Source organism: Pseudoalteromonas sp. SG43-5, from assembly GCF_014164345.1.
In the GTDB taxonomy this organism is placed as follows: Bacteria; Pseudomonadota; Gammaproteobacteria; order Enterobacterales; family Alteromonadaceae; genus Pseudoalteromonas; species Pseudoalteromonas distincta.
In genome coordinates this window covers 1-57,671 of the sequence record NZ_JACJFA010000012.1, presented here as the reverse complement: position 1 = coordinate 57,671, position 57,671 = coordinate 1, and the positions used below count along the sequence as shown (strand labels likewise).

General features: G+C 39.5%; 46 protein-coding genes (1 of these 46 running past the window's edge). 19 read left to right on the top strand and 27 right to left on the bottom strand.

The annotated features are described in order from the left end of the window. From H5161_RS13190 to H5161_RS13175, 4 genes are all read right to left on the bottom strand, one after another. Positions 1–287, bottom strand: partial view of an EAL domain-containing protein gene (locus H5161_RS13190; RefSeq protein WP_182769486.1) — the 5' end (the start) only. 1,402 nt of this gene lie to the left of the window's left edge; 287 of the gene's 1,689 nt are visible here — the first part of the coding sequence; its start codon is at positions 285–287; its stop codon lies off the left edge, out of view. 451 nt (positions 288–738) lie between these two features. Then, positions 739–3,468 carry a response regulator gene (locus H5161_RS13185; RefSeq protein WP_182769485.1) on the bottom strand — a complete coding sequence of 910 codons (2,730 nt, stop codon included), beginning with the start codon at positions 3,466–3,468 and terminating at the stop codon, positions 739–741. A gap of 244 nt (positions 3,469–3,712) precedes the next feature. Then, complete coding sequence (ssb, locus tag H5161_RS13180; protein WP_024598062.1) at positions 3,713–4,429, bottom strand: single-stranded DNA-binding protein; 717 nt, start codon at positions 4,427–4,429, stop codon at positions 3,713–3,715. 20 nt (positions 4,430–4,449) lie between these two features. Beyond that, a complete protein-coding gene (locus tag H5161_RS13175; RefSeq protein ID WP_077536176.1) occupies positions 4,450–5,817 on the bottom strand; it encodes an MFS transporter in 1,368 nt (455 codons plus the stop codon). Positions 5,818–5,979: 162 nt separating this feature from the next. Here H5161_RS13175 and uvrA point away from each other — a divergent pair, with 162 nt between their 5' ends. Next, complete coding sequence (gene uvrA, locus H5161_RS13170; protein ID WP_182692803.1) at positions 5,980–8,805, top strand: excinuclease ABC subunit UvrA; 2,826 nt, start codon at positions 5,980–5,982, stop codon at positions 8,803–8,805. Between the two features lie 153 nt (positions 8,806–8,958). Here the strand turns inward: uvrA and trpS are convergent, their stop codons facing one another. The 3 genes from trpS to rpe are packed head-to-tail and all read right to left on the bottom strand — an operon-like array spanning position 8,959 to position 11,344. Continuing rightward, a complete protein-coding gene (trpS, locus tag H5161_RS13165; RefSeq protein WP_002958388.1) occupies positions 8,959–9,963 on the bottom strand; it encodes a tryptophan--tRNA ligase in 1,005 nt (334 codons plus the stop codon). Between the two features lie 32 nt (positions 9,964–9,995). Next, positions 9,996–10,661 (bottom strand): phosphoglycolate phosphatase, encoded by a 666-nt coding sequence (locus tag H5161_RS13160; protein WP_182738468.1) that lies wholly within the window; start codon positions 10,659–10,661, stop codon positions 9,996–9,998. Further along, the gene (gene rpe / locus H5161_RS13155; RefSeq protein WP_182753514.1) at positions 10,661–11,344 is read right to left on the bottom strand and encodes a ribulose-phosphate 3-epimerase; all 684 of its coding nucleotides are present in this window, start codon (positions 11,342–11,344) and stop codon (positions 10,661–10,663) included. Before rpe ends, H5161_RS13160 begins: the two co-directional genes overlap by 1 nt. A gap of 161 nt (positions 11,345–11,505) precedes the next feature. On the opposite strand from rpe, the gene H5161_RS13150 reads away from it, so the two are divergent. Together H5161_RS13150 and H5161_RS13145 are read left to right on the top strand one after the other, a co-directional pair. Next, positions 11,506–11,802 (top strand): hypothetical protein, encoded by a 297-nt coding sequence (locus H5161_RS13150; RefSeq protein WP_002958385.1) that lies wholly within the window; start codon positions 11,506–11,508, stop codon positions 11,800–11,802. A 3-nt stretch (positions 11,803–11,805) separates the two neighbouring features. Beyond that, on the top strand, positions 11,806–11,991 hold the full coding sequence (locus tag H5161_RS13145; protein ID WP_002958384.1) for a DUF2970 domain-containing protein: 186 nt from the start codon (positions 11,806–11,808) through the stop codon (positions 11,989–11,991). Here H5161_RS13145 and H5161_RS13140 read toward each other — a convergent pair. The 9 genes from H5161_RS13140 to H5161_RS13100 all read right to left on the bottom strand — a co-directional run bounded on the left by H5161_RS13140 (position 11,948) and on the right by H5161_RS13100 (position 20,875). Beyond that, positions 11,948–12,805, bottom strand: coding sequence for a Dam family site-specific DNA-(adenine-N6)-methyltransferase (locus tag H5161_RS13140; protein ID WP_002958383.1), 858 nt, complete (start codon positions 12,803–12,805; stop codon positions 11,948–11,950). The genes H5161_RS13145 and H5161_RS13140 overlap by 44 nt on opposite strands. Positions 12,806–12,858: 53 nt before the next feature. Next, positions 12,859–14,211, bottom strand: a complete 1,353-nt coding sequence (locus H5161_RS13135; protein ID WP_182753516.1) for an SPOR domain-containing protein — start codon at positions 14,209–14,211, stop codon at positions 12,859–12,861. Further along, positions 14,212–15,282: a 3-dehydroquinate synthase gene (gene aroB, locus H5161_RS13130; RefSeq protein WP_182769484.1), complete on the bottom strand. Its 1,071-nt coding sequence runs from the start codon at positions 15,280–15,282 to the stop codon at positions 14,212–14,214. Between the two features lie 27 nt (positions 15,283–15,309). Further along, complete coding sequence (gene aroK, locus H5161_RS13125; RefSeq protein WP_004589350.1) at positions 15,310–15,828, bottom strand: shikimate kinase AroK; 519 nt, start codon at positions 15,826–15,828, stop codon at positions 15,310–15,312. 184 nt (positions 15,829–16,012) lie between these two features. After that, a complete protein-coding gene (locus H5161_RS13120) occupies positions 16,013–18,118 on the bottom strand; it encodes a type IV pilus secretin PilQ (protein WP_182769483.1) in 2,106 nt (701 codons plus the stop codon). Further along, complete coding sequence (locus tag H5161_RS13115) at positions 18,105–18,644, bottom strand: pilus assembly protein PilP (protein ID WP_002958378.1); 540 nt, start codon at positions 18,642–18,644, stop codon at positions 18,105–18,107. The genes H5161_RS13120 and H5161_RS13115 overlap by 14 nt, the downstream gene beginning before the upstream one ends. Further along, on the bottom strand, positions 18,641–19,246 hold the full coding sequence (locus H5161_RS13110; protein ID WP_024596028.1) for a type 4a pilus biogenesis protein PilO: 606 nt from the start codon (positions 19,244–19,246) through the stop codon (positions 18,641–18,643). Before H5161_RS13110 ends, H5161_RS13115 begins: the two co-directional genes overlap by 4 nt. Continuing rightward, positions 19,236–19,808 (bottom strand): PilN domain-containing protein, encoded by a 573-nt coding sequence (locus tag H5161_RS13105; RefSeq protein ID WP_002958376.1) that lies wholly within the window; start codon positions 19,806–19,808, stop codon positions 19,236–19,238. Before H5161_RS13105 ends, H5161_RS13110 begins: the two co-directional genes overlap by 11 nt. Beyond that, positions 19,796–20,875, bottom strand: a complete 1,080-nt coding sequence (locus H5161_RS13100) for a pilus assembly protein PilM (RefSeq protein ID WP_024596029.1) — start codon at positions 20,873–20,875, stop codon at positions 19,796–19,798. The genes H5161_RS13105 and H5161_RS13100 overlap by 13 nt, the downstream gene beginning before the upstream one ends. Positions 20,876–21,005: 130 nt before the next feature. On the opposite strand from H5161_RS13100, the gene H5161_RS13095 reads away from it, so the two are divergent. Then, positions 21,006–23,498 (top strand): penicillin-binding protein 1A, encoded by a 2,493-nt coding sequence (locus H5161_RS13095; protein WP_182712150.1) that lies wholly within the window; start codon positions 21,006–21,008, stop codon positions 23,496–23,498. 63 nt (positions 23,499–23,561) lie between these two features. On the opposite strand, the gene metL is transcribed toward H5161_RS13095, so the two are convergent. Continuing rightward, positions 23,562–25,907, bottom strand: a complete 2,346-nt coding sequence (gene metL / locus H5161_RS13090) for a bifunctional aspartate kinase/homoserine dehydrogenase II (protein ID WP_182696192.1) — start codon at positions 25,905–25,907, stop codon at positions 23,562–23,564. A 169-nt stretch (positions 25,908–26,076) separates the two neighbouring features. Continuing rightward, positions 26,077–27,324: a cystathionine gamma-synthase gene (gene metB, locus H5161_RS13085; protein ID WP_182696193.1), complete on the bottom strand. Its 1,248-nt coding sequence runs from the start codon at positions 27,322–27,324 to the stop codon at positions 26,077–26,079. Positions 27,325–27,613: 289 nt separating this feature from the next. On the opposite strand from metB, the gene metJ reads away from it, so the two are divergent. After that, positions 27,614–27,934, top strand: a complete 321-nt coding sequence (metJ, locus tag H5161_RS13080) for a met regulon transcriptional regulator MetJ (RefSeq protein ID WP_002958371.1) — start codon at positions 27,614–27,616, stop codon at positions 27,932–27,934. Positions 27,935–27,998: 64 nt separating this feature from the next. On the opposite strand, the gene H5161_RS13075 is transcribed toward metJ, so the two are convergent. Both H5161_RS13075 and rpmE read right to left on the bottom strand, forming a co-directional pair. Continuing rightward, positions 27,999–29,240: a malic enzyme-like NAD(P)-binding protein gene (locus H5161_RS13075; RefSeq protein ID WP_182769482.1), complete on the bottom strand. Its 1,242-nt coding sequence runs from the start codon at positions 29,238–29,240 to the stop codon at positions 27,999–28,001. 526 nt (positions 29,241–29,766) lie between these two features. Next, entirely contained in the window at positions 29,767–29,982 is a 216-nt protein-coding gene (rpmE, locus tag H5161_RS13070) for a 50S ribosomal protein L31 (RefSeq protein ID WP_002958369.1), read from the bottom strand. A gap of 230 nt (positions 29,983–30,212) precedes the next feature. On the opposite strand from rpmE, the gene priA reads away from it, so the two are divergent. The 5 genes from priA (at position 30,213) to H5161_RS13045 (ending at position 35,322) form a co-directional block, all read left to right on the top strand. Further along, the gene (gene priA, locus H5161_RS13065; RefSeq protein ID WP_154903921.1) at positions 30,213–32,399 is read left to right on the top strand and encodes a primosomal protein N'; all 2,187 of its coding nucleotides are present in this window, start codon (positions 30,213–30,215) and stop codon (positions 32,397–32,399) included. A gap of 20 nt (positions 32,400–32,419) precedes the next feature. After that, a complete protein-coding gene (locus tag H5161_RS13060; protein ID WP_024596311.1) occupies positions 32,420–32,947 on the top strand; it encodes an SPOR domain-containing protein in 528 nt (175 codons plus the stop codon). 79 nt (positions 32,948–33,026) lie between these two features. Next, positions 33,027–33,545 (top strand): ATP-dependent protease subunit HslV, encoded by a 519-nt coding sequence (gene hslV / locus H5161_RS13055; RefSeq protein WP_002958366.1) that lies wholly within the window; start codon positions 33,027–33,029, stop codon positions 33,543–33,545. A gap of 11 nt (positions 33,546–33,556) precedes the next feature. Then, entirely contained in the window at positions 33,557–34,885 is a 1,329-nt protein-coding gene (gene hslU, locus H5161_RS13050; protein ID WP_024596310.1) for an HslU--HslV peptidase ATPase subunit, read from the top strand. A gap of 62 nt (positions 34,886–34,947) precedes the next feature. Continuing rightward, positions 34,948–35,322: a gamma-butyrobetaine hydroxylase-like domain-containing protein gene (locus H5161_RS13045; RefSeq protein WP_002958364.1), complete on the top strand. Its 375-nt coding sequence runs from the start codon at positions 34,948–34,950 to the stop codon at positions 35,320–35,322. A gap of 29 nt (positions 35,323–35,351) precedes the next feature. On the opposite strand, the gene H5161_RS13040 is transcribed toward H5161_RS13045, so the two are convergent. From H5161_RS13040 to H5161_RS13030, 3 genes are all read right to left on the bottom strand, one after another. Continuing rightward, entirely contained in the window at positions 35,352–37,232 is a 1,881-nt protein-coding gene (locus H5161_RS13040; protein ID WP_182769481.1) for a methyl-accepting chemotaxis protein, read from the bottom strand. Positions 37,233–37,341: 109 nt separating this feature from the next. Beyond that, entirely contained in the window at positions 37,342–38,373 is a 1,032-nt protein-coding gene (locus tag H5161_RS13035) for an MJ1255/VC2487 family glycosyltransferase (protein WP_002958362.1), read from the bottom strand. Then, complete coding sequence (locus tag H5161_RS13030) at positions 38,370–38,909, bottom strand: phosphatase PAP2 family protein (RefSeq protein WP_024596307.1); 540 nt, start codon at positions 38,907–38,909, stop codon at positions 38,370–38,372. The genes H5161_RS13035 and H5161_RS13030 overlap by 4 nt, the downstream gene beginning before the upstream one ends. Before the next feature lie 201 nt (positions 38,910–39,110). On the opposite strand from H5161_RS13030, the gene rraA reads away from it, so the two are divergent. Then, positions 39,111–39,608 carry a ribonuclease E activity regulator RraA gene (gene rraA, locus H5161_RS13025; protein ID WP_002959955.1) on the top strand — a complete coding sequence of 166 codons (498 nt, stop codon included), beginning with the start codon at positions 39,111–39,113 and terminating at the stop codon, positions 39,606–39,608. Position 39,609: 1 nt separating this feature from the next. Next, a complete protein-coding gene (locus tag H5161_RS13020; protein WP_165723716.1) occupies positions 39,610–40,659 on the top strand; it encodes a formimidoylglutamase in 1,050 nt (349 codons plus the stop codon). On the opposite strand, the gene H5161_RS13015 is transcribed toward H5161_RS13020, so the two are convergent. Further along, positions 40,656–42,320 (bottom strand): EAL domain-containing protein, encoded by a 1,665-nt coding sequence (locus tag H5161_RS13015; protein ID WP_182712177.1) that lies wholly within the window; start codon positions 42,318–42,320, stop codon positions 40,656–40,658. The genes H5161_RS13020 and H5161_RS13015 overlap by 4 nt on opposite strands. A 120-nt stretch (positions 42,321–42,440) precedes the next feature. After that, positions 42,441–43,688, bottom strand: coding sequence for an imidazolonepropionase (gene hutI, locus H5161_RS13010; protein ID WP_182769480.1), 1,248 nt, complete (start codon positions 43,686–43,688; stop codon positions 42,441–42,443). A 119-nt stretch (positions 43,689–43,807) separates the two neighbouring features. On the opposite strand from hutI, the gene hutC reads away from it, so the two are divergent. The 3 genes from hutC (at position 43,808) to hutH (ending at position 47,793) form a co-directional block, all read left to right on the top strand. Then, complete coding sequence (gene hutC / locus H5161_RS13005) at positions 43,808–44,515, top strand: histidine utilization repressor (RefSeq protein ID WP_002959947.1); 708 nt, start codon at positions 43,808–43,810, stop codon at positions 44,513–44,515. Between the two features lie 66 nt (positions 44,516–44,581). Beyond that, positions 44,582–46,255, top strand: coding sequence for a urocanate hydratase (gene hutU, locus H5161_RS13000; protein ID WP_182712155.1), 1,674 nt, complete (start codon positions 44,582–44,584; stop codon positions 46,253–46,255). Positions 46,256–46,257: 2 nt separating this feature from the next. Beyond that, positions 46,258–47,793 (top strand): histidine ammonia-lyase, encoded by a 1,536-nt coding sequence (hutH, locus tag H5161_RS12995; protein ID WP_182197460.1) that lies wholly within the window; start codon positions 46,258–46,260, stop codon positions 47,791–47,793. Here hutH and H5161_RS12990 read toward each other — a convergent pair. After that, the gene (locus tag H5161_RS12990; protein ID WP_182769479.1) at positions 47,790–48,560 is read right to left on the bottom strand and encodes an NADP-binding protein; all 771 of its coding nucleotides are present in this window, start codon (positions 48,558–48,560) and stop codon (positions 47,790–47,792) included. The genes hutH and H5161_RS12990 overlap by 4 nt on opposite strands. 116 nt (positions 48,561–48,676) lie before the next feature. On the opposite strand from H5161_RS12990, the gene H5161_RS12985 reads away from it, so the two are divergent. The 4 genes from H5161_RS12985 to H5161_RS12970 all read left to right on the top strand — a co-directional run bounded on the left by H5161_RS12985 (position 48,677) and on the right by H5161_RS12970 (position 55,374). Beyond that, on the top strand, positions 48,677–50,704 hold the full coding sequence (locus H5161_RS12985) for a methyl-accepting chemotaxis protein (RefSeq protein WP_024596300.1): 2,028 nt from the start codon (positions 48,677–48,679) through the stop codon (positions 50,702–50,704). A 371-nt stretch (positions 50,705–51,075) separates the two neighbouring features. Beyond that, entirely contained in the window at positions 51,076–53,784 is a 2,709-nt protein-coding gene (secA, locus tag H5161_RS12980) for a preprotein translocase subunit SecA (protein WP_182672761.1), read from the top strand. Positions 53,785–53,852: 68 nt separating this feature from the next. Next, the gene (gene mutT / locus H5161_RS12975; RefSeq protein ID WP_007582062.1) at positions 53,853–54,251 is read left to right on the top strand and encodes an 8-oxo-dGTP diphosphatase MutT; all 399 of its coding nucleotides are present in this window, start codon (positions 53,853–53,855) and stop codon (positions 54,249–54,251) included. A 22-nt stretch (positions 54,252–54,273) separates the two neighbouring features. Beyond that, positions 54,274–55,374, top strand: a complete 1,101-nt coding sequence (locus H5161_RS12970) for a phosphotransferase enzyme family protein (RefSeq protein WP_182769478.1) — start codon at positions 54,274–54,276, stop codon at positions 55,372–55,374. 36 nt (positions 55,375–55,410) lie between these two features. Here the strand turns inward: H5161_RS12970 and H5161_RS12965 are convergent, their stop codons facing one another. Continuing rightward, positions 55,411–57,486: a M13 family metallopeptidase gene (locus H5161_RS12965; RefSeq protein ID WP_154903909.1), complete on the bottom strand. Its 2,076-nt coding sequence runs from the start codon at positions 57,484–57,486 to the stop codon at positions 55,411–55,413. Positions 57,487–57,671: the final 185 nt, after the last annotated feature.

Genomic DNA, 57,671 nt, shown 5'->3' with positions numbered 1-57,671 from the left:
GTAAAAACTTCGCGTTCTAAATTTACTAAGTTCCTAAAGTGATCTGAAGAATTTTGCACCTCCAACTTAAAGCCTTCATTTTTAGCTAATGCGACCAACACTTCATTATTTATAGAGGGAGATAAATTTAATTCATAAACGCGTTTAACAAACTGCTGCCCAGAAACATGTGCTTTTTGATGTAATGCATCATTTAAAATGAAATTAAAACTAATAAGTATCACCAGAAACAAAACAAAAGAGATACCTTTGAAGTACTTTAAAAGCCAGAGTTTACTCTTTTGCATAGCCTGCCACTCGTTAAATTATTAACTAAAGTGTTGTTCAATATCTATAGAAGTACAAGGCTATAAACTAAGTTTAAACGTTTATTAATAGTGCTAAACAAAAAACACTCAGATAAACGAGAACTTACACAAACAAACAAACAACTATGCCCTTTATTTTATAAATAGATTAAATTGAATCCTCAAGCTTAAGCGAGTTTTGTTTGTACTATGCGCAGCGAAGCTGTGTGCTTTGTTTATAGTGCCCAACTCACTAACTTCTGACATTGATAATTCAACCTTTGCTGAAATAAACATATGGGAAAAGGATGTATGAGATTTCATATAGCAACCGGTGAGGAAAATTCTATTTTATGAATTGTCTTTTTAAGTTATCCAAAATAGGCTCAAGCCAACGGACGATATTACGATAGGTACTTAACATGGATAATTATTAAATCACTTTAACGGCTCAGTTATTTAAACAGCGGATTATAGTTTCACGTAGATTTTTAGCTTTAATAGGCTTTGCAACATGGGCGTTCATGCCAATGGATAAGTATCGTGTAATATCATCTTTCATAACATTAGCTGTTAAAGCAATTATTGGAATATTTGCGATTGCTTTATCGCTATCGTTACGAATAATTTTACTTGCCTCAACCCCATCCATAATAGGCATATGAATATCCATCAAAATAATATCGTACGATTGGGATTTCACGGCTTGAATACATTCTAGTCCATTGTCGACCAAATAAATTTGAGCATCTGCATTTTCTAGTATGTTTGTAACTATTAGTTTATTGATCGAGTTATCTTCCACAACTAATATTTTGATACCTGCTAACGGCTTTTCACTTACAGTATTTCCTAAAGGCACTTCATTCAGAGAGCCTACTACTTTACTTTCAATCGCCTCATACAAAACACTCGTGTATACAGGTTTCTGCAAAATAGTTTTTATACTTACTTTTTTGGCTCCATTATTTAGTAAACTTTCGTCACTCATTATAAGCACAATAGTGTTGGCATAAAGTTGAGGGTTAATATTAAAAATGCGTATTAAAAAAGTTTCGCTACTCATTGATGGCATTGCCCAGTCGACAATAATAACTTTAAATTTCTCTTTATTGTGTTCAATAATATCAATAGCTTGTTTAGCAGATTGACAGGCCGTACATGCTAGCCCCATAGCCGTTAGCTGATTTCCAATTACCTTAAGATCATCTTCATTATCATCTACAATTAGTACTTCAAACGCATCAGTAAAAGTTAGGTTAGGAGTATCATCAATTAACGCTTGGTTATTCAGTTTCACCTTAATTGAAGCTATAAATTCACTACCTACACCTTGAGTGCTTTTTACCGTTATATCTCCCCCCATCGATTGGCATAAACTCTTACTAATTGTTAAACCTAACCCTGTACCACCAAACTTCCTAGTTGTAGAACTATCTGCCTGAGTAAATGATTCAAATAAATTACTAAGATTATCCTCAGCGATGCCAATACCTGAGTCTTTAACTGTAAAATATAAGCAAACACTTTGCGGATCGTCTAATAACTTTCTTGACTCAATTAAAACCGATACAGTGCCGTGAGGGGTGAATTTAATTGCGTTAGAGCATAAATTTAACAGCACCTGATTTATTCGCACTACATCGCCGATTAAGTCCAGTTTAACTGCCTCATCAATGACAATATCAAATGTGACCCCTTTACTTTGGGCCAATTCATTGAAGGTTGCTTTGATATAATCAACAATCGAATTTACAGAAAAAGGAAATTCCTCAAGGTTAATGTTTCCAGACTCAATTTTTGAAAAGTCTAAAATATCGTTAATAACCACCAGGAGTTGATCTGAGGAGTATTTAATTTTATCTAAATAATACTCATACTCACCAGGTAAACCTTTTTCGAGCAAAATATTAGTCAAACCAATAATCCCACTCATAGGGGTTCTAATTTCATGACTCATATTTGCTAAAAACTCAGACTTAGCGGATGTCAGATGCTCTGCTTCTTCCTTGGCGTGCAAAAGCTCTTCAGTGCGCTCTTCAACGCGCGACTCTAATCTTTGCTTTTCTTCATCAAGCTCTTTTAAAAGTTGAATGCGGCGTTGATTTAAAAACAATACGAAAACTAAAAAGCTGCTAAGAATACAGATAATTACAGTAGCGCTGTAAATCAATGTTTTATTTTGCTCAAAATAGGTTGGCTCGTAATAAGATATAATCGACTTTTCTGGCAAGCTTTGTGAAGCTATATCGAACTTGTTTAATTGACGCCAATCGTAAGTATAAACACTTAGTTCTTCACCACTGATTGCACTTAGGCTTTTATTTTCATTGTATAAAATTATCGAATCGGCAATACGTGCGCCTATTTTTTCACCCGACAACACATACCCACCAACAACACCTGAACCTAATAGTACCTCCCAATAACTAAAAACGGGCGCTGAACTTGCTTCAGCTAATCGCTCTACTAGCTGATAAGGGCTAAGAGATTTATTATCGTAATACCTGAAAATGGGTGTAAACAATATAATTGAATCATCTGGCGCATTTTTTATTCTAGTGAGTAGCTCTGGCATTGAAAGATCAAACCACTTTTCTACGTCTAAATACGAAAAGTCACGGTTAATAACCGAAAATAGCCCTCGATAAAAGCTCATCCCAATATCATTTTTTGTATCTAATATAACGATTAATTTTTTAGGCTTCATTAAATTAACAGCGCTTGCTGTTGCTTGCGCGTAGTCTAATTTAGCTTGGATCACTGCTCCATTGGTGCTTTCAGGTAAACTAAATTGAGCGCCTGGTTCTAAATATATTCTTGGAGCATTTATAAAAAAATCATCTAATTGCGATAAAAGTACAGCTGCAGAAGGCGACTGAGTAACAATGATATCTATGTGCTTATTTTTATATTTTTGCTTAAGGTAGTCCTTCATTAACTGTTTTTGATTTGCTTCATCAAAGCGGTTTACATCCATATTTTCAACGAAGAGTTCATAACTAAAAGAACGTTCTATAAGTTTTTTACGCAGTCCAGAATCAACACTTTTGTGCCAAGGCATATCTTGGTTTGTTGAATTTATAAATAAAACATGAGTAACATTTGAAGAAGATTGAGCGTTTGAAATTGGACTCAAAAATAGAAAAACAAGAAATAAAAATAAGATATTAGTTTTCATGTCTCTCATTGTGTAATTAAGGTAAAAGTCTTTTAATGGTAAGTGTTAACGATATATATATCAATTAAAGATAATGTAAATTTCACCATAATTTAACATGCTTACTAATACTATTTCATTTTATTGCTTAATGACGATATTCATTGATAGTTCTTGGGTGCCCTCACTAAACAACCCGTATAAAAAAGCCCCGTATGAACGGGGCTTTTCTATAATAAATCTTTACACTGTAAAGGTTGGGACACTAGAACGGGATATCATCGTCAAAATCAATGGTCGGTTCCATTGGGTTTGATGCACCACCTTGCGGGGCGTTTTGCGGTTTAGGAGCGAAGCCACCTTGCTGTTGTGGGGCACTTTTTTGCTGTGGTGCATAACCACCTTGCGGCTGATATTGATTACTTTGCTGCTGTGGTGCTGGAGCCGGTTTTGGTTGTGCTGCTGGTGCGGCTTGTTGCTGTGGATTATAGCCACCTTGCTGTGCGCCTTGACCTTGGTTATTTTGACCGTAACCACCACTTTGTTGACCACCTTGCGGCTGATTACCTTGGTAACCACCACCTTGTTGGCCGCCTTGATTACCTTGATAACCACCGCTTTGCTGATCGCCACCGCGTGCGCCAAGCATTTGCATTTGACCTGTAAATCCGTCAACTACAATTTCAGTTGTGTATTTTTCTTGGCCTTGTTGATCGGTCCACTTACGTGTTTGAAGTTTACCTTCAACATAAATTTGTGAACCTTTACGACAATATTCACCAACAATTTCAGCTAATTTGCCAAAGAATACAACACGATGCCACTCAGTTTTATCAACCATTTGGCCAGTGTTTTTATCTTTATAGCTATCCGAAGTTGCTAAGGTAATATTTGCTACACCGTTACCGTTAGGCATATAACGAACTTCAGGATCTTGCCCTAAATTACCAACCAAAATTACTTTGTTCACACCGCGTGCCATGGAACCATCTCCTATAAATGTTAGATTAAACCAGCGACTTTACGCGCTTGGTCTAGGTCAAATTCTTTATCATTAATCTTTAAATAGCTGCGACTTTCATCGCGAACCACTGTTGCTTCTATTACGCCAGGTAAAGCAACTAACTGAGAAGCAAGTGTTTGAGCATGCTCTTCAGAATCTAATTTGGTCATTAAACTAATAACTTTACTTTTGGGTGGGACTTGCATTTTCCACGCAATAATAAGCCATATTAACCCAACAAGTGCTGCTGCCGCAAACACAGCTTGCGTCGTTGTAGTTTGTGCTACATAACCACCTAACATACCGCCTAAAAAGGCGCCTAAAAACTGACTAGATGAGTAGCCCCCCATTGCTGAACCTTTTTGGCTTGCAGGTGCAATACGCGATACAAGTGCAGGCATTGTGGCTTCTAAAAAGTTAAATGCTACAAAATAAAGTAGCATACATACAGCAATACCTACTACGCTATTTACCCATACCGACATTGCTAACATACTTATAGTTAATAAGGCTACTGAGCCAATAAAGGCTTGTTTTTCTTTCTCTTTTTTAATAGCCACTATCATTATTGGGACCATTAATAAAAAAGCTAAAAACAACACTGGAATATATAAATACCAGTGATGATCGGCAACCAAGCCATCTTTAATGAGTTGACTCGGCAATACCACAAAGATTGTGGTTAGGGTTAAATGCAATAGCAGCACACCTGCATTTAATCGCGCTAACTGAGGGTGTTTAATTAGTTTTTTAATATCACTAAAGCTTGCTAACGTATCGCCTTTGGGTGCTTTATTTACCGCATTTGGCACTAGCATAGTAACAATAAATATACCAAAAACAGCTAAAATAGCAGTCAGCCAAAATACGCCGGCAATGCCCCACGAAGCTGCAACAATTGGCCCCAATAACATAGCAAACGCAAAGCTCATTCCTATGCTCATACCAATGACAGCCATTACTTTTGGTCGTTGCTCATCGCGGCTTAAATCTGAAGCAAACGCGAGTAGCGCACTGGCTATTGCGCCCATACCTTGTAAAGCGCGGCCTACCGTAACCATTTGAATAGAATCTGCTAATGCAGCCACTACCGATCCAATAGCAAATACAATTAAGCCACCTACAATAACCTTTTTACGACCAATTTTATCGGATAATCGGCCCATAGGTATTTGTAATACGGCTTGCGTTAAACCATACGCACCTATAGCAAAACCAATCCAAATAGGCGAAAAACCTTCAAGCGATTGTCCATAAATAGCCAATACAGGCATCAGCATAAACAAGCCGAGCATTCTAAATGCAAACACACTCGCCAGTGATACAGCGGCGCGTTTTTCTCGTGAATTAAGTGAAGATGCGGTCATTATCTGCGTGATCTTACTCTATGAAAAATTGAGGTTGGGATTCTACCATAAGCTTGGCAATAATTAATCGCCTATAAGTAAGGATTTTTCATTGATCAAGGATTAATATTGCTTCGTATTATGCGATACTGAGTAAATAATTTTGGTAACAAACGAGATAGCATGGAAAACATTGAAGTCCGAGGCGCCCGAACGCACAATTTAAAAGACATCAGCCTAACCATCCCACGTGATAAATTAATAGTTATTACGGGTCTATCTGGTTCGGGGAAGTCATCACTTGCATTTGATACGCTTTATGCAGAAGGACAACGCCGATATGTTGAATCACTCTCTGCGTACGCAAGACAATTTTTATCGCTCATGGAAAAGCCTGATGTGGATCACATCGAAGGCCTCTCTCCTGCCATTTCTATTGAGCAAAAGTCAACGTCTCATAACCCGCGTTCAACCGTAGGTACTATTACCGAAATTTACGATTACTTACGACTTATGTTTGCCCGCGTTGGCGAACCACGATGTCCTACACATGATTTACCACTTGCTGCGCAAACCGTTAGCCAAATGGTAGATACTGTTTTGGCTCTACCTGAGGGCAGTAAATTAATGCTGCTTGCGCCAATAGTAAAAGAGCGTAAAGGTGAGCATGTTAAGTTATTAGAACAGCTATCTAGCCAAGGTTACATTCGCGCCCGTATAGACGGTGAAGTATGTGACTTGTCTGATCCACCAACGCTTGAGCTTCATAAAAAACATACAATAGAAGTTGTTGTAGACAGATTTAAAGTAAAAGATGGCTTACAACAACGCTTAGCAGAATCGTTCGAAACTGCACTTGAAATGTCTAATGGTGTTGCACATGTAGCATACATGGACGATAGCAGCGCTGAAGAGATTCTATTTTCAGCAAATTTTGCCTGCCCTACTTGTGGCTATGCAATGACTGAACTTGAGCCGCGTTTGTTTTCGTTTAATAACCCAGCTGGTGCTTGTCAAACCTGTGATGGCTTAGGTATACGCCAATATTTTGATCCTAATCGCGTAGTGCATAACCCAGAGTTAAGCCTTGCTGGCGGTGCAATTAAAGGCTGGGATAAACGCAGCTTTTATTACTATCAAATGCTGCAAGCGGTTGCAGATCATTACAATTTTGATTTAGACGTGCCTTATCAAGATTTAGACAGCGACTCGAAAAAAATTATTTTAGATGGCTCTGGTAGCACTAAGATTGCGTTTAATTACCGTAACGACCGTGGCGATTTAATTACGCGTAACCATGAGTTTGAAGGCGTTTTAAACAACATGAATCGCCGCTACCGCGAGACCGAGTCAAACTCTGTACGCGAAGAACTTGCTAAATACCAAACAAGCCAAGCGTGTCCTAGCTGTCATGGCTCGCGCTTACGCGAAGAATCTCGAAATGTATTTATTGGACAAACCAACTTACCTGCAATCACATGCATGAGTATTGGTGAAGCCATGGAATTTTTTGAAGGTTTAGAGTTAACCGGACAAAAAGGCCAAATAGCTGAAAAAATATTAAAAGAAATTCGCGACCGCTTATCGTTTTTAATTAACGTTGGCCTAAATTATTTATCACTTGAACGTAGCGCCGATACATTATCAGGTGGTGAGGCTCAACGTATCCGCTTAGCCAGTCAAATTGGTGCCGGTCTTGTAGGTGTAATGTACGTACTAGATGAGCCATCTATTGGATTACATCAACGCGATAACGACCGTTTATTACAAACATTGGTCCATTTGCGCGACTTAGGTAACACCGTTATTGTGGTAGAGCACGATGAAGATGCTATTCGTGCGGCAGATCATATTATTGATATTGGCCCAGGTGCGGGTGTTCATGGTGGGCATATTATTGCTCAAGGTACGCGCGACGATATTTTAGCAAGCAAAGAGTCTGTTACGGGCCAATTTTTATCAGGCGTACGTAAAATAGAAATACCAAAAGAGCGTCACCCAACGAACGACAAATGGCTAGAGCTATTTGGCGCAACGGGTAATAACCTTAAAAATGTGGATTTAAAAATCCCATTTGGTTTAATGACCTGTGTGACAGGTGTATCGGGCTCAGGTAAATCAACGCTAATAAACGATACTTTATTTAAACTTGCTCATACAGAGCTAAATGGCGCAACCACTGCCGAAGCGGCACCGTATAAATCAATTAGCGGTTTAGATCATTTTGATAAAGTGATCGATATTGATCAAAGCCCAATTGGTCGTACTCCTCGTTCAAATCCGGCAACCTACACAGGTATATTTACCGGTATTCGTGAGTTATTTGCAGGCACACAAGAAGCGCGCTCACGTGGCTACAAAGTAGGTCGCTTTAGCTTTAACGTTAAAGGCGGACGCTGTGAAGCGTGCCAAGGTGACGGCTTAATTAAAGTTGAAATGCACTTTTTACCTGATGTGTATGTACCGTGTGATGTATGTAAGAGCAAACGCTATAACCGCGAAACGCTCGAAGTCCAATACAAAGGTAAAAACATACACCAAGTACTTGAGATGACTGTTGAAGACGCGCATGAGTATTTTGACAAAATACCGGCTATTGCCCGCAAGCTTAAAACCTTAATGGACGTTGGTTTATCGTATGTCCGCTTAGGTCAAGCCGCTACCACGCTTTCAGGTGGTGAGGCGCAACGTGTAAAACTAGCACGCGAGCTATCAAAGCGTGATACTGGTAAAACACTCTACATATTAGATGAGCCTACAACAGGCTTACACTTTGCTGATATTGAACAGCTGCTTGTTGTATTACATCGCCTGCGCGATCACGGTAACACCATTGTGGTTATTGAGCACAACCTCGATGTTATTAAAACAGCAGATTGGGTTATTGATTTAGGACCTGAAGGCGGAGCTGGCGGCGGTGAAATACTCATTGCAGGTACACCAGAAGAAGTGGCCGAATGTGAGCGTTCACATACTGGGCATTACTTAAAACCTCTATTAAATAAATAGAGGTTTTACTTACTCACCATAAGTAAAGGTTGTGTTAAGTACTCTAGAATTATAAAGTGGCGAGAAAATCAGCTTCTATATAAAGTATAATTATACTAATCAGTATTATATAAAAAATGCCGCTAACAAGCGGCATTTTTTATTTTAATAAACTTACCCGCGAGGAATAAAACCAAGCGCATCGTATACCGATTTCAATGTTTTCTCAGCACGTACACTTGCTTTTTCAGCACCTGACTTCATTATGCCATCAAGTAGGTTTTGATCTTCTCTGATCTCTTTAAAGCGTGCTTGAATTGGCTCAATCATATTTACAACTGCATCTGCTGTATCTTTCTTTAAATGGCCATACATTTTATCTTCATACTCAGGAACTAGGTCTTCAATTGAGCGCTTAGTTGCAACACTCAATAAAGTAAGCAAGTTTGATACGCCAGGCTTTTCTGTGCGATCAAAATATATACGTGCTTGTTCATCTGAATCAGTTACTGCTTTTTTAAGCTTTTTCACAATTTGCTTAGGCTCATCTAATAACATGATGTAACCATTTGGGTTTTCGTCAGACTTAGACATTTTTTTAAGTGGATCTTGCAAGCTCATTACGCGTGCACCAAACTCAGGGATATACGGCTCTGGTAATTTAAATACGTCGCCATATAAATTATTAAAGCGTGTGGCTATATCGCGAGTCAGCTCTAAGTGTTGCTTTTGATCATCCCCTACTGGTACTTGATCAGCTTGGTATAATAAAATATCCGCAGCTTGCAATACTGGATATGAAAATAAGCCCACGTTTACGTTATTTGCGTGCTTAGATGACTTGTCTTTAAACTGAGTCATTCGATTAAGCTCACCCATTTGCGCGTAACAATTTAATACCCACGCCAATTGTGCGTGCTCAGGTACTTGCGATTGTACAAATAACGCAGATTTTTCAGGATCAATGCCACATGCCGCGTAAAGAGCAATACCATCTAACACTCGAGAGCGCAGTAATTCAGGCTCTTGGCGAACCGTAATAGCGTGTAAGTCTACTAACATAAAGAAACTTTCGTGGTCTTCCTGTAACTTTAGCCACTGGTTAATAGCGCCAACATAGTTGCCTATTGTCATACCACCGGTTGGCTGAATGCCGCTTAAAACTACTGGTTTACTCATGATTTTCCTTTATTTTGCTTAATGAATAATATTTAACGCTGCGTTAGAACAGGTATTATATCTAAGAAGTTATCGCATAGGTACTGCGGATTATAATCCTCAAGATTTTCACCTTGGTTATAGCCATAACTAAGTGCAATTACGTCTATATTAGCGGCTTTAGCTGCAAGTATATCGCTTTTAGAATCACCTATCATTATTGCTTTATTAGGCTCCGCATTTAGTTTTTTGCAGGCAAATAGCAATGGTTCTGGCGATGGTTTTTTTGCCATGTCGTCACCGCATACAACCACATCAAAATGACTCGTTAGTGCCAATTTTTCGAGTAGTTTCTCTGTAAAAATTCGAGACTTATTAGTGATTAATGCTTTAGGCATACCGCGAAGTGCTGCAAGCCCTGTTTCTACATGTTGGTACAAAACACTATACTCACCAACTTGCTGTTCATAATACTTATAGAACTGTAATATTGCTTTGCCACTAAGTGACTCATCTAAATTTTCACTCACTTGCATATCGCCACTCAAAGCGCGTTTTACAAGGACTTCAACCCCATTACCAATCCAACTTTCAACCAAGCGTTGACTAACAATAGGAAAAGCAAAATCGCTCAAGGTTAAATTAATAGCGATATACAAGTCGTAAACGCTATCAACCAAAGTACCATCTAAATCAAATAAGGCGACATCGTACTTCATTACTTAACACTTCCAAGCTGCTCACGCATTTGATCAATCACTACTTTGTAATCAGGTTGATTAAAAATAGCTGAGCCTGCAACAAACATATCAGCACCCGCTCGAGCCGCTGCTGCAATATTATCGACTTTAATACCACCATCAACCTCTAAGCGAATATCTCGGCCTGATTCAATAATACGCTGTTTTGCTTGGCGTAATTTTTCAATCGTATGAGGGATAAAGCTTTGCCCGCCAAACCCAGGATTTACCGACATTAGTAAAATAGTATCTAGCTTATCAATAACATGGTCTAAATAACTTAGGCTTGTTGCTGGGTTAAACACTAAGCCTGCTTTACAGCCGTGATCTTTAATTAACTGTATTGTACGATCGACGTGCTCACTGGCTTCAGGATGAAAAGTAATAATAGAAGCACCAGCCTCAGCAAATAAAGGTATTATGCTATCTACAGGCTTAACCATTAAATGTACGTCGATAGGTGCTGTAATACCGTAATCTCTTAGTGCTTTACACACCATAGGACCAATTGTGAGATTAGGTACATAGTGATTATCCATTACATCAAAGTGAACCACATCAGCACCCGCTTCGAGAACTTTATCAACATCTTCGCCTAGCTTTGCAAAATCAGCAGACAAAATAGAAGGGGCTATTAAATATTTTTGCTCTGGGTTAAACATGATTAACTCCATCAATAAATAGTGTATTGCGTTAATGTAACTTAATTGAAGATGTTACCCAAGTAATATGGTGTAATAGCCCCCATTTTAGGTAACTTTAAGTTTGATATTTAACCAATATTTGCTATGATTAAAAAAGTAACAAATTATTGGATTTCATCATGCGTGCTTTTAAAATTGGGATATTAATTGCGTCGGCATTACTGCTTATCGGGGCGTTTAGCTTTGGTTCAAGCTCTGAGCAAGAATTAAGCTCAGTGAGTAATTGTCATAATACACAAGTGGTAAGTGCTCAAAACACTTTAACTGCGTGTATTAAAGCTGAAGAAGAGTCATCATGGTTTTCGTGGTTAACTGGCGATAGCCGTAGTGCTCAGTTTCATTACCTTGATTTACTGGAACTACTTACTAGTTCTGAAGATTCTAAAAACGCTCCTTCTTTAAAACCTTTATTTTAAATAATGCTACAATTTTTTAGCGCGTTGCAAAGTGTGCTAGCTGCATTTTTTGGTGTTCAGTCTGAAAATAAACGCCAAGTCGATTTTAAACAACACTCCCCTTTATCCATCATTTTAATTGCGATTGTACTATTTGTTGCTTTTGTTATCGCAATTTACGCAGTGGTTGCTTGGGTGCTAAATACATAGCCATCAACTCGTCAACTTTATTTCTAGAGCCACCTTTGGGGCTAATAGTGCGCTTTACTTGAATTTGTTCAAGCGATGCTTGGCTATAAATTTTACGCGTCCACACGGTATCGTGGTTTGAAATAAGCACAGGCGTGTTATTTTCAAATGCGGCTTGTTCTGCCAAATTAGCTAAGTTAGCCTGATCATCTAAATTAAAACCCCCTTTAGCGTATGACGTAAAAGAAGCGGTTTTACTTAATGGCACATAAGGTGGGTCGCAATAAATAACAGCATTGTTAGGCACTAACTTAAAAACGTCATCGTAATCTAAACAAGTGAACGTTGCTTTTTGTGCTTTTTCAGCAAAAAAATACATTTCTTTTTCAGGAAAGTAAGGCTTTTTATACTTACCAAAAGGCACATTAAAAATGCCTTTTAAATTATACCTACACAGTCCGTTGTAACCATGGCGGTTCATGTATAAAAACAAGATTGAACGTTCGTATACATCACGGCTTTGATTAAACTGCACACGATATTCGTAATACGCATCTGCGTGATTATTCAAATCAACAAATAGCTTTTTAGCGTCACTAATAAGCTCATCTGGAGAGCTTTTAAGCTCTTTATATAAGTTAATTAAGTCTGCATTGATATCGTTGAGGATATAGTGCTTAAAGTCACTATTTAAAAACACAGAGCCTGCACCAACAAAAGGTTCAACCAAAGTATCAGCATGCTTGCTAGCTTGGTTTAATCGCGCATTAATGTTTTCAACTAGGCTGTATTTTCCGCCGGCCCATTTAAGGAAGGCTCTACTTTTTTGCTGCATTGGCTCTTTACTTCAATCTGGTGTTGCGCGATTTTACACTAAAGCAGTGTGTTTTACTGATCAACGACTGCTATTTCTTGCTTTATTTTACTAATTTTTTTATAGAAAGGTTTATTTTTTCTAACCCCAGGGGGTAAAGTATCCATTGCTGATTTTGCCTCGTTTATACTCTCAAAGCTGCCAAATGTAACAACCCACCATATTTGATTATTTCGCTTCGTTTGGTAAGTGTGTGCTTGCTGCTGTAGATTGAATTGAGCAATGAAATTATCGCGAACTTCCTGCTGAGTTACCGCTAATAATTGAATAACACTATTTGTATCTGCTTGCTGCATGTACCAAATATTATCTTGGCTGATCTGAGTTTGCTCTGCTGTATTTACTTTCTCTACTTTTAGAGCTTTAGATACAACGTCACCTGCTTCACTGCTTTTGTTTTTAACGCTATTATCAATAGCATTATCTAATACCTTAACGGTATTTGCAGGTTCGGTAAGACTTTGCATGATAGCAGGCACATCATTAATGTGTACGCTCTCAGGCTCAATATCTGGCTCAACTCCTTCAGGGTCATTTAAGGTAACTACTGAGTCATTTTGCTTTATAACCGGCTCACTCACTTCCTCTACAGATATTGCTGTATTTAGGACTTGTGTTTCTTCCTGCTGATAATATTGTTGCCACCACTGCGTCATATCAGACTTATAAAGCAGACCAATAATTAAAAGCATAATTAACAACATCAAAATCAATAAGTGCAATCGCCAAGATACTTTATCTTTAACGATAATATCGGCTATGTGCTCACTAGGTTGCCAAGCAAGCAATAAACTGGGGTTACCATGAGCCTCGGCTAAAAAAGTACTAAAGACAGGGTCTTCATCATAAGGTAAATCAGTAAAGTACCACTGCAATAACATCTTGCTTTCTCGAAGCGTCAGTGGCTCCAAGTAAATTTCGACAGCATCATTTAAAGCAAGTTTAGACTGTGATGCAATTATGATATACAACGTATTAGGGCTATTTTTAGAAAGCAGCTCAAGCTCAATTAGTATCTCTTCAGATAATTGCCTACCGCCATCAAGCACCCATAAACAAGGTCCGCACTGCTGTTGCTCAAGCAGCTGGTAATAGTTTTCAGGTAAACTTAAATTATGATCAACTAAAGGGGAATTAAAGCTTTGCTCTAATAAATCGCTCATTAGCTGAGCGTCAGTCATTTGTGCACTTACTTGCACAAACGCTTTATTAAAGTCATTGTATTTATCTGTAATGAAGGTTTCGAGCATATAACTTTTACCTAGCCCCGATGTGCCAAGTAAAACTATTAAATTTTGTCCGTACTCAAATTGCAGTGCGATTCTATCCACCAAAGCCGCACGGCTTGGTAAAATTTGTGACTGCATTTACTGCTCGATTAAGTCTCTAACTTGGTCATCAGAGACATCATCAACTAATGCACACTGGCCAAATTGGGTAGGTAGAATAAAGCGTATAGTGCCTCTTTTATTCTTTTTGTCTTTACGCATATGCGTTAGGAACTGCTCGCTAGTCATTTGCTTCGGAATTTCTGTTGGTAAATTATATAGCTCAAGCAACTTAATAATTCGATCAACTTCACTTGCGCTTAAATCTTGGCGTGTCTTGGCAAGTTTAGCTGCTAATACCATGCCTGTTGCAACAGCTTCGCCATGTAACCAAACGCCGTAGCCCATTTCTGCCTCAATTGCATGGGCAAATGTATGACCTAAGTTTAATAAAGCACGTAAACCATGCTCTTTTTCATCTTGCGCAACTATAAGTGCTTTTATTTCACAACATCTAAAAATAATATGCTGTAAGCATGTTTCATCTAGTTGCTGCAAATTAGCTACGTTTCGCTCTAAGTATGCAAATAATTCGGTATCGTAAATCAGACCATACTTAATTACTTCAGCCATACCTGCTGCAAACTCTCTTGCTGGTAGGGTGTGTAATGTTTGTGTATCAATAAAAACCGCTTGAGGCTGATAAAATGCCCCTATCATATTTTTACCTAAAGAATGATTTACTGCCGTTTTACCACCTACCGATGAGTCAACCTGTGAAAGCACTGTCGTTGGTATTTGAATAAACGGTACGCCGCGCTGATAACACGCCGCTACAAAACCAGTTAGATCACCTATAACACCGCCACCTAACGCAATTAAGCACGTATCTCGGCCACAGTTATTTTGGAGTAAAAATGCTGATATTTTTTCAAACCATTCAAGTGATTTATATTGTTCACCGTCAGGAATAATAAAAGATAGCGGATTTTGATCTGCTAATGAGTCAAGTAACCCTTGTAAATATAAAGGCGCTATTGTGTCATTAGTAATGATGATAGGCCGACAATCACCAATGTGGTGAACCAGGCGGCCATTATCTTGAAGTGCAGATTGCCCAATATAAATAGGATAACTTCGCTCGTCCAAATTAACTGTTAATTTAAGCATGCTTAGTTATTTCCTTATTATTGGTTTTTAAAAATCTAATTTCTCGATGATTTGGTTAGCAACAACTTTAGCGCTTTGCTCATCGGTACGTACAACAAAATCGGCAACTTCTTTGTATAGGGGCTCGCGTTCTTCAGCTAAGCGCTCTAGTACGTTACGAGGTGCTTCTTCAGTTTGCAGTAATGGGCGACGCTTGTCGCGTTGCGTGCGTGCAACTTGCTTTTCTATAGGTGTCTCTAGGTATACAACGATACCTCGAGCCGAAAGCTTGTTTCGAACTTCTTTGCTCATTACTGAACCACCACCGGTAGCAAGTACAATACCTTGCATCTCGGTTAAATCGCCAATAACAGACTCTTCTCGAAGTCTAAAGCCTTCTTCACCTTCAAGATCGAATACCCATGCAATATCTGCACCTGTGCGGCGTTCGATTTCTTGATCAGAATCAACAAATTCAAGGTGTAATTGGTCAGCGATGTGACGACCAATCGTGCTTTTGCCAGCCCCCATGGGGCCAACTAGAAATATATTACGTTTCTCAGCCATATCTTTTAGTACAAACAAACTCTAAAATTTGAAATAAAACCCCGCCTAACGACCTGGCCCCAAAATTAAGGAGGGGATTATCTCAGTAATTGCAGGGGTATTTCAAGTCAATTAGAATAAAAAGCCATATAACGAGCAATTAATCTAAATAATCACCCGTTGGTTAACATAAAACCACTGTATTTTAATCAATTTGTATTTTCGGTGTCACGAAAATAAGTAATTCACGCTTTTCATTAAACTCACTTGTGGTTTTAAATAGTCTTCCTACGTAAGGAATGTCACCTAAAATTGGTACTTTACTCGTAGTATTAATGATTTGCTGTTGGAAAATACCACCGAGTACTACGGTTTGGCCATTCTCGACTAACACTTGTGTTTGAATTTCTTGAGTATCAATAGACACCGCTTCACCAGTACCTGTTTGTACAGTATCACCACGTGTATCTTGAGTAATAATTAAATCTAGAATTACTTTATTATCAGGTGTGATATGAGGTGTAACTTCTAAGCTCAGTACCGCTTTTTTAAAGCTTACGGTAGTAGCACCACTTGAAGCTGACTCAGTATAAGGAATTTCAGTACCTTGCTCTATTCGGGCTTTTTGCTGATTAGCCGCTATGATACGTGGACTAGCAATAATCTCGCCTTTATTCTCTTCCTCAAGCGCACTTAGTTCTAAATCAATCAGCGTACCGTTAGCCAGTTTTGCTATGTGTAAGCCAATGCTAGCCGCAGGGTTAGTGATAGGTAAATTTACATTTAATCGGTCTGAAATACTTGGTGCATTTGAAGTAGATGTCGCATTATAAATACCCTCTGCGCCTTCAAGAGAGCCTGAAATACCAACACTACTGCCTTGGTCACTAAAGCCCCAACGTACGCCTAAGTCTTCGGTAACGTTATCGCGTACCGTTACCATTCGAGATTCTATTACAACCTGCTGCACTGGAATATCGAGCGTTTCAATCATGCGACGAATATTTTCTATACTCTTAACAGTATCTTTTACTAACAAAGTATTTGTACGTTGATCAACAGATACACTACCACGGGCAGTTATAATACTGTTTGTATCTGTTTTTAATAAGTCAGCAAAATTTTCGGCTTTAGCATAGTTTAATCGGATGTATTCACTATATAGAGGCTCTAAGTCTTCAACTTGCTGTTTAGCTTTTAAATCTTTGGCTTCACGTGCTGCAAGTTCTTCTGCAGGCGCTACCATTAATATAGAGCCATCCATGCGCTTATCAAGCCCTTTAATACGTAGTACTACGTCAAGCGCTTGATCCCACGGTACACCATCTAGGCGCAGCGTTATATTGCCCGTTACTGAATCACTGGTTACTAAGTTAAAGTCGTTGTAACCCGCGATAATTTGCAGTGCTGCACGCACAGAGATATCTTGAAAATTTAAGGTCATAGGGCGACCTTGATACTCAACCCCACCATCTAAGTACGCATTTTGCGTTTCATCTTTTTCTACTGTCAACGTTAAAATATTATCTATTTGCTGATACGTAAATGTGAACTGAGCATTAGGTTCGATAACAACACGACTTAAACCATCTTCTTTAAAAGTCTCGATATTACTGACAACAGTTCCAAAATCTAATACATCTAATTCATAAAGTAGATCGTCTAAAATATCGGTGTGATGAAAGTCAGCGTAAATTTTCCCGCCACTTTCATGGACTTCAATTGCAGCTTGAGTGTCTTGTAAAAATACAAGTACTTTTGCTTCACCCTTCTCACCACGTCTAAAATCAATTGACTGGATACGGTTAATGTAATTTCCACTTACATCACCTGAATCCATCACTACATCTTCATTTTCAGTTTCTGTAAGAGGGTTATCAGAGACACGTATCGATACTAAATTATTATGAACTTCAGTCTCATAAATTTTTAATCTATCTAAGTTTACCGTTACCTTTAAACCACTGTTAGTTAAAACATTAGTAACACTGCTAATTCCAGCTTGATTAACTTCAACATCATTTAAACCAACTTCTAACTCTGCAGAATCAAAAAACATTTCGATTCGGGCTGGGCTATTAAACACTTGAACTTTTGGTTCAAAGGTTAACTCTTCATCAAAAACAAGCTGTAATTCAGTTTCGCCTTTAAGTAATGGATTATAACGAACATCATAAAGCAATGGCCCAGCTATGGCTGAGTTTACAGTGACTAAAGCAACAGCAGCCAGTAATGTCCGTGAAATACGATGAAGCCAAAGTACATCCTTATGCATCCTATTTTTACCTTTTTTATTATTAATTTGCGCCATCTGTTGCCGCCTCTAACATTTCTAATTTCGTCAGGCGCTCTTTCCAACAGCCAGACCCATCAGGGATTAATTCCACTAATTCTATATAGTCGTTGCTTACTCTTTTTACTTTGCCATCATAACTTCCAAGATAATTCCCTACCGTTACGCGGTGCAAAGTGTCATCTGTTGCTGTAATTAATGCCCATATTTGTCCACTAGAGCCAATTGTGCCTTTCATTGCTAAATTATCTAGCGGGTATTTCTCTAACGGTTCGCGGCGACGCTCTTGATCTGGGTGCAAACAGTTTTTTACTTGCGTTAGTTTATTTTGAATAATCTCAGGCTGAGGCGCTACAAACGGGCTACGTAGCTGACCAGCACTGTACTCAAATATTTCAAACTTTGTCAGTTCAGGAATCGTCTCAACCTTTGGTGTGGTGCTTGCTTTTACCTGATCAATAAATTCTTTTTGCTCAGAAGTGTCATCATTACAACCAGCTAAAACAAACGCTATAGCTAAAGGTACTACGCGAAGGAGCTTCATTTTTTAACCCCTTCTTCATAACGATATGTTTTTGCAACAACACTGAATGTTAACTGTTTATCGCCCGATGATAAAATAGAAAAGTCATGTAAGCTTACAATTCGGGGTAACTGGGCCACTTTACCTACAAACTCACCAAACTCATGGTAGCTACCTATTACTTCGATTTTAATAGGCAGCTCGGTATAAAATTCTTTTTCAACTTCTGGCAGCCAACCTATTTTTAAAAAAGTCAGACCACTCGTTGTCCCAACATATGATAAATCATCAAGTAAACCAGGAGTTTCATTCGAAGTGGGTAGACGCTTTAATAGCTGGGAAAACTTATCTTCCATTTCAATCATTTGTTGACGATATATTTCAAGCTTGCTCGCTACTGCATACTTAGTTCGATAAGTTGTTCGTAGTTCAACTTCTTTTGCCACGGCACTATGGTAGCTGTCAATTTCATCAGAAACTAATAGGCTATAACTAAAAAACAATACAAGGCCCGCAACAAATGTGCAGCAAATTGCTTTAACAGCAATTGGCCAATCACCAATGTTATCAAGCTCTATTTCATTCCAATCAATTTCACTCAGTGCTTTAAAATCAAGGTTCATCGCTAACCTCACCAATTTTATCAAATGGTTTTACATAAAATTCCATATTAAAATCACTAAGTAAACGCGAAGATTGATCGCCTGCAACAATGCCCTGCATTGAAGGATTCTCTAGTAAATATGAGCTTTGTACTTGGCGGAGCATTGTTGATAGACGATTATTAGATTCACTACGTCCTAAAACATGTATTTGGCTGCCTTTGCGCTCCAGTTTTGTTAAATAAACACCGCCAGGCACTATTTTGGCAACTTCATCCATTATTTGCGTACCCAAGTTACGGCTGCTTTGCAATTCTTCAATGAGCCTCATACGCTGTTGTAAATTTTCCTTTCTTTTATCTAAGCTTCGTATTTCACTTATTTTTTTATCTAGCATGCTAATTTCTGAGCTTAAATAATTATTCTTTAAGTTTTGACCGTCTTTTAAGGCACTATAAAAAGAGCTTAATAAATACATACTTGCAAAACAAAGTATAACGACACCAACAAGTATAGTTACAAATTTCTTTTTCGATTCTTCGCGTTGTGATTCACGCCAAGGCAGTAGATTTATATGTGGCATGTTGAAAAACTCCTTAATGCCAACCCTGTTGCAATTGCAAACTGCGTTTTGTGACGCTGCATTATATTACGGTCTACCTTTGGGGAAATTTCCATATTTACAAAAGGCTCTGCAACAACTGAGTGGATACCGAGTTCTTCAATAAGCAATCGGTCGATACCTTTTATCATCGATGTACCGCCCGTTAATACAATATAATCTATTTGCTCTTTACCACTGGTTGTTAAAAACATTTGCACAGCTCTGCGAACTTGTTGAAGTAACGAAGTTTGAAAAGGGGCTAATACTTCAAAGGTATAGTTTGGCGGTAAATCACCTGATGTTTTGCCTATTTCGGCTTCATCAAAGCCTTTATTATAATAAGCAACAATACTATTTGTATATTGATCGCCACCAAAAACTTGGTCACGGGTATAAATGGTTTCCCCAGCTTGCACAACACTCACAAGCATTAAAACTGCGCCAATATCGACCACAGCCACACACTTATTAAATGCATCGCTAGGTAATTGTTGATAGTAAACGTCCATAGCACGGCTCAATGCGTAGCTTTCTACATCTACTATTTTGGCCTCTAAATTTGCGGCTTCTAAAGCGCCCACCCGTGCTTCAACACTCTCAGTACGAGCAGCCGAAAGCAAAACATTCATTTTGCTAGGATCGGCCTCATTCGTCGAAAGCTTCTCAAAATCGAGGCTCACTTCATCAAGTGGGTAAGGGATTAAACTATCAGCTTCAATTTCAATTTGCGATTCAAGTTCAGCATCTGTTAACGATACATCCATGAAGATCACTTTTGTAATAACTGTTTGGCCAGAAACAGCCACTGCAGCAGATTTTAACGACTTCGGTAATTTTTTTCTTAATTTTGTAATAACGTTACCAATCGCTTCAATATCTTGGATTGTGCGCTCACTCATCGCACCTTTTGGCATCGGCTCAATTGCAAGTGCTTCTAGTCGAAATCCAGTTTCAATTTCACGTAAAAGCACCGCTTTGATAGAGTGCGATCCAATATCAATTCCTACCATCATCGGGGACGGTTTTTGAAATAGTTGACTTAGCATGTTTCAACTTGGCCTTTGTTTTAATAATAAACAAGTTATAATTTTTATCTGAAAAAATATTATTCATTTTTTAATCAATATATACTAGCAGTCAAAACTCGCAATTGGGAGTCCATTTAGGGAAATATAAGTGATTTTATTAAAACGAACTTTACAATTTTTTATCATTTGTGTGTTAATTGGTCTGATCACTTTGGTCAGTCTTTATTACTACGTTAAACCTGATATCCCCAGTGTGCAAGTTTTAAAAGACGTGCAATTACAAACTCCTATGCAAGTATTCACAAAAGATGGGCTTTTAATCAATCAATTTGGTGAAAAGCGTCGTATTCCAGTGACTATTGATGAAATTCCTCAAACACTCATTAATGCATTTTTAGCGACAGAAGATAATCGATTTTACGATCATATAGGCATAGATCCTATAGGTATTGTGCGTTCGGCTATTGTTCTTATATCTACCGGCGAGAAAAAACAAGGCGCAAGTACTATTACTATGCAGCTTGCTCGTAATTTCTTTTTAACTCGCGAAAAAGCATATATTCGTAAAGTTAAAGAAATATTTATAGCGCTACATATTGAAGGTGTATTAACAAAAGACGAAATTTTAGAGCTTTACCTTAATAAAATAGAATTAGGTAATCGCGCTTTTGGTATTGGTGCTGCAGCACAAGTTTATTACGGTAAGGAGTTAAAAGATTTAACACTTGCACAAATGGCGATGATTGCAGGTTTACCGAAGGCCCCTTCAGCTTTAAACCCAATTCGTAACCCAACGCGTGCAAAAGCACGCCGAAATGTTGTTTTAGGGCGTTTATTAACTGAAAATTATATTACTCAAGAAGAATATAACGAAGCAACGAGCCAACCTATCACCGCTTATTTTCATGGTGCTGAAATAAATTTATACGCCCCGTATATTTCTGAAATGGTGCGCGCTGAAATGGTCTCGCGTTATGGAATAGATAAAGCTTACAACTCAGGTTTTAAAATTTTCACCTCGGTAGAGTCTAAAGTTCAAAAAGCAGCGCAAAACGCACTTGTAAATAACTTACATAATTACGATATGCGCCATGGTTTTAGAGGACCAACAGATGTTTTATGGGACCCTGAAACACAACCTGCTTTAACTGAGCAACAAATACTCAATAAATTACAAAGCGTAAATGAGTTGGGTACTTTGAAAGCAGCAGCCGTGCTTAGTGTTAATGATAAAACAGCGTCGGTATTACTTAAAAGTGGCGAGCGCACAACTCTTACTTGGGATAACTTAAAATGGGCGCGTAAATATATTACTCGTTACCGCCAAAGTTTTGCTCCAAAAGCAGCTACAGATATTTTAACGCCAGGAATGCAAATATGGGTGCGTAAAAATGAAGATGACAGCTACTTACTAAGCCAAATACCAGAAGCATCAAGTGCTATTGTGTCACTCGACCCACAAGATGGCAGAATTAAAGCTATTGTAGGTGGTTACAGCTTTGAACAAAGTCAATATAACCGAGCGGTACAAGCAAAGCGTCAAGTAGGTTCTAATATAAAACCTTTTATATATTCAGCAGCACTTGAAAAAGGTTACACGCTTGCGTCTATATTAAACGATGCTCCTATAAACCAATGGGATAAAAGCCAAGGCGTAGCATGGCGTCCTAAAAACAGCCCTGCTGTATATAATGGTCCGATAAGAATTCGCCGTGCCTTAGCACAGTCTAAAAACGTTATTTCGGTGCGCTTACTACGCGGCGTTGGATTACAACGTACAGCTGATCATTTATTAAAGTTTGGCTTTAAAGATTCAGACATTAATCGCAGTGAATCACTAGCACTGGGTAGTGCTTCCATTACTCCACTTGAACTTGCCCGTGGCATGAGTGCATTTGCCAATGGTGGCCACTTAATTGAACCTTACTTTATTTCAGAAATTCAAGATGCTTACGGTAATGTATTGTTCAAAGCAAACCCTGCCCTTGCCTGTGACGAAGAGTCTTTACCAACACATAATGAATTCTCACTTCATAATAGTAGTGATGAAGTGGAGCCAACAAAAAAATGTGCACCGAGAATTATTTCTAAGCAGAATGCTTTTTTAATTGCTGATGCAATGCACAGTGGTATTTGGGGCGGCGGTAGTTGGGCCCATAAAACGGGTTGGAGTGGTACAGGTTGGCGCGCACAAGCTTTAGAACGTCGTGATCTTTCGGGTAAAACAGGCACAACTAACGATTCTGTAGACACCTGGTTTAGTGGTTTTAACAGTAAAGTAATGACTTCTGTGTGGGTGGGCTTTGATAACCCAGGTAACGCTCTTGGTCGTTCTACGTACAATAACAACTTAGATAGCAGCCAAATATCTGGTGCTGAATCGGGGGCTAAAACAGCGCAGCCTGCATGGATTGAATTTATGAAAGCCGCACTTGAGGGAACACCTGAAGCGCCAATTGAGCCACCTGAGGGGCTTGTTTCGATTCGTATTGATTTAGCCACTGGTTTGCTAAGCCACAAAAATGACTACACCAGCCGCTTTGAATACTTCGAAAAAGGCACTGCACCGACAAAGTATGTGCTATCTCAGCCAAACGATATATTTGAAGAAGACACAAAAACCGAAGAAGAGCTATTTTAATAATATCTCTGTAATACAAAAACGGCAGCTTATTTAAGCTGCCGTTTTAATTTAAATAATCGCTTATTTTAAGTTTTGAACAAGCCAATATAAGTCAGAGTGTACACCCGCAGCGGTTACTTCTTTCCCAGCCCCAGGCCCCTGAATCACAAGCGCGTTATCACTATACCATTTGCTATTAATTACAAAAATATTATCGCCAGGTGTAAGGTTTGCTAACGCATTCCCATTGGGCACATACGTAACTCCTACTTTAGCGATAACTTCAGTTTTTGTTATATCTAATAGGCCTGTGTATCTCAGTACTGAGTTATTAGCTTTTGCTGTATCAGCATGCTCTTCAATGAACGCATCTAGCTGGGCTTTATTGTTTAGAAAGTCTTCCCAACTTCCTAGCGCAAGCTCACCGGGCATTAATGCCGATAAGCTAATATCATCAAGCTCAAGCTCTATACCTAACTCTCGGGCTAAAATAAGTAACTTACGCTGCATATCTCGTCCAGATAAATCCTCGCGAGGGTCAGGCTCTGTGAACCCCATTTTCTGTGCTTCTAATACCAACTCAGAAAAAGCAGTGGTACCATCATACTTACTACATAACCACGAAAGTGTACCCGAGAACACGCCTTCAATACGCGTAATTTTATCACCACTATTTTGCAAATCAGCCAAAGCAAAATTGATAGGCAAGCCTGCACCTACACTTGTATTATATCGCCAATGTAAATTACGTTCGCCAAGGTTACTACGAAGTGCTTTATACCAAGAAGTAGGTGCTGTACCTGCATATTTGTTAGCACTAATTAAATGACAATCTCGGTCTACAAAATCTGTATATAAAAAGCTAAACTGCTCACTTGCAGTAATATCAATTAAAACTTTATGTTCGTAGTCAAGCTCGCTTATCGCATTAAGTAAATCCGCAGCTTCATAGCTATTCGCCTCATGCTGCCATTGAGTTTTCCATTGCGATATATTTATGCCACTTGCATTAAATAACATATGTTTAGAGCGAACCAGCGCTACCAATTTAATACTAAAGTCGTCTGATAAACGCTCAAATTGTGCCGATAACTGCTCAATAAAAGCATCGCCTACATTGCCAAGGCCCGCAACTATAACGGCTATTTCTTGGCCTTTATTGATTAGCTTATCGTGTAAGGCGCTTTGTATATCGCTATCTATAAATTGGTCTGTTAGTAATAAAACATAACCATTATCTTGATGCACAAAACGCGGTTTTATAGTCTGCTCAGCTAATACTTCTAAAGCTTGCAGTTTTAATACGCTAACGTCTTGCTCAGGGGCAATAATTGCACAGCCATTTAAATTTGACTCACTAATATTAGCTCTACCAGCAAAGTAATTAATAACTTGATATGTTTGTGCAGCCGGTACTACTAAATACACTTCACCATTATGGTTAAAATGATGAAGGCTATGCTGAATAAGCTGACTAACGCTTGCGACCTCACCTTCACTTAATCCTTCAACCATTAACAAATCAACATTTTGCAGCGTGGTTATAAAACGCTTTTTCTTTGCTGAACCTTCTTTTACTATATCTGTTGGGCTTGCTTGCACATCAAAACTACTACGAACAGCTAGCTTAATATCTGTGTTTTTAAGTGGCGATAGTGTTTTTGCATGTAATACAGGGTTACCCAAACGAGCTAATAAATTAGCTTGCCCGCGACAAATTTTGCCGTATTTAATCGCTTTTTTTACCTTACGAGGATCAGTGCTAAACACTCCCTGTGTATCGGTCCAAATACATACTTGCTTAGCATTACAGTAATTTGCAAGTAGTGTTGCACTATAATCGCTACCGTTGCGTCCAAGTGTTACGGTCTCACCTTTCGTATCGGCGGCAATAAACCCAGTAACAACATTTATCTTATTAGGCAAAATTGACTGTCGACATTGCTGCGCATTTTGCGCATGCATTAATTCACCATCGTTTAAGGTAAAAAGACTACGGGCATCTTGAGCACACGCCTCAATATTTAACTGCTGTAAATAAGTAGCGAGTAAACGTGCTGACCACAGTTCCCCATGCGCAAGTAACGCAGCCTCTTTTAGCTGCTCAGCTTGAGCAAGTTCTGCAATATTACTAAGCTCGGTATTTAGTGTTCTAAGTGCGCAGCGCTTTAAATCAGCTTGTAATAACTGCTCAATTAAATCGCTTTGATGGTTATTTAACTGCAGTAAAATATCAGCGACAGCTTGCGTGTCTTGCAGTTGATAACTTTGCCACAACGACACAAGTGTATCTGTAGTTTTACCTGCAGCAGATACCACAACACAGTCGCCCGGCTGAGTATGCCCAATAATTATTTTAGCTACGCTTTGATAGCGCTCACTAGAGCTTAAGCTTGAACCACCAAATTTATGTACACAATTGACCATATTTATACCAATTCGCTTAATTAAGTTGTCTATTTTGAGGTAAGAAAACCGTATCGATAACAAGGCAAAAATTTCGTTATTTAGTTGTTCTATATTAGGAATTTTTAACGATGTTATCGTGCGGTTTAATCCCTCAAATTGATTAGGTATTATTGCGGATTGGTATTAATTACCAAAGCGCTGGACGGGCTGCACTTAATTTAACGTTTCCACCAGAAGTGCCAGCACCTTTGCCTACACGGCCAACATTTTTATTTTGCCCTGGTTTTACAAGTTCAAATACTCGTTCAAAGTCAGCTATTAAATCGTGTATATCTTCAATCCCAACCGAAATACGAATAAGCGTATCGCCCACACCCGCTTCTAAACGTGCCTTTGCCTCCATACCTGCGTGCGTCATAGTTGCAGGGTGACAAATTAAGCTCTCTACGCCACCTAGTGACTCAGCTAAACTAAACGTTTTAAGGCTAGTTAAAAATGCTGCCGCGTCGTTTATATCGCCTTTAATATCAAAACTAACCATGCCACCAAAGCCAAGTTGTTGTGCTTTAGCAAGTTCATGTTGAGGATGCGACTCAAGTCCAGGATAGTAAACTTGGCTTACAAAATTGGAGCTTTCAAGGTACTCAGCTATTGCTAGCGCATTTTCTTGGTGCTGCCTTAAGCGCACATTTAAAGTACGTAGACCACGAAGCGTTAAATAACTATCAAAAGGAGCGCCCGTAATACCAATATTATTTGCCCACCAAGCAAGCTCATCACCAAGCTCTTGTGTTGCAGCAATAACAGCGCCGCCCACTACATCTGAGTGCCCGTTAATATATTTAGTAGTTGAATGCACCACAATATCTACACCAAACTTAATAGGGTTTTGTAAGGCAGGAGACAAAAACGTGTTATCTGCGGCAACCAATGCACCGCATTGCTTAGCAACATCGGTAACCGCTTTAATATCGGTTAAACGAAGTACTGGGTTACTTGGAGTCTCTATCCAAATAAGCTTAGGTTTAATTGCTAAAATTTGTTGAAGGCTTTTTTCTTTTGTTAAATCTAATACTTCAAGCTTCAATAGTCCGCGTTTTTGTAACGATGTAAATAAACGATAGCTTCCACCATAACAATCATGTGGAATTACTAACGTGTCGTCACTGTTAAGTAGCTGAGTAGCTAAATGCACGGCAGCCATACCAGTGGCCGTAATTATGCCACGAGCGCCACCTTCAAGCTTAGCAAGCGTCTCTGCTAAAATATCACGATTAGGGTTACCACTGCGGCCATAATCATACTCACGCTTAGTATCAAAGTCGGCAAACGAATAAGTCGTTGATAAATAAATTGGCGGCACCACTGCACCATGATGTTTATCAGCATCAACGCCGTTACGTACAGCAATGGTCGCTTTGTTTTTTTCGCTCATATTCGTCACCTGATTAATTTGGATGTTTAGACGTCTAAAAGAGTAAGTTATCCGTTTTAATAAGTCAAAGGGTTTTAAAGCTCTAGATGGCTAAAGTTAGGTAAGGCGTTTGCTAGTATCACATTTTAGCTCACAAAAGTGAGCTTATTTTTACATCCCAAATAGGCTTATTAAGATAGATCGGTATCTATTATTTGACTATCTTTTTTAAATCGATAGAATTTCACGCATATTTACACGCTTTTTATACCGTGTGAGAAATTAATAATCTGAGGCAACGATACATCTTATGGCTAAATGGAATGGTGAGTATATTCACCCATACGCAGAACACGGGAAAAAATCAGAGCAAGTTAAAAAGATCACCGTTTCGATCCCACTAAATGTATTAAAAGTTTTAACGGATGAGCGTACGCGTCGTCAAATCAACAACCTTCGCCATGCAACAAATAGTGAATTGCTATGTGAGGCGTTTTTGCATGCATTTACTGGCCAACCTTTACCAAATGACGATGACCTACGTAAAGACAACGCAGAAAAAGTACCAGAAGAAGTTAAAAAGATAATGCAAGAAATGGGTTTAGAAGTGCCTATTTTAAACGAAGAATAAATCGTTACCTTTTTAATCAAAAAACCTCAGCATTGCTGAGGTTTTTTTGTTTAAGCGTTATATATTACGCCATATAGTTTTCAGGCAAGTCAATTTGCGCAACACCCGACTCTACCGCAGCAAGTGCTACAGCTTTAGCTATACGCGGTAGTAAACGCGGATCCATTGGTTTTGGAATAATATACTGCGCACCAAACTCTAGCTTATCTACGCCTGCGGCTTTTAAAACTTCTGCAGGTACAGGCTCTTTGGCAATACTACGAATAGCCTCAACTGCAGCAATTTTCATTTCATCGTTAATCGCGCTTGCACGTACATCAAGTGCACCACGGAAAATAAACGGGAAACATAAAACATTGTTAACCTGGTTAGGGTAATCAGAGCGCCCTGTTGCCATAATTAAATCGTTGCGTGCGCCGTGAGCAAGTGCAGGATCGATCTCTGGATCTGGGTTTGAACATGCAAACACGACCGGTTTTTCTGCCATTAGTTTTAAATCTTCGGCAGCTAACAAGTTAGGACCCGAAACACCAACAAACACATCAGCATCTGCAATTACATCTTGCAATGTGCGTTTATCGGTATTGTTAGCAAAAAGCTGTTTATATTCATTTAAATCATCGCGACGAGTATGAATAACACCTTTGCGGTCAAGCATATAAATGTGTTCACGCAGTGCACCACACTTAATTAACAGTTCCATACACGCAACTGCAGCAGCGCCTGCACCTAAACATACAATTATTGCATCTTCAATTGATTTACCTTGTACTTCTAGTGCATTTAACATGCCGGCAGCCGTAACAATGGCGGTGCCGTGTTGATCATCATGAAAAACAGGAATGCCACAACGCTCTATTAATGCTTTTTCAATTTCAAAACACTCTGGTGCTTTAATATCTTCAAGGTTAATACCACCGAATGTGTCAGCAATATTGGCCACCGTGTTAATAAAGTCTTCTGTTGTTTTGTGCTTTACTTCAATATCAATAGAATCAAGCCCTGCAAAACGTTTAAACAATAACGCCTTGCCTTCCATTACGGGTTTAGACGCTAGAGGACCTAAATTACCCAAGCCCAAAATTGCAGTACCATTAGTGATAACCGCAACCATGTTACCTTTACCGGTATATTTATATGCATTTGCAGGATCTGCGGCAATTTCACGTACAGGTTCAGCGACGCCAGGGCTATAAGCTAGGGCTAAGTCTTGAACTGTTTCAGCTGGTTTTGTTAGCTCAATGCTAATTTTACCAGGTACGGGATGTGAGTGATAATGTAGTGCTTGTTCACGAAAGTCAGACATAACGCGATGGTATCCTGCAATTTAAGTTAAAGTGAGAGGTGGAGTCTTGGGGTACGATACCCTTATTATTTTTAAATTCCAAGCAATATCAGGTCTATCCTGTTATATGCTATATCCTTTAATTTTAAGAGGTTTTTCAGTAACTTTGCAGGATTATATAAACATTTGATAAATAAAAATTCACCAAAAAAGTAAGTTTTGAGGTGTGTTTATGTCTATTAAAATATTAAAAAAATGTATGTTTAACACATCATCATAAACTTAAAATAACAGCCTACTACACTACTTTAAAAACAGATAAGCCCACGTTAGCTACTTTTATCAACCTAGTTAAAATTTGTACTATTTAAAATATAGAGAATATCTATTCATTTGTCTGTAAAGGTTTATGCATACTCAGAATAAGAATAGGAAATAGTTATGCAAGGTGTGATGTAGCTCGAGCAAGCTAAATAAGATAAGAAGTAGTAAATTTTAGACACAAAAAAAGCACCCTAAGGTGCTTTTTTTAACTAAACAGCAATAATTACTTCTTGCTGCTAAGTGCACCGAAGCGCTTGTTGAAGCGATCAACACGGCCGCCAGTGTCTAAAATCTTTTGCTTACCAGTGTAAAACGGGTGACACGCAGAACATACGTCTAAGTGAATGTCTTTACAAAGAGTTGAGCTAGTTTCGAATTTGTTTCCGCATGAACATGTTGCAGAAATTACTTCGTACTTAGGGTGAATACCTTCTTTCATAGGAACCTCTAGTTAAGGCCGCATCGCTCTCCAAACCCGAAGTCTGGCACCATACGTCGTTAAAACAAATTTGTTGGTGGCGGATTTTATCCAACAACCTTCCCCTGCACAAGTATTTATTTATCTTTTCGCTAAAAAAGTGAACAATCTCTTTCTCAAGTACTATTGCTAGTAGGTTTTTAGCGGTATTTTTAGTACATTACAGCATTAATTTTACGGGTTGAGTTGTTATGAGTTTTGTTGAAGTTGCTATTAAAGTCCCGCTTCCACGCACCTTTGATTATAAAATAGAAGAGCAGCTCAGTGGCTTATCAACCCCAATACTTCCGGGCATGCGGGTTTTAGTGCCTTTTGGTAATCAAAAAAAAGTGGCTGTTGTTCTGGGCATTAAAAACAGTACCGACGTCCCTTTAAATAAAATTAAGAATATTATAGAGGTAATAGACGACACCCCTATTTTAAGTGCCCAACATTTAGAACTCCTTAGCTTTACTGCCCGCTATTATTGCTACCCCTTAGGCGAAACTATTCATATAGCGCTACCGAGTGTACTTCGCCAAGGTGAATCGCCAGATAAAACCAGTATTAATATGGTTGCCCTGACAGAAAAAGGTGCAAAAGTACCGTCATTAAAAGCTAAAACACAGCTCAATTTATTAAAGCAGTTATCGCAATCGGGGAAATCATCGTTAACCGAATTAAAAGCTCTTGGCTTTAGTAAAAAAACAATCGATAGCCTAATAGATAAAGAACTCATAACACAAACTATTGAGCATGATAACCAATGGCAAAGTGTTGCTCCAACTGTCGGTAGTAAACCAGTACTTAATAAAGAACAAGCGGTTGCCTGTACGGCAATAAATCAAAGTAGTGGATTTAGCAGCTTTTTATTAGAAGGCGTAACTGGCAGTGGTAAAACAGAAGTGTATTTACAGTGCCTAGAAGAAGTACTCAAACGTGGCGAGCAAGCATTAGTATTAGTGCCAGAAATAGGCTTAACGCCACAAACTGTAAACCGTTTTCGTCGCCGCTTTCCTGATACACCCATTATGCTTTGGCATTCAGCCCTTACCGACAACGAGCGATTGCAAACATGGCGTTTTTGCGAAAAAGGCAGTTGTGCAATAGTTATAGGCACACGTTCGAGTATTTTTCTGCCATTTTTAAAACTCGGTATGATAGTTGTCGATGAAGAGCACGATTCATCATTTAAGCAACAAGATACCCTTCGTTACCATGCTCGTGATTTGGCCGCATACAGAGCTTTTCAGCATAAAATACCACTTATATTAGGCAGTGCTACACCCGCACTTGAAACACTTCACAAAGCAATTAATAACAAATATCAGCTACTAAGTTTAACCGAGCGCGCGCAAACTGCGACAGATAACCAATTTAAGTTACTCGATATGAAAGGCCAACCCGACCAAGCAGGTATTGCACATGCAAGCCTTGCAACTATGCGCCAACACTTAAATCGCGGTAAACAGGTTATGGTTTTTTTAAATCGCCGAGGTTTTTCACCCACTCTTATTTGCCATGAATGTGGCTGGCTAAGTGAATGTAAACGCTGCAGTACCAGCGCCACATTTCATAAAGCGATTGGGCAAATGATTTGTCATCACTGTGGCGATCAATACCCTGTTCCTCACCAATGTCCTGATTGTGGAAGTACGCAAATATTTCCAAATGGCAAAGGTACAGAGCAAATTGAAGAGTTTTTATCGACCGAGTTTCCAGATACACCCGTTACTCGCATAGACCGCGATTCAACTCGCCGTAAAGGCAGCCTTGAAAAAGCACTAGATGAAATAAACCTAGGCGGTGCACGCATTTTAGTAGGCACACAAATGCTTGCCAAAGGCCATCACTTTGCAGATGTAAGCCTTGTTATAATTTTAGACGTAGATAGCGGTTTATACTCATGCGACTTTAGGGCAACAGAGCATTTAGCACAGTTAGTTACTCAAGTCGCGGGGCGAGCTGGGCGTTCAGGGGAGCCTGGGCAAGTATTATTACAAACACACTTTCCAGAACACCCGCTTTTACAAGACTTAGTTAATAATGGTTACCAAGACTTTGCTCGCTTTGCACTGAGTGAACGCGATGATGCAGACTTACCACCCATTACAAATATGGCTATTGTCCGTGCACAAGGACACAGCATTAAGCTAGTCGTCGATTTTTTGACGGATTTGGTTCCTGTGAATGGGGTATCTGGTATACAATTGCTCGGCCCGATCCCTGCTCCACTTGAAAAAGTCGCAGGTATGTATCGTTTTCAATTACATATTCAAGCGCAAGATCGCCGCATATTACATCAGTACCTTGCGCAAATGGTTGATTATTTAAGTTCAAGTAAACTTGCACAAAAAGTACGCTGGAGCTTAGACGTAGACCCTATAGACATGATTTAGGTTAAGGCCAAAATAACACCATGGCACAGCACGATTATATTAACAAAAAGCCTGCAGGCAGAAACAGTAAAAAAAACGCACCCGCTAAAAAACCATTTCCTATTCTTTTAGCTGTCATAGCCATCTTACTCGTCGGTGGTTTTGCTTATACATTATGGTTTATTAAAAGTAATGCAGATCCAAAACTTGTCGAAAAACAAGCAAACCCCACTGCGCCCGCAAAAGTAGAAGTGGTTATTCCACGCACACCAGAGTTTATTAAAGAAATTAGAAACCACGAGATTCAAGTTGAAGTGAAAGAACTTGAGCAAAAAGGTCCTTACGTTATGCAGTGTGGGTCGTTTAAAACCCACGCACAAGCGGAATCGCTAAAAGCTAAAATAGCATTTGCAGGCCTCATTTCTGAAATAAAACAGGCTGAAGGCAGCAATGGTACTTGGTATAAAGTGCGCTTAGGCCCATATAAAACCAAACGCCAAGCCGAAAGTGATAAAAACAAACTTAAACGTGTAAAAATAGTCGGCTGCGGAATTTGGGGCTGGACTTGAAAATAAACCATTCACCCATATAACCTCTTCATAATCGTTTTTTACGAGTTGCCTCTGCAGCTCGATGATGAGGAATAACATGACTACTATCGTAAGTGTACGCCGTGGCGACAAGGTTGTAATTGGCGGCGATGGCCAAGTGTCTCTTGGTAATACCGTAATGAAGGGCAACGCCCGTAAAGTTCGACGTCTTTATAATGGCAAAGTAATCGCTGGTTTTGCCGGCGGTACTGCTGATGCCTTCACTCTTTTCGAACGCTTTGAAAGCAAATTAGAAATGCACCAAGGAAACCTGACTAAAGCCGCAGTAGAAATGGCTAAAGATTGGCGCAGCGACCGTGCACTTCGAAAACTCGAAGCGCTGCTCGCTGTTGCAGACGAAACAGCCTCTTTAATTATTACCGGTAATGGCGATGTGGTTCAACCTGAAAACGACCTAATTGCAATTGGCAGTGGTGGTAACTTTGCACAATCAGCGGCAACCGCCCTTTTAGAAAATACAGATTTAAGCGCTCGTGAAATAGTAGAGAAAAGCTTAACTATTGCAGGCAACATCTGCGTATTTACTAATAACTTCCAAACAATCGAAGAATTATAATAGGAACTATCATGTCTGATATGACCCCAAGAGAAATTGTTCACGAGCTAGATCAGCACATTATAGGTCAGGCTAAAGCAAAAAAAGCAGTGGCTATCGCACTTCGTAACCGCTGGCGCCGCATGCAACTCAAAGAAGATTTACGCAGCGAAGTAACACCAAAAAACATTTTAATGATTGGTCCAACCGGTGTAGGTAAAACAGAAATTGCCCGCCGATTAGCAAAACTTGCTAACGCACCCTTTATTAAAGTAGAAGCGACTAAGTTCACTGAAGTTGGCTATGTTGGTAAAGAAGTTGAGACTATCATCCGCGATTTAGTCGATGTATCAATTAAAATGACTCGCGAACAGCAGACTAAGAAATTTAAACATCGCGCCGAAGAAGCAGCAGAAGAGCGCATTTTAGATGCCCTTTTACCACCAGCGAAAGATCAATACGGCGAAACGCAGCGTGATGATAACTCATCAACTCGCCAAACGTTCCGTAAAAAGCTACGTGAAGGTCAGCTAGATGATAAAGAAATTGAAATCGATTTAGCACAAGCACAACCAAACGTAGAAATTATGGCGCCTCCTGGTATGGAAGATATGACCAACCAGCTACAAAGCATGTTTCAAAACATGGGCGGCGATAAGCGCACTAAGCGTAAACTAAAAATCAAAGAAGCCTTCAAACTATTAACGGAAGAAGAAGCCGCTAAATTAGTAAATCCAGAAGAGCTAAAAGAGCAAGCTATTTTTGCAGTAGAGCAAAACGGTATTGTGTTTATTGATGAAATAGACAAAATTTGTAAGCGCGGCGATTCTTCAGGTCCAGATGTGAGCCGAGAAGGTGTTCAGCGCGACTTACTACCGCTAATTGAAGGTTCAACTGTAAATACTAAGCACGGAATGGTTAAAACTGACCATATGCTGTTTATTGCCTCTGGTGCGTTTCAGATGGCAAAGCCATCAGATATGATCCCAGAGCTACAGGGCCGCTTACCGATTCGAGTAGAACTTGAAGCACTTACTGCAGATGACTTTAAACGCATCCTTACAGAGCCTCATGCATCGCTTACCGAGCAACAACGAGAGCTGCTTAAAACTGAGCAGGTATCGATTGAGTTTAGCGACGATGCAATTGAACGTATTGCCAAAGCAGCTTGGCAAGTTAACGAGAAAACCGAAAACATCGGTGCTCGTCGTTTACACACTGTAATGGAAAGATTGATGGAAGAAATTTCATACGACGCTTCTGAAAAAGCAGGCTCGTCATTAGTAATCGACGCCGCTTATGTTGAGAAACACTTAGGTGCACTTGTTGAAGATGAAGACTTAAGCCGCTTTATTCTATAAAACGAATATAAACGTTATACTAAAAGCCTCCAGATTGGGGGCTTTTTAATGGGATATATTAAATGAAACACGTAACAAAAGTGCATTACCACAGTGTAAGTAAAAATCTAGATGTTTACTTTGATGATGACAGTAAAGCTGTATTTAGCTGTGAGTTTTTACGTGTACACTCCCCTTCAGCTGAAGTGCAGGGCCATGGCTCTGGCCCAATGAAGCTAGTACTTAATAAGCAAGCTGTAGGAATAAAAAGTATTGTACCTGTTGGGCATTACGCACTTCGTTTAGATTTTGACGATGGCCATAACAGCGGACTATTTAGCTGGCGCTACTTTGAAAAACTACAACAGCAACAAGATACATTGTGGAGTGAATATTTAGCGCGGGTAACTGAACACGAAAAAAGTAAAGATAGCGTGCCTATAAAATTTGTTCCTTAAACTTTATAGGCCCGTTCTATTAAGCGTTATTAAACCTTAAATTTATCAATTGCAGTGAACAGAACGTGAGCCTGCTCAGAGACCTCTTCACTTGTTTGCGCATTGTTAGCAGCATGTTCAGTTGCGTCTTGTGCAATATCGCGAATTCTTACTACATTTTTATTAACCTCTGATGCCACTTGGCTTTGCTCATCAATAGCAACTGCTATTTGAGAGCTCATTTCCATTATTGTTTGTACATCTTCAGTAATTGCGCCTAATAGCTCACCTGCTTTAATTGCTTGCGAGGCACTTTCATCACCTTGAGAGCGACATTTGTGCATAATACTCACCACTTCTTGAGTACGCTGCTGTAAGGTACTTATAATACCTTCAATCTCACTTGTAGACTCTTGAGTACGCTTTGCTAATGAACGAACCTCATCTGCAACAACAGCAAAACCACGACCATACTCACCAGCACGGGCCGCTTCTATTGCCGCATTAAGTGCAAGTAAATTTGTTTGATCTGCAATTCCTCGAATTACATCAAGCACTGAACCAATTGTTTCACCATCTTTTTCAAGTTGCGACACTACATTTGATGCATTCCCCAGCGAATCAGATAGGGCCCTAATGTGCTTAACGGTAGAATCTACTTCACTACGCCCTTGTTGTGCACTTAAATTTGTTGACTCTGCTTTTTTCGCAGCCGCCTCAGTATTATGTGAAATATCCTGAATCGTCGCCTGCATTTCGGTGGCTGCCGTTGCAACCATGTCGGCTTCATGTAGTTGCTCTTGCATACCAGAGCTTGTTGCTGCGGTACTTTGTGATAAATGCTCTGTTGCTACATTAAGCGTGTTTAAAGCACCATTAACTTCGTTAATTAAGTTCTTAAAATCGCCTATTAAGCTATTAAAGTCGACCGTCATGGTGGTAATTTCGTCTTTACCAGTTTGCTCTATCATCACGCTCAAATCATTATTACGACGAATATCGTTAATGGTGTGATAAACCCGCTCAATAGGTACAATAATGGAGTGGCTTGTAAAATAAACGAGTGCTAATACAATCACACCTGCAATCACAAATACCAAAATAGCTAAAAATTGAGCCTGCTCTACACTTTGCTCTACTTGTAACTTAGTGTCTTTAACGATTTTAGAAACAATGGCGTCGCTTTTATCTACACTGTCACGCATTACTCCAAGTGCGCCTGACTCAAGATCTAGCCCTAGCTTAGTTTGCGCCTGCACAAGTGTTTGAAATTCGCTTTGGTATATATCAATCAAAGGATTAATTTGTGCTTTATAGTCGCTTGGCAGCTGTGCTGCAGCTACCTGCTGCTTAAATGTATTAATTCCCTCATTAAAACGCCCTAGGTACTTAATATCAAATCTCAGCATGAAATCTTTTTCTGAGCGTCTTAGTTGCAGCATTGACGACAGCAGTTGGTAATTTTGCTGCTCTTTTAATAGTTGCTCAACTTCATGAACCGAGCTTCTAAGCTTGCCATATAACCCGTCGGTCGGGGTTAAACCAATCTCTTTTTGAAGCTTAACAACAGTTTCAAAATCATTATTATAGCTATTTATTAGTTGCTCAAAGCGCTGGACCTGCTCCTGTGCAATACCTTGGTTAGCCATTAACTGTTGTAACTTTTTTACTTTATCACTTAACTGCTCAAAATCCGTTTCAAATGCAGTTAACGCATCTTCTTGTTTATAAAACAAAAAGTTTTTTTCATGTTTACGCAATGCTAATGCATGTACGTTGAGCTCTTCTGCTAATTGAATAGTCTTGTTTAAGCTCAAGGTTGTACGTGATTCAAAAATAATCACGCATAAAAGGACCACCATTGCTAAACCAACAACGACTGCGTTTAGTTGTAAACGTCGTTTAATTGTTAAGTTTTGTAAAAAATTCATCGCTAACGCCTTTTTTAAATATGCATTTGTATTATAGCTAATAGATCAACAGCGACTAATTAATTTAACTTTTTATTATTGGTAATTCTAAACAGTTTAAATGTGATGGCTATAAGGCGACACTATCCCACAAACCTTTATGTAACGATTGTGTGTTATTCCATTGTTGTTTAACCAACCAATCAATTAAAGGCGCGGGATCGCTGGGGTAATTTATTTGCTTGTTTTGCGGCGCGCTATTCCAATCATCAAGGGCTTGTGGGTTTAAATAGTTCATAACATGCGCCATGCCCATGGCAAATAAAGTTTGTGCATTTGCTGCTTGCTCAAACTGACCATCTAAAGGCTTTAATAGTAACTTTTTACCTAACTTAAGCGCTTCACTGGCAAGCTCAAATCCCGCATTACCAATAACGCCACTTGTGTTTGCTAAGTCGTTTAAAAAGCCAGAACGTGAAGGGGCTCGTAAATGTATATGTCCAAAAGACTGATTGCTGGCATTTGGGTGATAGCAATAAAATTCTTTTTCGGGAAAGTCTTTTAAATAATCAACAACGCTATCTAAGTTTTCGAAAGGTAAATATACCAATACCTTGTTCATTACTGCTACAGGGTTGTCGTGATTATGATGAGCAATAAAAGGCGGTATTATATTATTTGCAAATGGTTGCCAGTGCACGCCTAAGTAGGTAGTCGCTGGTGCATAATGCTTGATAAGTGATTTTCTCAGTACGCCACGACCAAACATAGGTACGTTATCTGACAAAAATGCTGCTTGGTGACTAATGCCAATAACGGGTATACCTGCCCGTTTTGCAGCCCATGCTGTCACAGGCTCAAAGTCGTTAAGTACAAAATCGTACTGTTTTATCTCAAGCGATTTTATATCACTCACCAACTTACAAATTCGCATGTTTTTAAGTGTTTTTAAATTTTTAACTTGCCCATTTTCAGTGCTAAACGACAAACCACGATACGCTTTATAATCTGAGAATTCGTGCATATCAAAGTAATCTTTATTTGCGCGTCCTGAAAACACATAATCAACATCAATACCGAGCTTATTAAAGCAGCTTGCCATAACCCGAGCGCGCGTTATATGACCATTACCGGTACCTTGTACTCCATACAATATTTTCATGCAGGCACCACGAGTGCTAACGCAAATAAACCACAAAAACTACCAATCGTTGCGCCTATTATAATATCAGCAGGAAAGTGCACACCCAATACCACACGAGACATAGCAACGCCGGTAGCCCAACTAAATAGTAGTAATGCATATTCTGGGAAAAAATGGCTTAATATAATTGCCACTAAAAAGGCTGCAGCACTGTGACCCGATGGTAAACTAAATTTATCGCTTGGTACTATATAGGCATTTGTTACTAAGCAGTCGCATGGACGGATCCGAGCAAATCTATTTTTAGCTAGTAGGTAAATAGGTCTTTCTATAGCAAAACCAATTAATATAGTGACAGGCAATAATTGGTGCTGTTCATTATTACTAAGCCACCACACTGCTAAGCATATTAATATATAAAGCCCACCATCACCGCTTTTAGACAAACCAAAGGCCATTGTTTTAAACCACCTCGGTGAATTGCAATTAAACAAAGTTAAAAATAATTGCTCATCTATCTGAGTTACCTTTTTAAGCATATTATTATTCATCACCATCCCTCATCGCATAACATATGAACACCGATTTAGCTTATGTGTTGTAAATAACAATTGAGTGACGCTTTTAATACACTATTATTGCGATTAATGATTTAGCGCTTGTTTTGCCTAAATTTACTGCGATTAAGTCGTTGTTATTGCTTATAAGGAGGGTATACTGAGATATAAATTAATGTACCTTTTGAGGATAAAATAATGGATTACAGCACTTCTGATTTATGCGACCACTTTGCTGACGTGGTTGACGTGCTAGAGCCTATGTTCATCAACTTTGGTGGTCGACACAGCTTTGGTGGCCGCATTAAAACGGTTAAATGTTTTGAAAATAATGAACTCATCCGCGAATTACTTTCTCAAGATGGTACAGACCTAGTACTTCTTATTGATGGTGGCGGCTCAACTCGTCGCGCACTAATCGACATTGAACTGGCTGAGCTAGCACTTGAAAACAACTGGAATGGTATTGTTGTTTACGGCGCAGTACGCCACGTTGATGAGCTTGAAGAGCTTGATTTAGGCATTCAAGCAATTGCTTCAATCCCTGTTGCAGCCGACAGCGAAGGTGCTGGTGAAGATGCTATAGGCGTTAACTTTGCTGGGGTATCATTTTTTGATGACGACTTTATTTATGCTGATAGCACAGGCATTGTTTTATCTGCAGAAGAATTAGAGTTGGAAGTTGTAGAAGTATAACGTGACTTCCCATTTAAAAGTATATGATGAAAGCGCGGTTAGAACACTTTGCTCTACCCGCGCAAATGAGAAAAAAGCATGGCAATCAATGGCCTTGCTCGACACCCAAGTAAACCTGCAACAAGCACTTGTTGACGCTGCTCAATTTGGTATCCGCTATGTACTTCTGGGTATTTGCGAAGATATCGGCCCAAAAGCAAACTTAGGAAATGGCGGTGCAAACGAAGCATGGCCGGCTTTTTTAAAACGCTTTTTAAACCAACCTCACAATCAATTTATTGCCACTCAAAAAGTGCTTTTATTGGGTGAAGTTAATACTGATGATTTAATGGCGCAAAGCAACCAGCTTAATAATCAGCAAGGCCAGCAGTTAACTCAATTACGAGATTTATGCCAACAGCTTGATGAACGCGTAGAGTCGGTATTGAGCCTTATTTTTAAAGCGGGGCTTGAGCCAATCGTTATTGGCGGAGGTCATAACAATTGCTTGGGAATTATCCGTGCCCTGAGTAAGTCAAAAAATACACCTATTAATGCTATCAACTTTGACCCTCATGCCGACTTTAGAGAATGTGAAGGTCGCCATAGCGGCAATGGCTTTCGCTACGCTTATAACGAGCAACATCTAAGTAATTACCACGTTATTGGCTTACATGAGATAAAAAACAATCAAGCAATTATAGATGCAATGAGTGAAGCTAACTTTACGTTTGATAGCTATCAATCAATACAAGTTAAGCGAAAAACTACACTCACGCAGGCAATTGAAAACGCATTAAGTAATTTTAACGATTTACCACTGGGTATTGAAGTTGATTTAGATAGTATTACTTACATGCCGGTGAGTGCGTACACATGTTGCGGATTTAGTGTGAATGACACTGAGCACTTTGTGCATTTAGCAGCAAACCATCGCGACTCTAAGTACTTACATTTATGTGAAGCAGCGCCTAGCCAGCACCCTAACGGAGTTGAGGCCGGTGCTGCCCATGTAGGACAAGTGATCAGTGCACTTGTGAATAGCTATCTACAAGCCAAAGAAAACACTTAGCGCTGTTGAACTAATCGCCACTCTTTTAGCCAGCTCATTAAACCAATACTACTTAGCGGGTGACCAAAGTAATAACCTTGGGCAGCATAACCTTTTAAGCTTTTTACAAACTTAAGTTGCTCAAGTGTTTCTACCCCTTCAAAAATCACTTTTGTTTTTTGTTGGTTATGCATTTCAACCATTCCGCTAACTAAACTGCGTATATTGTTTTGATTACTAAAGTCAGCAGTGAGTGAAGGTGAAACCTTAATATACTCTACCGCTAAGCTTGGTAACTTAGAAAGCAGTACCGGGTTATCACCAAGTCCATCAACACATACTTTTAAGCCTATGTTATTAAGCCTTGCGATCATGCCTCTGCCTTTATCATCTAGTCCCGTAAAAATATGCAAAGGGCATTCAACAATTAAATCGCCAGCTTCCAAGTGATGCTCACTTAAAACAACATCAACAAATTCAATAAACTCTTCGTTAAGCATTTCAGGACCAAATACGTTAATGCTAAGCGGTATAGAAATACCTTCTATTCTAAGCGCCATTGCAAGCTCAGCAGCTCTCTCTATTACAAATTTAGCGAGTGGATAACCAAGCCCTGCAATTCTAATGTCGTCGATAAACCTGTTAGCGGATAAAATCCCTTGCTTAGGGTGCTGCCAACGCAGTAGTAATTCTAAAAACTCAATTTGACCGTTTTCGTTACAAATAATAGGCTGAAAATAAAGCTCTAACTCGCTCGAAAAATCAATATTTGCTAATTCCTTTAGTCGCGCTTGTTGCTCTCGCAATTCAATCATCATTTGTTGATGATAAGGCACAACCTTGCGATCTGGGTGGCTATCGAGTGCCAGATATGCGTACGATATTAAATTATCAAAGTTGTTATCTTGCTCATTACAATCAACATAACTCGCTCTCGCTTTTACTTCTACAGTGCAGTTAGCAACATTAAATGGCTTAAGCGTTGCACCCAGTATTTGGTCAATAACTAATTCATGTAAGTGTTTTTGATTCGCGAAACTACAAATAAATGCAAAGTTAAGACCCCCTAAGTGGGCTAGCTTTTCTTGTCCAGTTAAAGTCACTATTTCGTCACTTGAAAGTAGCTCTTTTATTCGATTAGCCGATTGCGCTAACAGTATATCGCCAAAGTCGCGTCCAATATGCTGGTTAACTTGCTCAAAGCCTTCAAGGCGAATAACGATTAACGCTGCGCTTATTTGTTTGTTGTCGCACCATGCATAGTAACCTTGGCGTAACTGTTTTCTATCTGCAAAAACTGAAAGCGGAGACTCTTCAACAAATGTATCACCTTCAGGTTCTGGCTCTATAACGACTTCTATTTCAGCGCTTTCATCATTTAAAAAACCTACAATAGCTAATAATAATATTGCTAACACAACCCAAAATAGCGGAACTTCCAATAATAAATGAGCTGAAAATAGAACAACAAATAAAAGACCAGCCATTGAGCTGGTAATTATCATGCTCCAATTATTTCGCTCAAATGCTTGCCATAAGTGAAAACAAAACCCAAAGGCTAGTAAAATAGCAAGCCAAGCCGCACCGCTGCTTAAGATAGCTAAACCAACAGCAGCTGTGCATAAATAACTAAATTTAATACTGGTATTTTTAACAGCAAATAAAGTGGCGATCATCGCCATTAATAGTGCACCACTAAAAAATATTGGGAAATTACTGTCGGTTAGTATGTTCAAATTAACGGCATCCGTATTCGCTAAAAAAGTTTAAACCAAGTTATATGTGGGTAAAAATAATACAAACTAATTAATTCTACCCAAAATCCATAAATTTAACAGTTTATTTACGCCAAATTGGTAACTTAATTGTGATGGATGACTTATTTGCCAATGCGCAATATCAGCTCTTGCGCCAACCTTTAAAATACCACGGTCGTCTAAACCTAGTGCTTTAGCTGCATTTCGAGTAACACCAGCTAATGCTTGCTCAGGTGTTAATCTAAACAATGTGCATGCCATGTTCATCATCAAGTGCACTGAGCACAGCGGTGAAGTACCTGGATTAAAGTCACTCGCAATAGCTATCGGTACTTTATATTGATTAAGTAATTCAATAGGTGGGAATTTAGTTTCTCTTAAAAAATAAAATGCGCCTGGCAATAACACCGCTACCGTCCCAGCGTCTGCCATGGCTTTTACACCCTCTTCATCTAGATGCTCAATATGATCAGCCGAAAGGCCATTAAACTGCGCCACCAGCTTAGCACCCTGTTGATTAGATAACTGCTCAGCATGGCATTTTACTGGGAGGTTATGCTTTTTAGCCGCCTGGAAAACACGTTTGGTTTGCGAATAACTAAACCCAACATTTTCACAAAATACATCGACTGCATCAGCAAGATTATTAGCTACTACCTGATCAAGCATGTCAGTACACACTAAATCAATATATTCATCAGCACGGCCTTTGTATTCAGGCGGTAGAGCATGCGCCCCTAAAAAAGTAGTTTTAATATCAATAGGGTGATGTTCACCTAATAAACGAGCGACTTCTAATATTTTTATCTCGTTTTCAGTATCTAGCCCATAACCAGACTTTATTTCAACGGTGGTTACACCTTCTTTTAACAACGTATTTAAGCGATCTTTTGCATCTACAAACAATTGTTCACGGTCGACTGCTCTTGTGGCTTTAACCGTACTTGCTATGCCACCGCCTTGTGCTGCGATTTGCTCATAGCTTACGCCTTGCAAACGCTGTTCAAACTCTTGCGATCTTGAACCTGCAAATACTAAGTGAGTATGGCAGTCTATTAGGCCCGGCGTTAACCATTGTCCTTTTACACTCAATGTCGGCGTTGCAAACACATCAAAACTAGGCAATGTTGATTGCTCTCCAATCCACGCAATTTTACCATTTTTAATGGCTATAGCAGCATTTTCAATTGCGCCATAAGGGGCATTTATATTGCTATCCATAGTGGCAATATTGGCATCAGTTAAAAGTAAGTCGATTTCTTCTAACTCATAATTTTGTGTTGTGCTTTGCATTTTTTAGCCCTTTTTACGCCCAGAGTGATGAAAATATAGTCTAACAACCCATCTTGTATATACAAGGTAATTGTGTCATCTTATTTATATAGTTTATTTTTAATGTAACCATAAATTTAATGACGACACCTAAATTTGCGCAAATAAAACAATTCATTGTTGATAAAATACGCAGCGGTACGTGGCAAGAAAACCAACGTGTTCCCTCTGAAAACGAACTAAGTAGTCAATTTAGTGTAAGCAGAATGACAGCCCGCAGAGCACTAAGCGAATTAACCGAGGCAGGTATTTTAACCCGCAGCCAAGGGTTAGGTACATTTGTAGCTACATTTAAATCGCAGTCATCGTTACTTGAAATAAAAAATATTGCTGATGAAGTAAAAGAGCGTAACGGCAACTACACCTGTAGCGTACTCATACTCGAATCAATAAATGCAGTCGCACCTATTGCCATTGCACTTGGTGTTGAGGTTGACAGTGTTGTATATCGAAGTGTACTTGTGCATAACGAAAACGACAGTCCTTTGCAGCTAGAAGAGCGTTTTGTAAACCCTGCCCTTGCGACTGGCTACTTACAACAAGACTTTAGCATGCTTACACCTCATGAATATCTATCTAGTGTTGCCCCACTTACCCAAGCAAGGCATACAGTAGAGGCCATTATGCCAAACAGCGAAATGTGCCAATGGTTAAATTTATATAATGAAGAGCCATGCTTACAAGTAATCCGACGCACCTGGTCTGTTAAAGGCATTGTAAGCTTTGCGCGCCTTGTATCACCAGGCAGTAAATATCGCTTAGGTGGCCACTTAACATTTAAAAAATAACAAACAATAGCGCTTACTGCGCTTTTTTTATAACAAATCATCTTGTATATACAACAGGAGCAAAACATGAACAACCGACTCGACACAAGTCGCGTAATACGTGCACCTCATGGAGATAAAATAAGTGCTAAAAGCTGGCAAACAGAAGCTGCTAAGCGCATGCTAATGAATAATTTAGACCCTGAAGTTGCAGAGCATCCTCATGCACTTGTTGTATATGGTGGTATTGGCCGAGCAGCTCGTGATTGGCCAAGTTATGACAAAATTATAGAAACCCTCGATAGGCTCGAAAGCGACGAAACCCTGCTTGTACAATCAGGAAAACCCGTTGGTGTATTTAAAACCCACAGTAATGCGCCTCGCGTGCTTATTGCTAACTCAAATCTTGTTCCACACTGGGCAAATTGGGAGCACTTTAACGAGCTCGATAAAAAAGGCTTGATGATGTACGGGCAAATGACGGCGGGTTCTTGGATCTATATTGGCTCGCAAGGCATAGTACAAGGAACTTACGAAACCTTTGTAGCTATGGCAAAGCAACATTTTGCAGGTAGCGCTAGTGGTAAATGGGTATTAACAGGTGGTCTTGGTGGTATGGGCGGTGCGCAACCACTTGCAGCTACAATGGCTGGGTTTAGTGCACTGGTTGTTGAATGTGATGAAAGCCGTATCGATTTTCGTATAAAAACAGGCTACGTTGATGTAAAAGCAACAAATCTTGAACACGCACTGCAATTAATAACCGATGCATGTGTTAAAGGTAAAGCCCTCTCAGTGGGTTTACTAGGTAACGCTGCCGATGTATTTAGTACACTGGTTAAAACAGGCATTACCCCTGATGTAGTCACAGATCAAACATCTGCTCACGATCCATTAAATGGTTACTTACCACAAGGCTGGACAATGGAGTACGCAGCAAAAATGCGTGAGCAAGATCCAAAAGCCGTAGTAAAAGCCGCTAAACAATCAATGGCAGTCCAAGTTAAAGCTATGCTAGCACTACAAAAAGCCGGTGCCGCCACTACTGATTACGGTAATAATATTCGTCAAATGGCGTTTGATGAGGGTGTTACCAACGCGTTTGATTTTCCTGGATTTGTGCCTGCCTATATTCGCCCTTTATTTTGTGAAGGGATTGGACCATTTAGATGGGTAGCATTATCAGGCGACCCTGAAGATATATATAAAACCGACGCTAAAGTAAAAGAGCTTATTCCTGATGATGCACATTTACATAACTGGCTTGATATGGCGCGGGAACGCATACAATTCCAAGGTTTACCTGCACGCATTTGCTGGGTTGGCCTAAAAGATAGAGCACGCCTTGCACTGGCCTTTAATGAAATGGTTAAAAATGGCGAACTTAAAGCCCCTATAGTTATTGGTCGCGATCACCTCGACTCTGGCTCAGTTGCCAGCCCTAACCGCGAAACAGAGAGCATGAAAGATGGCTCAGATGCAGTATCAGATTGGCCATTACTCAACGCACTGCTTAATACCGCAAGTGGCGCTACTTGGGTGTCGCTTCATCATGGTGGCGGTGTAGGAATGGGGTTTAGTCAGCACTCTGGTGTAGTTATTGTTGCCGATGGTACTGATGAAGCTAAAGAGCGTATTGCTCGCGTACTGTGGAACGACCCTGCAACAGGTGTAATGCGCCATGCTGATGCCGGATACGACATAGCAAAAAACTGCGCTAAAGAACAAAATTTAGACCTACCTATGTTAAACGAGGAATGATCATGTTCGAACTTACTCTCACACCCGGATCACTTGATTTAAACACACTAAGAAAAATTAATAATTCACCGGTAAAATTGAGCCTTGCAAAGCATGCCGAGTCGCAAATAGCAGCCAGCGCGCAAACCGTTCAAAATGTTATTAATGAACACCGCACTGTATATGGAATTAACACCGGCTTTGGATTATTAGCCAATACTAAAATTGCCGACGACCAACTTGAATTATTACAGCGCTCCATTGTACTTTCACACGCTGCGGGTATTGGCGAATACATGGATGACAGCACAGTAAGGTTAATGATCACCTTAAAAGTAAACTCGCTTTCACGTGGCTATTCGGGCATTCGCCTGCAAGTAATCCAATTTTTTATGCAGCTGCTTAGTAGCGAAGTATATCCATGCGTGCCTAAAAAAGGTTCCGTGGGGGCCTCGGGAGATTTAGCTCCTCTTGCACATATGTGTCTACCTTTATTAGCTGAAGGTCAAATGCGACATAAAGGAGAAATAATTAGCGCAGCACAAGGGTTAAAAATAGCGGGACTTGAACCCCTTACCCTTGCAGCCAAAGAAGGCTTAGCATTATTAAATGGCACACAAGCGTCGACTGCGTTTGCACTACAAGGCCTATTTAGAAGCGAGAACCTATATGCACAAAGCTGCGTTATCGGCTCGATAAGTATAGAAGCTGCAATGGGCAGTCGCGCGCCATTTGATGCACGTATTCATGAAATTCGCGGACAGCGCGGACAAATAGACACCGCTCAAGTATTTAGAGAGCTACTCGATACGCACTCTCAGATTAGTAACTCCCACGTCAATTGTGAAAAAGTACAAGATCCATACTGCCTTCGCTGCCAGCCTCAAGTGCTAGGTGCTTGCCTAACTCAGATACGCCAAGCTGCAGAAGTGTTACTATGCGAGTCAAACGGTGTAACCGATAATCCGCTAGTTTTTGCCGATGTAGGCGACATTATATCGGGAGGAAACTTTCATGCAGAGCCCGTTGCAATGGCCGCTGACAACTTAGCAATCGCAATTGCAGAAATTGGCGCATTAGCAGAAAGGCGAATTGCATTACTTATCGATTCAAACCTATCCAAATTACCGCCATTTTTAGTTGAAAACGGCGGGGTAAATTCTGGATTTATGATTGCCCAAGTTACCGCAGCAGCGCTTGCATCAGAAAACAAATCATTAGCGCATCCGGCTTCGGTTGATAGCTTGCCTACATCTGCAAATCAAGAAGATCATGTTTCTATGGCAACCTTTGCAGCAAGGCGCTTAGATGAAATGGCCAATAATACCCAAGGTGTTTTGGCGATAGAATGGTTAGCATCGGTTCAAGGGCTAGAATTTAGAAAGCCGCTTGAACCATCAGATAAAGTGCAAAGCGCTAAAGCATTGTTACGCGAGCATGTAAGTTATTATGATAAAGACCGCTACTTTGCTCCCGATATCGAAGCTGCTAATACATTACTAAGTGAAGGTAAGCTATGCGACTTTATAGAGAGCAGTCCCCTGCCTTCAGCATATTAAATACCGTGCTGATAGCTAAACCCTAAGGCTTCAATGGCTGAGCCTAATATTTTTCGCTCAGCCGAATCAGTTCCTGTAAACGTTGGCATTTCACCACCATGTTGCTGACACTTCATAGCGTAGTATTCAGCTTTTGTGGGGTGCGCAGGATTAACCACATTATAAATATTTTGCCCTACTTGCCAGTGCTCTATCACCGCAAAAATAGCATTAATTACATCTTGTTGATGCACCATATTTACCACTTGCTCACTTGATGTATTGAGCTCTTTACCTGCCACAAAACGCCCCGGCTCTCTATTAGGCCCTAGTAAGCCAGCTAAACGAAGTATTTTGCCATCTTGTTCAAGCACTTGCTCTTCAGCTTCGTAAAGCTTTATTTGGCGCTCGTTTGTGCATGAAATATCGCTACTTTCACTATATACACCAGGCTCTTGATCGTACACCCCGGTTGATGAGCACAATAAAAAGCCCTTTGCGTTTAGCTCCTTTGAAAGCTTAAGCGCTGCGGTGAGTGTTTCAGGATAATTACTTTCACTGTGTCTGCTACGTGGTGGAATAGCACATACCCAATAAGCATCTTGTAAATCAACTTGATGCCTTAATTGCCCATCTTCAAGTGTAAACTGACGCTCAAAGTCAAACTCGTGTATATCTGTTCTATGCGTTCCTTGTACTTGCCAGTCAGCTTTTTGTGCACTTAGGCATAAAGCATGTCCTAACCAGCCTGCACCTAATACTACTAATTTATTACTTTTATTTGTCATTTTTGTATAAGCCTTTATTTTAAACGCATAATTAGTTCTTTCTATCTAACTTTATAGAGATTTTAAGTAAGATATGATTAGATATAATTTCATAAATAATAAAAATATGTGTACTCATGCTAAATAATTTATCATTACGGAAGAAAATATTATTATTGATTGGTGGAACAATTACCGTTTTACTAATTATCGCCTCAACATTTTTTGTTAAACACATTGCCAATCTCTCTAGAGAAAACATAGAAAACGAAGCACAAAGTTATCTACAGACCGAGCAACTTTCAATGCAAAGTTACTTCGCGATGTACGGTAAAATGGTATCAACCTTTGTTAATAACCCACATTTAATCAACTTTTTTGAAAATTGGGATACGCGCGATCAAGCACTCGAAAGCGCGCCAGGTTACAACGAAGTAAACCAAGACTTTGTGCGTTTAAGCTCAAATGACGAAAACATTTTATCGGCCTTTTTTGCCTCAGCAACCACCGGTGAATACTTTAAAGAAAACGAGCGTACAAGTCACTACAACGGCCAGCCTTATTACGCCTACAAGCGTGGGTGGTGGCAAGAAGCCATGCAAGTTAACAAGCTTTACGTAGGTCCAATCTCTGTTGATTTAACCACAGGCGTAGCATCCGCAGTAGTACAACAACCTGTTTATAACGCTCAGCGAAAACTCATCGGTATGGGCGGTGTTGATTTACAATTAAACAAAATTAACGACATGGTCGAAAATATTCGCTTTAACGGCCAAGGTTATGGATTTTTACTCGATGGTAATCAAAAAGTAGTACATTTTTCAAAGGCCACTGGGCATAAACTTTCAATTACAGATGAAGGTGCAAACGGTAAAGAAGGGCTCGATGCGCTTGAGCAACAATTTACAAATACAGCAGGCTTTAAAGAGTTAAATACACAAATGCGAAATAACCTTGAAGGCAGCCAAATGGTTACTTTTAAAGGTGAGCAGTTTTATGTGGTTTACCATCGTTTGCAGCTAGAGCAGCCTTATATAGATTGGTATGTAGGTCTACTTATCCCAACTACTATGATTGAAGAGCCCGTAAATGCTGCAGTAACCGCTACAACAACGGCGGTAATTATTATCTTAATCATTATATTAGCCATGATTTTATGGGCTACCCACATGATTTCAAAACCCATTACAACGCTTACGCACATTATGCGTGATATAGCATCGGGCGAAGGCGATCTTACTCAAAAAATTGATATTAATAGTCAAGATGAAGTGGGACAGCTGGCCAATCATATGAACACTTTTATTGATAAGTTGCACGCCATGATGCTTGATACCGCAGCGCAAGCAGAACAGCTAAGTAATGCAGCGGCCCAGCTAAGAAGTGTTTCTGAGAAAACAAATTCTGAAATTCAGCAAGAGAAGCAGCAAGTTGATAGCGTGAGCGCAGCGGTAACTGAAATGGCGACTACTGTGCTTGAAATATCACGTAACGCACAACACACAAATAACGCAGCTGAAGAAGTACAAGCAATTACAGCTGAAGGAGCTAGCCGTTCTACACAGGCGCAAACAGTAATGACTGAACTGGCATTACATATTGGAGAAGCATCTAAAGTGGTTGCAGGTCTTGAGCAAGAAAGTAATAACATTGGTGCATTAGTCGATGTAATTAATTCCATTGCTGATCAAACCAACTTACTTGCACTTAATGCGGCCATAGAGGCTGCTCGTGCCGGTGAACACGGTAGAGGCTTTGCCGTTGTTGCTGATGAAGTTCGTTCACTTGCAAGTCGCACACAAGAATCAACAGACGATATTCGAAATATGATTTCGCGCTTGCAGCAAATAGCTCAACAAGCCTCAGTAATGATGCAACAAGGACAAGATCAAACCGAGGGCTCAGTGCTTCAAACTAAAGAAGTGCTTAGCTCACTTCACAATATTGCGCAGTCGGTTACTAAAGTACAAGACCAAAGTCATCAAATAGCCACATCTACCGAGGAGCAAACTGTTGTTGCTGAGGATATTAATACGAGCCTTTCGGCAATTAATAACTTAGTGAACAGTACCGCTGACCATGCGCACACCCTCGCTGACGAAGCTCGTGACTTAAGTGATTTAGCTGCGGCGCTTAACAAAACGGTTAATCAATTTAAATTATAAAACATGTATTTAATAGTTGTGTTTAAGCGTAAAACTTAAGCGCAACTATAACCCTTGTTTTTAATTTATTTAGCACCATATCTTTACAGTTCGCTGCTATTTTTACTGTAATTGAGTAATACAAAGTGATTTTTACGAACCAGATCAAATTTTTCGATTTTATACACCGATCTTTTTATTGAGATAGTTTGTTGTTTGGCAGAGTCTGGTATAGTAGCGCACGTAATAAACAGTGCTTTTTGAACGGTTTAATACAAAATTGCTAATTAATATGTTCTAAGTGTTACTTAAAAGCACATATTAATTACCAATTGTTAAAAATGGGTTAGCCGATACTCGGCTGACAAAGAATACATTGTAACGGTTTTATCATGATATCTAATTTATTTACCAAGCTTTTTGGTAGTCGCAATGACCGCACTATTAAAAACTTAAGAAAGACGGTCGCGCTAATCAATGCGCTAGAAACGCAACTTGAAGCGCTTTCTGATGAAGATTTAAGAGCTAAAACAGCTGAGTTTAGAGAACGTTACGATAACGGACAAAGCCTTGACGACATTCTACCAGAGGCTTTTGCTGTGGTACGTGAAGCGTCAAAGCGTGTAAATGGCATGCGTCATTTCGACGTGCAGTTATTAGGTGGTATGGTTTTACATCAAGGTCGCATTGCAGAAATGCGTACCGGTGAAGGTAAAACACTTACAGCTACTCTACCAGCTTATCTAAACGGCCTAACAGGCAAAGGTGTTCACGTAATTACCGTGAATGACTACCTTGCTAAACGTGATGCTGAAACCAACCGTGCGTTATTTGAATTTTTAGGCCTTACAGTAGGCTGTAACGTACCAGGTATGATGCCGCAGCAAAAGAAGCTCGCTTATACTGCCGACATTACATACGGTACTAATAACGAATTTGGTTTTGACTACCTTCGTGACAACATGGCTTTTAGCATTGATGAACGAGTTCAACGTCCATTATTCTATGCTGTAGTCGATGAAGTGGATTCAATCTTAATAGATGAAGCACGTACCCCGCTGATTATTTCAGGCCCAGCTGAGGATAGCTCTGAGCTATACACTGAAATAAACACCATCGTTCCTTTACTTGAGCTTCAAGAAAAAGAAGACGAAGAAGGTATTGAAGGCGATGGCGATTACACGATTGATGAAAAGTCTAAGCAAGTTCATTTAACAGAACGTGGTCAAATTAAAGTAGAAGAGCTACTTACTGAGCGCGGCTTAATTGAAGAAGGCGATTCGCTTTATTCAGCAGCAAGCATTACGCTACTAAGCCATGTTTATGCCGCCCTTCGTGCTCATAAGCTATACCAAAAAGATGTTGATTACGTTGTAAAAGAAAACGAAGTAATTATTATCGATGAGCATACGGGTCGTTCAATGGAAGGTCGTCGTTGGTCAGAAGGTTTACACCAAGCTGTTGAAGCAAAAGAAGGTGTAAAAATTCAAAACGAGAACCAAACACTTGCCTCTATTACGTTCCAAAACTACTTCCGTTTATACGAAACGTTAGCAGGTATGACAGGTACAGCCGATACTGAAGCATTTGAGTTTCAGTCAATTTATGGCCTAGATACTGTTGTTATGCCAACTAATAAGCCGATGATTCGTGATGATCGCGCCGATTTAGTTTACCTAACGCAAGAAGAAAAATACGAAGCTATTTTAATTGATATTAAAGACTGCCAAGACCGTGGACAACCGGTGCTTGTTGGTACTATTTCAATTGAAAGCTCTGAGTATTTATCGCAGTTTTTACGCAAAGAAAAAATTAAGCACAATGTACTTAATGCTAAATTTCATGCGCAAGAAGCTGACATCGTTTCAGATGCTGGCCTACCAGGAACAGTAACAATTGCAACAAACATGGCCGGTCGTGGTACCGATATCGTGTTAGGTGGTAACTGGAACAGTGAAGTTGAAAAACTTGAAAACCCAACTGATGAGCAAATTGCTGAAATTAAAGCAGCTTGGAAAATTCGCCATGATGCAGTAATTGATGCCGGCGGTTTACATATCATTGGTACTGAACGTCACGAATCTCGTCGTATAGACAACCAATTACGTGGTCGTTCTGGTCGTCAAGGTGATGCTGGTTCAAGCCGTTTTTACTTATCGATGGACGATGCGCTAATGCGTATATTTGCCGGTGAGCGCATGACTAACATGATGCGTAAATTAGGCATGCAACGCGGTGAAGCAATTGAACATCCATGGGTAAACCGTGCGATTGAAAATGCACAGCGTAAAGTAGAAGCACGTAACTTCGACGTTCGTAAGCAACTACTTGAGTACGATGATGTAGCAAACGATCAACGTCGTGTTGTTTACTCTCAGCGTAACGAATTACTTGAAGAAGGTGATATTTCAGAAACTATTACTGCAATTCGTGGTGACGTACTTAGCAATACAATTGATCAGTACATTGCACCGCAAAGCCTTGCTGAAATGTGGGACATTCCTGGCCTTGAAGAGCGTTTAAAACAAGACTTCTTAATTGAGTTACCTATTACTCAGTGGTTAGCAGATGACAATAAACTATACGAAGAAAAGCTTCGTGAGCGTATTGAGCAGGCGGTTGAGCATTCATACAAGCAAAAAGAAGAGCAAGTTGGCGATTCTGTTTTACGTCAATTCGAAAAAGCGATTATGCTACAGAGTCTTGATCAGCATTGGAAAGATCACCTTGCTGCAATGGATCATTTACGCCAAGGTATTCATTTACGTGGTTACGCGCAAAAGAATCCTAAGCAAGAGTACAAGCGTGAATCGTTTGAGCTGTTCTCCGAAATGCTTGAAAACTTGAAAGTAGATGTTGTAAGCATTCTAAGTAAAGTACAAGTACGCGCAGAAGAAGATGTTGAAAAAGTAGAAGAGCAACACCGTAAAAGTGAAAATGCTCCTCGCGAATACCAACATGAAGAAGCTGAGCACGTAGGTGGCGAAGCGCCAGAAACAGCGACAGTAATGGCTCGTACAGAACCAAAAGTAGGTCGTAATGACCCTTGTCCTTGTAAATCAGGTCAAAAATTCAAACAATGTTGCGGTAAATTAAAGTAACCCAATATTGTCAGTAGCTTATTAAAAAGCGGCGCTAGCGTCGCTTTTTTTTATGGAGTTTTAAAGTAATGACTATAGAAATTGTACATGTAGCTGTTGGTGTTATTAAGAAAAATAACGCTATATTCATTTGTAAACGTGCAGATGAACAACATCAAGGCGGTTTATGGGAATTTCCTGGTGGTAAAGTTGAAGCTGGAGAAAGTGTGTTTGTTGCACTTAAACGCGAGCTTATTGAAGAAGTTGGACTAACCATTCACAGCTCTAGCCAATTGATGGTGATTGAACATGACTACGGCGATAAATGCGTTAAATTAGATGTACACGTAGTAAGTAACTTTAGCGGTGAAGCACATGGCGCTGAAGGGCAACCTAGCGAATGGGTAGCAATTAGTGAATTAGAAAATTATGATTTTCCTGAAGCGAATGCTGAAATTATCGAAAAAATAGTTGCCCGATACGCATAAAAAAAGGGCATAAGTGAGCACAATGAATATCTCAATACTAAATAAGCTAAGCGAACTGTTAGCACTGCCCCCTGAGTTAACTCAAGTTAGTGCGATTGGTAGCGGTCATATAAATAGTACATGGCTACTTACAAGTATTGATAAACAATTTATTGTGCAAAAACTTAATACTGAGGTATTTAAAAACCCTGCTCAGTTAGTGAGTAATGCAAAACTGATTGAGCAGCATTTAAATGCTAAACAACTGCAAAATAATTACCCGCTTGAAATAATCAAACATATAGCTACACAAAACGATGAACACTTAATAAAAATTGATAATGCGTATTATCGCGTCCTTAACTATATTAGTGATAGCTACAGCGAAGACGTTGTTAAAAATACCCAGCAGAGCGAGCAAGCGGCTTACGCCTTTGGCGTATTTGCTCATGCATTACAAGATTTTGATGCGCAACAGCTGCACACTGTAATTCCTGATTTTCATAACTTATCGATGCGCTTTGAGCAATTAGATACCGCAATCACTAACAACGTAGTTAATAGAGTAAAGCACTGCGCTGACGAAATAGAATATTGCTTAACGCAGCAGCATTTAATTACTGAGCTTAGTCTGGTAGCTAAACACATACCGCTTAGAGTGTGTCATAACGATACAAAAATAAATAATATGCTGTTTTGTAATACAACTCACAAAGCAAAAGCAGTTATTGATTTAGACACCTGCATGGCAGGATTTTGGCTTTATGACTTTGGCGACATGGTACGTACATTTTGCTCCCCCGAAGCCGAGGATTCAACAAACTTACACAACGTTGTTATTCGAAAAGATATATTTTCAGCCATTGTTAAAGGCTATGTAACGCCATTAAAAAATAGCATGAGTATACTAGAGCAAGAAAGCTTATTATTAGGCGCTAAAATAATGCCGCTCATGTTAAGTGTGCGCTTTTTAACTGATTACTTAAATAACGATGTGTACTTTAAAGTATCTCATGCAGAGCATAATTTAGAGCGAGCACAAAACCAACTCGCGCTTTATAAAAACATACTGAGTAACGAAGAATGGATGCACGCGTGCTTAGTCGATAAACAAATTCAAGATACAAAAAAACCAGTAAGCTAAAAACTTACTGGTTTTTTGTTATTTATAGTAATGCAATTACCAGATTTTTACGCGGTCTTCTGGTTTGATATACATTTTATCACCTTCTTTTACGTCAAACGCTTCGTAAAACTCAGGCATGTTCGACAAGATACCGATTACACGGTAGTGGCTTGGTGAATGAGGGTCTGTTAACAAACGATTACGTAACTCTTCATCGCGGTAGTTACGACGCCAGATTTGTGACCAACCCATAAAGAAACGTTGATCGCCTGTGTAACCATCTATCACGGGTGCTTTTTTATCACCTAAAGATAGCATATACGCTTTATGCGCAACGGTTAACCCACCTAAGTCACCAATGTTTTCGCCAAGCGTTAGCTCACCATTAACACTTGCATCTTCAAATGGTTTATATTCGTTATACTGTGCAACTAAAGCCGCTGTACGCTCTTCAAATTGCTTAAGGTCAGTCTCACTCCACCAGTTACGTAAGTTACCGTCACCGTCGTATTTAGCACCTTGGTCGTCAAAACCGTGGCCAAGCTCATGCCCAATTACCGCGCCAATTGCGCCGTAGTTTACAGCATCATCTGCTTCTAAATTAAAGAATGGTGGTTGTAATATAGCGGCTGGAAATACAATTTCATTGTTTACTGGGTTGTAATACGCATTGACTGTTTGCGGAGTCATGTGCCATTCAGAGCGATCAACTGGTTTACCCAATTTAGCAATCATATCTGCGTATGCCCATTCGCTATAACGGATGTAATTACCTACTAGCTCGTCTGAGTTAATCTCTAGCTCTGAGTAATCTTTCCACGTGTCTGGATAACCAATTTTAGGCGTAAATTTGTCTAATTTTTCTTTCGCTGCAAGCTTTGTTTCAGGGCTCATCCACTCAAGATTTTCAATAGCAACGCCATAACCTTTAATTACGTTATCAACTAACTCTTCCATGCGTGCTTTAGCTTCTGGCGGGAAGTTATCTTTAACGTATACCTTACCTAAAATCTCACCTAGTACACTGTTAGATGCATCAACCGCTTGCTTCCAAAGAGGTGCTTGTTCTTCTACGCCACGAAGTGTTGTGCTGTAAAAGTCAAAGTTAAGGTTAACTAAATCTTCGCTAAGTAGCTCTGCATAACCACTTACAAAATGAAATTTTAAGTAGTTTTTCCACGTCGCTAAATCAGTATCTTTGTAAATAGTAGCAAGTGCTTCTAAGTAGCTTGGTTGACGTACAATAATATCACTTGCACTCACACCTGCATCTTTAAAGAATGCAGCTAAATCAAGCTCCCCCATCAGCTTGCTTGCGTCTGCTACTGTCATCTTGTTATAAGATTTAGTTGCATCACGGCTTTGCACACGGCTCCACTGAGCATCAGCTAGTGTTTTTTCAAATGCAAGTACGCTCTTGGCAGCTTCTGCTGCATTTTTAACGCCTGATTTTGCTAAAACATCTGTGATGTATTGCTCGTAAGAAGCGCGAATTTTAGTGAATTTTTCGTCATCGTTTAAGTAATAATCACGATCTGGTAAACCTAGGCCCGACTGAGATAAATACAATGCATACTCGCTCGAGTTTTTAGCATCGTTATTTACAAACCAACCAAACGGTAAAGTACCGCCTTGTTTTTGAATTTTAGCCATTAAACCCACTAAGTCAGCTTTAGATTTAACGCTATCAATCGTATCTAATGACGGTTGTAATGGCGTAATACCTAGCTCATTACGCGCAGATTGATTCATGTAGCTTTTATAAAATGCGCCAATTTTATACTCATCACTGCCTTTTTTAGCGGCCTTATTCGCGGCTGCGTTTTCAAGGGCAATTTTCATCGCTTTTTGTGACTCATCATATAGCTGCGAAAAAGAACCGTAGTTAGACTTATCACCTGGTATTTCAGTTTTTGCTAACCACTGTCCATTTACATGATAATAAAAATCGTCTTGTGCGCGTACTGAACTATCCATATTCGCTAGTTCGATACCAAGCTCTAGTGGCTTTTCAGCGGGTGCTGTTACTACAGGAGTATCGGTTACTTTAGCTTCTTGTTGTTTTTCACCACAACCTACTAGACCAAGTGCAAGCGCTATGCTCGCAGCGGCCATTGTTACTTTATTCATAATGATTCCGTTTGTTAGTTAGAATTAAATCATACCAATCTGCTTATGTATGGGGTCTAATTAACGTTAAGAAAATTACGCTAGAACTAGGCAAAAGTTTTTGTATCTAGTTGTTCTAAATAAAAAATTTTTAACGACGTTATAGTGCAATTTAATTCGTTAAATTGATCAAAGATTTATGCAGG

What these genes read in the sequence shown, in the direction of transcription:
- H5161_RS13185 (WP_182769485.1), bottom strand. Translation starts at nt 3,468, where the DNA reads ATGAAAACTAATATCTTATTTTTATTTCTTGTTTTTCTATTTTTGAGT.
- ssb (WP_024598062.1), bottom strand. Translation starts at nt 4,429, where the DNA reads ATGGCACGCGGTGTGAACAAAGTAATTTTGGTTGGTAATTTAGGGCAA.
- H5161_RS13175 (WP_077536176.1), bottom strand. Translation starts at nt 5,817, where the DNA reads ATGACCGCATCTTCACTTAATTCACGAGAAAAACGCGCCGCTGTATCA.
- uvrA (WP_182692803.1), top strand. Translation starts at nt 5,980, where the DNA reads ATGGAAAACATTGAAGTCCGAGGCGCCCGAACGCACAATTTAAAAGAC.
- trpS (WP_002958388.1), bottom strand. Translation starts at nt 9,963, where the DNA reads ATGAGTAAACCAGTAGTTTTAAGCGGCATTCAGCCAACCGGTGGTATG.
- H5161_RS13160 (WP_182738468.1), bottom strand. Translation starts at nt 10,661, where the DNA reads ATGAAGTACGATGTCGCCTTATTTGATTTAGATGGTACTTTGGTTGAT.
- rpe (WP_182753514.1), bottom strand. Translation starts at nt 11,344, where the DNA reads ATGTTTAACCCAGAGCAAAAATATTTAATAGCCCCTTCTATTTTGTCT.
- H5161_RS13150 (WP_002958385.1), top strand. Translation starts at nt 11,506, where the DNA reads ATGCGTGCTTTTAAAATTGGGATATTAATTGCGTCGGCATTACTGCTT.
- H5161_RS13145 (WP_002958384.1), top strand. Translation starts at nt 11,806, where the DNA reads ATGCTACAATTTTTTAGCGCGTTGCAAAGTGTGCTAGCTGCATTTTTT.
- H5161_RS13140 (WP_002958383.1), bottom strand. Translation starts at nt 12,805, where the DNA reads ATGCAGCAAAAAAGTAGAGCCTTCCTTAAATGGGCCGGCGGAAAATAC.
- H5161_RS13135 (WP_182753516.1), bottom strand. Translation starts at nt 14,211, where the DNA reads ATGCAGTCACAAATTTTACCAAGCCGTGCGGCTTTGGTGGATAGAATC.
- aroB (WP_182769484.1), bottom strand. Translation starts at nt 15,282, where the DNA reads ATGCTTAAATTAACAGTTAATTTGGACGAGCGAAGTTATCCTATTTAT.
- aroK (WP_004589350.1), bottom strand. Translation starts at nt 15,828, where the DNA reads ATGGCTGAGAAACGTAATATATTTCTAGTTGGCCCCATGGGGGCTGGC.
- H5161_RS13120 (WP_182769483.1), bottom strand. Translation starts at nt 18,118, where the DNA reads ATGGCGCAAATTAATAATAAAAAAGGTAAAAATAGGATGCATAAGGAT.
- H5161_RS13115 (WP_002958378.1), bottom strand. Translation starts at nt 18,644, where the DNA reads ATGAAGCTCCTTCGCGTAGTACCTTTAGCTATAGCGTTTGTTTTAGCT.
- H5161_RS13110 (WP_024596028.1), bottom strand. Translation starts at nt 19,246, where the DNA reads ATGAACCTTGATTTTAAAGCACTGAGTGAAATTGATTGGAATGAAATA.
- H5161_RS13105 (WP_002958376.1), bottom strand. Translation starts at nt 19,808, where the DNA reads ATGCCACATATAAATCTACTGCCTTGGCGTGAATCACAACGCGAAGAA.
- H5161_RS13100 (WP_024596029.1), bottom strand. Translation starts at nt 20,875, where the DNA reads ATGCTAAGTCAACTATTTCAAAAACCGTCCCCGATGATGGTAGGAATT.
- metL (WP_182696192.1), bottom strand. Translation starts at nt 25,907, where the DNA reads ATGGTCAATTGTGTACATAAATTTGGTGGTTCAAGCTTAAGCTCTAGT.
- metB (WP_182696193.1), bottom strand. Translation starts at nt 27,324, where the DNA reads ATGAGCGAAAAAAACAAAGCGACCATTGCTGTACGTAACGGCGTTGAT.
- metJ (WP_002958371.1), top strand. Translation starts at nt 27,614, where the DNA reads ATGGCTAAATGGAATGGTGAGTATATTCACCCATACGCAGAACACGGG.
- H5161_RS13075 (WP_182769482.1), bottom strand. Translation starts at nt 29,240, where the DNA reads ATGTCTGACTTTCGTGAACAAGCACTACATTATCACTCACATCCCGTA.
- rpmE (WP_002958369.1), bottom strand. Translation starts at nt 29,982, where the DNA reads ATGAAAGAAGGTATTCACCCTAAGTACGAAGTAATTTCTGCAACATGT.
- priA (WP_154903921.1), top strand. Translation starts at nt 30,213, where the DNA reads ATGAGTTTTGTTGAAGTTGCTATTAAAGTCCCGCTTCCACGCACCTTT.
- H5161_RS13060 (WP_024596311.1), top strand. Translation starts at nt 32,420, where the DNA reads ATGGCACAGCACGATTATATTAACAAAAAGCCTGCAGGCAGAAACAGT.
- hslV (WP_002958366.1), top strand. Translation starts at nt 33,027, where the DNA reads ATGACTACTATCGTAAGTGTACGCCGTGGCGACAAGGTTGTAATTGGC.
- hslU (WP_024596310.1), top strand. Translation starts at nt 33,557, where the DNA reads ATGTCTGATATGACCCCAAGAGAAATTGTTCACGAGCTAGATCAGCAC.
- H5161_RS13045 (WP_002958364.1), top strand. Translation starts at nt 34,948, where the DNA reads ATGAAACACGTAACAAAAGTGCATTACCACAGTGTAAGTAAAAATCTA.
- H5161_RS13040 (WP_182769481.1), bottom strand. Translation starts at nt 37,232, where the DNA reads ATGAATTTTTTACAAAACTTAACAATTAAACGACGTTTACAACTAAAC.
- H5161_RS13035 (WP_002958362.1), bottom strand. Translation starts at nt 38,373, where the DNA reads ATGAAAATATTGTATGGAGTACAAGGTACCGGTAATGGTCATATAACG.
- rraA (WP_002959955.1), top strand. Translation starts at nt 39,111, where the DNA reads ATGGATTACAGCACTTCTGATTTATGCGACCACTTTGCTGACGTGGTT.
- H5161_RS13015 (WP_182712177.1), bottom strand. Translation starts at nt 42,320, where the DNA reads ATGGCGATGATCGCCACTTTATTTGCTGTTAAAAATACCAGTATTAAA.
- hutI (WP_182769480.1), bottom strand. Translation starts at nt 43,688, where the DNA reads ATGCAAAGCACAACACAAAATTATGAGTTAGAAGAAATCGACTTACTT.
- hutC (WP_002959947.1), top strand. Translation starts at nt 43,808, where the DNA reads ATGACGACACCTAAATTTGCGCAAATAAAACAATTCATTGTTGATAAA.
- hutU (WP_182712155.1), top strand. Translation starts at nt 44,582, where the DNA reads ATGAACAACCGACTCGACACAAGTCGCGTAATACGTGCACCTCATGGA.
- hutH (WP_182197460.1), top strand. Translation starts at nt 46,258, where the DNA reads ATGTTCGAACTTACTCTCACACCCGGATCACTTGATTTAAACACACTA.
- H5161_RS12990 (WP_182769479.1), bottom strand. Translation starts at nt 48,560, where the DNA reads ATGACAAATAAAAGTAATAAATTAGTAGTATTAGGTGCAGGCTGGTTA.
- H5161_RS12985 (WP_024596300.1), top strand. Translation starts at nt 48,677, where the DNA reads ATGCTAAATAATTTATCATTACGGAAGAAAATATTATTATTGATTGGT.
- secA (WP_182672761.1), top strand. Translation starts at nt 51,076, where the DNA reads ATGATATCTAATTTATTTACCAAGCTTTTTGGTAGTCGCAATGACCGC.
- mutT (WP_007582062.1), top strand. Translation starts at nt 53,853, where the DNA reads ATGACTATAGAAATTGTACATGTAGCTGTTGGTGTTATTAAGAAAAAT.
- H5161_RS12970 (WP_182769478.1), top strand. Translation starts at nt 54,274, where the DNA reads ATGAATATCTCAATACTAAATAAGCTAAGCGAACTGTTAGCACTGCCC.
- H5161_RS12965 (WP_154903909.1), bottom strand. Translation starts at nt 57,486, where the DNA reads ATGAATAAAGTAACAATGGCCGCTGCGAGCATAGCGCTTGCACTTGGT.